Source organism: Streptomyces sp. NPDC060064 (assembly GCF_042736455.1).
Taxonomy (GTDB): Bacteria; Actinomycetota; Actinomycetes; order Streptomycetales; family Streptomycetaceae; genus Streptomyces.
This window is the reverse complement of sequence record NZ_JBHWWF010000033.1, coordinates 1-54,935: the sequence shown is the minus strand read 5'-3', so window position 1 is coordinate 54,935 and position 54,935 is coordinate 1. Positions and strand designations below refer to the sequence as shown.

The window sequence follows — 54,935 nt, the reverse complement described above, 5'->3', positions numbered from 1 at the left end:
GACATCGGCGGGCGGTCCGACGCGCTGCCCGAGGATCTGTTCCGGGGCGCCGTATCCGGGAGTGACCGGAACCTGGCCCGTGGTGGTGAGGGTGAGCCCGTGCTCGGGGCGCGCGATGCCGAAGTCGATGACGCGCGGGCCGGCCGACGTCAGCACGATGTTGGGCGGTTTGAGGTCGCGGTGCACGAGACCGGCCACATGGATGTCGTGGAGCGTGCGGGCAAGCGCTGTGGCGAGAGCGCGTACGGCCGGGTCGTCCATCGGTCCGTACGCGCGAATCGCCTCGTCGAGCGTCGGTCCCGCCAGGAACTCGGTCGCGATCCACGGCCGTCCGCCCTCCATCTGAGACCCCAGCACCCGGGCGACGCCCTTGCTGGTCACGGCCTGGGCCATCTGTGCCTCACGCACAAAGCGCTGGGCAAGATGCTGATCGTGGGCCAGTTCGGGACGCAGCACCTTGACGGCGGCGGTTCGGCCCGCGCTGTCCTGGCCGAAGTAGACCTTGCCCATGCCGCCTTCGCCGAGCACGCCCAGAAGACGGTACGGGCCGAGGCGGAGCGGGTCACCGGTGCCGAGCGGGTTCATAGGGAGGCTTTCTGTGGAGGTCACTGAAGCGGGGTTGCGCTGAGGAAGTTGCCACCCAGGGCAATCACGACTTGGGCGCGCTCGTGGGCGATGAAGCGCCTGCCAGTTGTCTTGTACTCGTCGGAGGCCTTACGTGATTCGAGAGAGAAGGCACGTAGGCTATAGGGCCCTTTGGTGTAGATGTGCTCCGTGCCGATGACGGGACGATCGGTGACATCTGTCTCAAGTCCCGTCACCCCCTCGCTGTCCATCCACTCGATGTCTCCGCTCTCCGCACCGAAGCCTATGAGGCTGATGTCCTTCTCGATCGCGTACACGACACCGTTCGCGACAGCTGGTGGTCCGTAATAGACGACACCAGTGCTGTCCTCACTCCATACCTCGCCGCCGTCACTCAGCCGCAGGGCGCGCAGCGCTCCCAACCCGAGATAAACGTGCTTGTCGTCGGTCGTCAGGAGCCCGCGAGCCTCGTCCGGTTTTGCACCGGTCATCGGCTTGTCCCAGATGGCCTTTCCAGTAACCGCGTTGCGCACCGCGACCAGCACGGTGCCCTCGGCGGTCTCCTGGAGTAGAACGAGCCGGTCGCCCACGACCCGGCCGGCGAGGAAGTGCAGCCGCTCGGATCCTTCCCTTCGAGCCAGCAGACGTTGTCTCCACAGCTCCTTGCCCGTGCTTGTGTCTACAGCAGCCAGAAACCAGGGCTGATCGTGCTGGATTCCGCCCTTGTTGTCGGCGCCCTGGCCCGCAGCCAGGTAGACGACCCCGGCCGAGGCACACACCAACTGGTTCTCGAGAATGGCCCCGTTGAAATCCTTTAGTGGTGGAAAGCGCTTCTTGAGCTTGCCGTTGGTGAGATCGACCGTCTCGATGGCGAGTGGCCATGCCCGGTCCCTCTTTTCGGAGGACTCCTTCGACCTGCCGATGCGGTAAATCTGCTCGCCGTCGGTTGTGACCTGCCAGCTGTACTCGACTTGGCCGCTCGCCCATGCGGTCTGCCCGGTCCGAGGGTTGACCGCCGCCAGCCCGCTACTGACGATCAGGGCGAGCAGATCACCGACAGCGAAGGGGACAGACGCCGCCGCGGGCCGCCGACCGCCCGGAGGGTTGCTGACCTGGACCTGCCAGAGGTAATTCTCATCGGGATTCTTTGGGCGGGACGGAGCGGAGATGCCCAAGTCCTTCGGCGTGTTCCTGCCCGGGCCGAACCACGACCAGGCGCCCAAGCCGGCGGCTGCGATCGCCGCGACCGAACCTCCGCCGAGTGCCAGTACTTTGCGCCGGGACACAGCAGACGTGCCTGGTGACGTCGGAGCGGGCGCATCTTCAGCCGGCGCCGGGAGGCGGTACGGCTGGTGCTGCCAGACCTCCGTCGCGCGGCGGGCGATTTCGGCCAGGACGGTATCGGGGAGGTGGTCCGCGAACTGGCCCTGACCGTCGTGGAGGTGGCTGCCCAGCTCCCAGGTGGTGGGGCGCTGCGACGGGTCCTTCGACAGACAGCGCGTCAGGATCGGGACCAACGCATCAGGTACGCCCGTCAGATCCGCGTCCGCGTACCGGACGCGATAGAGGAGGTCGGCGGCCTGGCCGGCGCCGAAGGGGCCGTGGCCCGTAGCGGCGTGAACCAGGACGCCGGCCAGCGCGAACACGTCGCCCGCCGGGGTGTGTTCCTGGCCCGTCGCCTGCTCAGGGGACATGAACGCCGGGGTTCCCGCCGCCGCCCCCGTACGGGTGAGGCGGTCGTCGCCTGCCGCCCGTGCGATGCCGAAGTCGATGATTTTGGGGCCGTACGCCGTGATCATGACATTCGACGGCTTCAAGTCGCGGTGGACGACATCCGACGCGTGGAGCTGAGCCAGCGCCCCGGCGAGCGCCGCCCCCAGCGCACGGATCGACGTCTCCGGCAGCGGCCCGGCCAGTGCGACCGCGTCGTCCAGCGGCGGGCCGAGGACGTACTCGGTGGCCAGCCAAGGCGTTTCGGCCTGCGGGTCGGCGTCGACCACGATCGCGCCGTGATGGCCGCCGATGATGCGTGCCGCGTCCGTCTCCAGCCGGAAGCGGGTCCGGAATCCCGGGTCGGTGGCGATGCCCGCGTGCATGGTCTTGAGCGCGACGGTCCGGCCGCCGGCCGAGCGTGCCAGATAGACGGTGCCCATGCCGCCGCTGCCGAGGCGGGCGATCAGACGGTACGCACCGAAACCGGCGGGATCGTCATGCGTCAGAGGGGAGAGCACAGGTCAGGCACCGTGGGTCTGCGGGACGCGAAGCTCCGCGGCGAGTACCTCGGCGGACTGGCGGGCCACCGCCGCCACCACACGGCCCGGCAGCCAGCCGGGCGACAACAGCGAGGTGCTCGAGTCAAGAACCGTTGACGCCGGTGCTGTGGACGCGGGCGGCAGCGCGTGCAGGACCTCGGCCGCGGTCGGGCGGGCCGCCGGGTCGCGGGTGAGGCAGCGGGAGATCAAGGAGCGCAGGGATTCGGGGAGTTCAGCACTGTCCGGGACCGTGTGGCCGGTGGCGGCGTACGCGAGGACCGCGCCCAGGGCGTAGACGTCCCCCGGCGGGCGCGGGCGGCCGCCCGATGCCTGCTCCGGGGCGAGGCTGCCGGGCTCCAGGCCGGGCAGGCCGGAGCGCTGTTCGCCGTCCGGGGCGGCGGCGCGTACGGCGCCGAAGCAGGTCAGACGCGGACCGTCGCCCGCCAGCAGTACGGCCGCCGGTGACAGGCCGGCGTGCGTGATGCCCGTCGCGTGCGCGCCCGCCAGCGTCTCGGCGAGGGCAGCTCCGATGGCCCGCACCGTGCGCTCCGGCAGGGGCCCGCCGTGGACGGCGAGGGCCACGGGAAGCGGCAGCGAGGGGAGGTACGGGGACGCGTACCAGGGGGAGTCGGACGGTGGCGACAGTTCGGCGACGGGGGAGACCCAGGGGCCGAGCAGCCGGCGAGCGGCGTCCGCCTCGACGAGGAAACGTTCGGGATCCACGCCTTCCCCCGGTGTCCTGACCAGCACCGTACGATCGCCGTCCGCGCTGCGCGCGATGAAGCGGCGCTCGGGGGCCGGGGGAAAGCCCGGACCGGCCGGATCGAGACGCGTGATGAGGTAGTACGGCCCGATCTGGCGCGGACTGTGCCCCTGCGGCCGTTCCGTGTGTGCTCGTTCCATCTGCTAAGCCCCCGTGGTGGTCATGAACGACAGGAGCCTACTCAAGTGCCGGTGCGGGCCCGGAGGGTGGTCCGTCCGGGGGCGGTCACGGACTGCCGACCGTTGGTCGGCTCCGAGGGCTCCTTGCACGTGCAATCCGGGTCAGGCGCGTACCGGCATGGCGACGACCGAGCCGCCGTGCGCGGCGAAGAGCCGGTTGCCGTCGCCCGACACCTCGTACGCCGCCCCGTCGTCCTTGTCGCCGAAGGTGTACGGGAAGAGCTCGTCGCCGGTGACCGCGCTGACTGCCGTCAGTCCGTAGTAGCCCGACTCGACGATCCAGACGGTGCCGCCCTGCACAACCGGCCGCTTCCGGGGGTCGTCGCCGTATCCGCGCAGGTAGAACTTCCACTCCTTCCTCCCGTCGCTCGCGCGCCGGCGGTACAGCCCGTCGTCGACGGCGTACAGCTCGTTCCCGCGCACTGCCGGAGGACCCCAGCCGCCGCCTGACTCATCGACCTTCGTCTCCGGCTCCACCGACCAGATCTTCCTGCCGTCGGCGAGCGCGTGAGCGGCCAGAGTCCGCCCGCCGAAGTAGACCCTGTCCTTCACGATGGTCGGCGCCAGGGCCGCCGTTCCCTGGTTGGGCAGGCCCCACACCTTGCGGCCGGTGGCCGTGTCCAGGACGACCACCACGCCGTCCGACGCGAAGAGCACCAGGCGGCCCGCGCCGACGGCCGTCGCCGGTGGGGCGGTGTACGAGGTGCGTACGGGCGTGGGGATCGACCACAGCACCTTCCGCGTGGCGACAGCGACCGCGCTCAGATGCCGCTCCTTGGTCATCACGTAGACCGTGTGGGCGTCCGCCGCCAGCAGCTTCTCGACGGTGATGCCGGAAGCCGTCCAGGCCTGCTCCCCGGTGGATGCGATGAACGCCTGCAGTGCGCCTTCCGCGTCCGCTCCCACGACGAGTCTGTCGGCGACTGTCACGAAGCCGGCCGAGCCACTCGCCCCGGTGGCACGCCACTTCTGCTTCCCATCGGTCACGCGATGGGCGGCCAGGCCACCCTTGTCGGTCTCGAGGATCACCACATCGCGTACGGGAAGGGGAGCCGGGGTCTTCGGACCCGCCCCGCGCACGGGGCCCCACAGTGGCGCGAAGTCGTCGCCGGCAGCCAGTACCGCGGCTGACGGCGTCTCGACGGCCGGCGGAACGGCGACCGGCGGCTGCCCCGAACCGTCCCGACCGCCGCCCTTGAGCCACCAGGCGGTCGTACCCGCACCTGCCGCGAGGACCGTGCCGCCCCCGGCCAGGGCGGTGAGCATGCGGCGCCGGGACGGCTGGGCGGGAACCGCTGTCGAGTACGACGAGACCAGGTGCTCGGCCGTGGCCTCCCGCCGGGCGATCTCCTCCGCCCAGGGCCCCTGCCGCCAGACCTTGCCGGCGCTCTTGGGAGGCGCGAGCGCCTGGGCGATCTGCGCGGGTACGGGCCGCTGCGCCGGGTCCTTGGCGAGGCAGGGGAGTATCAGGGGGCGGAGCTGGTCCGGCACCCGGCTCACGTCCGCTTCACCATGGACGACTTCGTACTGCACCGCAGCCACATGCGGGCCGTTGAAGGCCCGCTGCCCACCGGCCGCGTACGCGAGCACTGCCCCGAGGGAGAAGACGTCGGCCTGCGGACCGACCCGCTGCCCGAGGACCTGCTCGGGAGCGCCGTAGCCGGGGGTGACCGGGATCTGGCCCGTGGTGGTGAGCGTGAGTCCGTGCTCGGGGCGGGCGATGCCGAAGTCGATGACGCGGGGGCCGCGCGAAGTCAGCACGATATTGGACGGTTTGAGGTCACGGTGGACCAGGCCCGCGGCATGAATGTCCTGGAGCGTACGGGCGAGGGACGCGGCGAGCGCACGCAGACCGGGCTCGCCCAGCGGCCCGTACGCGTCGACCGCTTCCTCCAGCGTGGGTCCTGCCAGGAACTCGGTGGCGATCCAGGGCCGTCCGCCCTCGGTCTGTGCGCCCAGTACCCGAGCCACGCCGGCGCTGGTCACGGCCTGCGCGGTCCGGGCCTCGCGGACGAAGCGCTGGGCCAGGTGCTGATCATGCGCGAGCTCGGGCCGAAGGACCTTCACCGCCGCCTTGCGCCCGCTGTTGTCCCGCCCGAAGTAGACCTTCCCCATGCCGCCTTCGCCCAGTGTGCCGATGAGTCGGTACGGGCCGAGGCGCAAGGGGTCGCCGGTGCTGAGGGGGATCATGGTGAAGCTCTCTCACTCGAAGGGCAGGGCGGTCACGGTGGCGCTGTCGGCGCCGATGAGCGTCTTGGTTCCCTCGTGCACCGCGAAACGGATGGCGGAACTCGGCGACGACCGGACGGACTTGTGGGTGCGGAGATCCACGGCGCTGATGCCGCTGGTCACAGGCGCGTACACGAACTTCGTACCGACGACCGGTGGCACATCGAGCCTCGGGTCCTCGTCCTTCGTCAGGTCCTCCACCTCCTCCCACAACAGCTTCCCCGTGGTCGCGTTCAGGGCGACGAGGCCGCGGCTGCCCTCGGCCGCGTACACGACGCCGTTCTTCACGGCCGGAGGCCCGTAGAGCCGTGAGTTCTCCTCGACATCGCCCCGGTTGCGCCCCTCACCGAACGACCAGGCGACCTTGCCGTCGGAGTGCCGGACCGCGTGAACCCGTCCGCTGCCGATGTAGACGTGCTGCTGGTCCACAGCGAGTTGGCCGGGAATCAGGAAGGAGTTGTCGCCCCGCACTCTGGGCATCTGCGTCGTCCAGAGCCGCTTTCCGGTGCGGATGTCGGTGCCGCTCACGCTGAAGTCCGGAGAGGGTATCCCGTTGCTTGCGGTGACCAGGACCTTTCCGACGGCCTTCGCGCTGACCGCAGACGAGCCGTTGTCGGGATAGATCATCCCGTGGGGCTGCTGCCAGAGCTTCTTCCCGGTACGGATGTCGACGGCGAGCAGGCGCCAGCCCTTGGCCTGGTCGGCGAAGTCCGTGGCCTTGGGCCCGGTCCAGGCGATCAGATAGAGGACGCCGTCAGCGGCGGTGAGCAGTTCCACGTCGTGCACGGAGCCGCTGAATTCGGCGAAGTGCCCGATGCGACGTTCGAGAGTCCCATTGGCTGCCGAGAACGCGCTGAGTGTCAGCCCCTCCCCTTCGGCCTCCTCGGGTATGAAGCCGTAGATCGCCGTGCCGTCCGACGCGATCTGCTGCCCCACGTCAAGCAGAGGGTAGGACCAGCGCTGCTTGCCGGTCTTCGGGTCCAGCCCCAGCAGCCCAACGTCGGACAGGGTGACGACCGTGTTGCCGACGGGCATGGGGAGCAGGCGCTGCCATTTGTCGGCGACATCGACGCTCCACACGGCCGACGGCCCGTTGTCGGCTTGTTCGCCGTCCGAAGCGTCGTCGTCGGCGTGCTGCTTGTCGGACCACGCCCACGCTCCGATGCCTGCGGCAGCCATGCCGAGGGCTGACCCTCCGCCGATCGTGAGCAGCTTGCGGCGGGACATGCCGCTCGGGGCGGGGGGCTCGAACTCCTGCGGGGCCGGAAGGCGGTGCGGTTGGTAGTACCAGACCATCGACGCACGGCGAGCGATCTCGAAGAGGACGGTGTCGGGGAGGTGGTCGGCGAACTGGCCCTCTCCGTCGTGGAGTTGGGCTGCCAGTTCCGTGGTCGTGGGGCGTTGGGCCGGGTCCTTGGAGAGGCAGCGGGTCAGGATCGGGGTGAGGGCGTCGGGTAGGCCGGTGAGGTCGGGGTCGGCGTAGCGGACGCGGTAGAGGAGGTCGGCGGGCCGGCCCGAGCCGAAGGGCCCGTGGCCCGTTGCCGCGTAGGTGAGGACGCCCGCGAGGGCGAAGACATCGCCCGGCGGTGTGTGTTCCTGGCCTGTTGCCTGTTCCGGGGACATGAAGGCGGGGGTGCCCGCGGCTGCTCCGGTGCGGGTGAGGCGGTCGTCGCCTGCTGCGCGGGCGATGCCGAAGTCGATGATTTTGGGGCCGTACGCCGTGACCATCACATTGGAGGGCTTGAGGTCTCGGTGCACGACGTCGGAGGAATGCAGTTGGGCGAGTGCTCCGGCCAGGGCTGCGCCCAGGGCGCGGACCGAAGCTTCAGGGAGTGGTCCGGCGATGGAGACGGCGTCTCGAGGGGCGGGCCGAGGACGTACTCCGTTGCCAGCCAAGGGGTTTCGGCGAACGGGTCCGCGTCAACGACGGTCGCGCCGTGGTGCCCGCCGATGATCCGGGCGGCGTCGGTCTCGAGACGAAAGCGGGTACGCGAGGCCGGATCCGATGCGATGCCCGCGTGCATGGTCTTGAGCGCGACGGTACGGCCGCCGGCGGAACGGGCCAGATAGACGGTTCCCATACCGCCGCTGCCCAGGCGGGCGATCAGGCGGTATGCGCCGAGTTGGGCTGGGTCGTCGTGGGTGAGAGGGGACGGCATCGTGTCAGTTCCGTACCGCGCCGAAGCCCGTCGGGCGCGGGCCGTCTCCGGCCAGGCGTACGGCCGCGGGGGAGCGGCGGCCGGTCGGAACGAGGCGGGTGATCAGGTAGTACGAGCCGATCCGGCGCGGAGTGTCCACGCGCGGTCGATCCGTCTGTGCTCGTTCCATGTGCGAATCCCCCGTCGACAAGACAACATCAGCAGAGCCTACCGAGTGCCCGAGCGCGGGTTCGCCGGGAGGTGGATGGCTGCGCTACGCGTTTGCTCGTCGGCCTCCTGTGACGTCTGAGTCATTCGCATGGCGAAACCGCAGGGCAAGCGATTGGCCCCAAGCGCGAGTAACCGCCCCCACTCGTGACTATTTGTAGCTAATTGCAGCCGCAATTCAGGGCTGTTCCCTGTCTTAAACGCTCGCTACAGTGGCTCTGAAGCAATGGGTAACGGGGGAGGGTACGTTGCTGCCGAGCAACGGTAGGTCGGGGACACACGTCGTGTCCCCCTGCCGGCCTGCTCGGGGCTGCCCAGGACGCGATGGTGCGAGGCCGGCTCGGAGGACGTGCGACGAAGCGGTGCGGCGGCTGCGGACGGAGTGCCTGCCCCCCGCTGCGGTCCGCCGTACGGTGGTCCGCCGCAGGTTCCGCCATCCCTCATCGATCAGGTCTCCGTGATTCCTGTGAGTCACAGCGAACCAGTCTTGGCAATGATCCGACCGCAGTCCTGAGGAAGACATGTCGTTCGAAGAGGAATGGGCCCAGCACAAGAGCGAGGCCACGAAGCCGATTTCGACCGCAAGGAAGAAATGGACAAGCCGAAGTTCGTCGACTTGGGCCAGCGCCGTGCAGCCGATCCGCTCGACGCGTACCTCGCGGTCCATCCCGAGCTTGACGGAACCGAGTGGTCCAGGGAGACGAAGCGGAATATCGAAAGCGGCTACAACAACGGTGATAACGAAGCCGACCAGATAGATGCGGACTGAGTGATGGAGCAGTTGTTTTCCCGCCGGTCTCCTGCGGTCGTCCTGCTGGTGTGCCTGCTCCTGGCGAGCACTGCGTGCGGCGGGAGCGACAAGGGGCCGGAGAAACCCAAGGTCGCGCTGACACCCTTGAGCCGGGCCTGCGGGGGGATCTTCGACAAGGAGACCGTTGCCGAAGTGCTGGGAACCCTCCGCGGTAAGGGCCTGAAGCAAGGTGCCCAGGTCGAAGGCGCTGTTGACAGGACAGCTGAGGTGGGGCGATTTCTCGGCGAGGAAATGGATTCGACCGGGCCCACCAAAACCACTTGCTTTGTCGACGGCGAATCCGGCGGTGCCGCAGAGATCCAGATCTATTTCTCGTGGTGGCCCGGGCCGTTCTCGAGGAACGGACCCCAGCCGGGCAAGTCGGCTGTCTTCGAGGCCGACGAAAACATGCCGTTTCTGTTCGTTGACTGCCGTCGCCCGGACCTGGTCAAGCCGGGGAAGAAGCCGGCCGTGCTTCGCGGCACCATCGTCGACCGCATCGGCCTGAGCAGCAACGCAAGCGCCAAGCTCCTCATCGCCTCGGCCAGAAAGGTGGCGGAGGGCTTGAAGTGTGGGAACCAGCTGACGTTCCCGGATCCGCCGGAGCGGCAGAAGGGCCTGAAGTAGTGACCGGCGTCGTCGTCTTCTTCTTCCTCGCGGCCGCCCTCTTCGTCGCCCTCGGGCTTGCCGATCAGCGCAAGCTCTACTGGAAGCTGTCGTCCTGGCGTTACCGCAATCCCGAGGCCAATGAGCCCTCGGACACCGCGTACGCCATCGGGCGCGTCGTCGTCTTCGCCGCTGCGGGGATCATGGTGTTTCAGGGGTGCTCGGCCATGGACTTCGCCGATGAAACCTCCTGGAGCAAAAGCGAGTTCGAAGAGGCTGTCCAGAGCGCGGCCGTCTCGTTGGGAGACGAGTCGCACGTCGACTCGTCGGCCGGTGGCTATGCCTCGCTGATCGAGTCGAAGGTCGGTGACGCGGGTGAGGGCAAGGGGCCGTCGTACGCGGTCGAGGCCAAAGCGGTCGGTGAGAGCGATGACTACGAAGTCACCGCACGCGGTGAGGACTTCGTCTTCTGCATGCACGTCTCGCAGAGCGAGTCGGGGGAGGGCGGGTTCGCCGTTCCGGGTGCGGACGGGTCAAGCACGGTGGTGCCCGAGTACGAACTGTCGGCCACCGCCGTCGAGGGCTCGTGTTGAGGTCATTGCTGCTCGGAGCGGGGAGTGGAGCACGTCGTTCGAGCAGGAATGGTCGGACGCAAGGCGCTGGCAATGACAGGGACCCCTCCGGGCGTTGGGCGCTCAGCGGGTGCCAGGGTTTGGGGTTGGGGTTTAGGCTCGCCGCACCCTGGTCCGCACTGACTCCGGCGGTGGCACCCACGGGTACCTCGGCTGGCTCGCCGCGCGCCGCCAGTGGCTGTCGTATTCAGTGGGGATGATCCGCACCGACGCGATTCACCCAGGCGTGCTGAGGGTGCCGACTTGGGACTGGACGCCGGCTGTCGAGCCGGACGGAGAGGTCCGTGACGGTGCCAGGGGCGCCGGGCTTGCCGAGGACGTTCCGACCCGCCTGCGGACGTGGGTGCGTCAGGCCCGGACCAACGCCGGCCGGCGCCCTGGGGTGACCACCGACGCGGCGGCAGAGAACCGCCGCCTGCGCACGGAGAACCGGGGCGCGGCCCGTTTCAGTCGTTGCAGCCGGGGCCGTTGCGCGGGTTGATGCAGCTGTTGGTTCCGGGGCCGCCATTGTTGGTGTTCGTGCCGCGTCCGCCGTCCAGAGCGTCATCCCCGGCTTCCCCGAAGAGCCGGTCGTTGTCCTCGTCACCGTCGAGCCGGTCGTTGCCCCTGCCACCGCGGAGCTCGTCGTTGTCCCTGCCGCCGGAGAGGGTGTCGTCGCCGGTGTCACCGTAGAGGGTGTCGTTCTCCTCGTCACCGTGGAGATCGTCGTTGTCCTCGCCACCGTCGAGCCGGTCGTTGCCTCTGCCACCGTGGAGATCGTCGTTGTCCTCGTCACCGTCGAGCCGGTCGTTGCCCAGGCCCCCGATGAGCTGGTCGTTGCCCGAGTCGCCGGAAAGCTCGTCGTTGCCCGGTTCCCCGCGGAGGTCGTCGTTGCCCGAGCGACCGCGGAGGTCGTCGTTGCCCAGGCCCCCGATGAGTTGGTCGTCGCCCGAGTCGCCGGAGATCTGGTCGTTGTCCTCGTTACCGTGGAGGATGTCGTTGCCCCGGCCACCGCAGATGCGGTCGTTCCCCCCGAGTGCGTAGACCGTGTCGTTGCCTCCGAGTGCGAAGATCACGTCGTTGCCGGGGGTCCCGACGATGATGTCGTTCCTCTCGGTGCCCACGATGGTGGGCTTGGCGTCCTCGCAGTTCGAGGTGGTCCCGTGCGTGGCTGCCATCGGTGTTCCCAGCGCGGCGGCCGTGGTCGATTTCCTCGGTGATCCCGGTGTGGCCGCCGTCGTGGGGATGGACCAGACGAACAGCCCTCCGGTGACGAGGGCGATGATTGCGGGGAGGGACCGAGGACTGGCACTGCGTCGGCCGGAGCACGCAGCTCGAGCCGTCTTCGGGCGGTCGTCGCCGGACGGGCGGGGCTCGAACATGGCTCGACTGCCTCCCGGGTGAGGTGTACAGCTGTCTCCTACAGACAGTCACAATCTCGCCCAACCCGCCTGCGCACGGAGAGAGGAAGGAAGTTCTTCCGCGGGCATTCCCCGCAGGTCACGGCCGATACACCGTGCCACCATGACCACTCCTTCGGCCGACGCCCGCACGGACACGTCGTATCCGCCGCTGGGAACCCCAACGGCTGCGGCTCTTCTCCGCCGCCGCCCAGCTCGTCACCACCGGCCGCCGCCGCTACCTTCGCCCTGCCCTGCCCTGCCCTGCCCCGCCACTGGCACTGGACCGGCGTGATCACCTACGCGTTCAGGCCCTCGGCCTGCCCATCCCCAGAACAAACCAAGACGCGGCACGCAGAAAGCCCCCGCCGGCGTCCGACGAGGGCTCATGCAAGATCGAGGTTGAGGAACGGGTGCGAGGATTCTTCGGCGGCGAGGTCCCCGGCCGGCCGCTTCAGAAGACCGGGAGCGCGGAGAGCGAGTTGCCGTCCAGAAGGAAAACGCGATTGGCGTCGGCCACGAGCCAATAGGCGTCGGTGTTCTTGATGTTGCCGCCGCTGCCCAGGCGGGCGATCAGGCGGTACGCGGCGATCGCGAAGGGACCATGTGCCTCAATGGGGAGAGCACTGGGCAGATCCCGGGAAGCCGGTCATGCGCAGCAGCACATTGCGGCAGGGCTGTGCGCGGTCGTCCCATGTGTGAATCCCCCTCCGTGTCCCCAACAGCATCAGGAGCTTGCTCAGCGGCCCGACAGACGTTCGGTCGGGTTGCCTTCCGCTCGGAAGGAGTTGTGGATCACTTTGCTGCCCGGGCGGGCTCGGCAGCGAGGGTGGACGTACTCAATTGCGTACGTAATCAAGGGCGTCGGCCCGAGTGGTGCTGCTGAGCACCCGAATAAGTGCGGGTGCTCAGGGAAGCTGGTGATCCATACTCATTCGGGCCCGTGTCGTGAGCGGCAGGGTTGGTACGAGATCCCCCACGTGCGGGTGGCATGCCCGCGGAATGAGGTGCGCACCGATGACTCAGCCGCCGTATCAGGGTCCTCAGGACTGGCCCGGGCAGTATGGGCAGCCGGGACCGCAGGATGCGCGGCCGGGGGTGCCGCCGGTTCCGCCTCCGCCGCCGGTGCAGCCGCCGCAGTATCCGCCGAACCAGCCTGCGCAGTACGGCGCGTCCTACGGTCCGTACGGTCAGCAGCCTTCGCCGTACGGGACTTATCCGCCGCCTCCGCCCGCCCCGTCCGGTGGCCGTAAGACCCCTTTGATCGTCGCTGCGGCAGTCGTGGCTGTCGCCGTCATCGGTGGTGTCGTCTGGTTTGCCACGTCGGGCGGAGGTGACGACGACAAGCCTTCGGCCAACGGGAGTTCACAGGCCGGCGCGAGCCCGTCCGTCAGCGTGCCGGAGAGCGAGGACCCGGCGACCGAGCCCAGCGTGACCCCGAGTGAGGAAGAGTCCGACATCGGTGCCAAGCCGACCGGGACCGGCATGGAGGGCATGTGGAGGTCCGACTCCGGCGGCGGGGTCCTCGGGCTGAAGGAGAGCGTGGACACCGAGAAGCCGGACAAGGTCTCGGTCATCCTGGTCTCCGGCGGACTGCAGTGCCGGGGTATCCGGAAGGTCGAGGAGCCCGGGAAGAAGTACCAGGTCGCCTTGCTCTGCGAGCGGGACGGCAAGCCCGTCAAGAACGAGGACCGTGCCGGGGACCTCACGTACGGCGGCGGGGACTCGGTCAGCGTCAGCTGGTTCAAGGGCAAGAGCGGTACGGAGACGTTCACGCGTTACGGCGACTGGCCCAAGAGCTGAGATCGCATGGGCGGCGGGTGGATGGCATACGCAAGAGCATCCGCGCCCGGAAGGTTGAGTGGGGGTCCGGTTCGGTCCGGTCCGGTCCGGTCCGAGCGATGAGTTTCGCCGGACCCGGCGGTCTACCTCGTTGAGGCAGTCGCCCCGACCGGCAAAGGAGAACCCTCATGCAGAAGATCACGACCTTCCTGTGGTTCGACAACCAGGCTGAGGAAGCCGCGCAGCACTACACGTCGATCTTTGACGACTCCCGCGTGACCGACGTACAGCGGTACGGAGAAGCCGGACCGGGCGAGCCGGGAACAGCCATGATCGTCACCTTCGAGCTCGCGGGACAGAAGTTCATCGCGCTCAACGGCGGCCCGCAGTTCACCTTCAACGAAGCCATCTCGCTCTACGTGGACTGCGCGTCGCAGGAAGAGGTGGACGAGCTGTGGGCGAAGCTCAGCGCCGGTGGGGAGGAAGGGCCGTGCGGCTGGCTCAAGGACAAGTTCGGGCTGTCGTGGCAGATCATCCCGAAGGCGCTGACCGAGCTGCTGAGCGACCCTGATCCGGTCAAGTCCCAGCAGGTCATGAAGGCCATGCTCGGGATGCAGAAGATCGACGTACAGGGGCTGAAGGACGCGTACGGGCAGTGAACGGGCGCGAGGGCGCCCAGGCTCTCGCCGAGCGACTGCCCCGGGCCGCGCATGTCCGGGGTGCCTTCCGCCGCATGATGGTTTCCGGCCGTGCGGAGATGGTGTCCGGTGCGCGGCGGAGGCCGTCGCGCAACTGCGTTTGAGGTACCGGCTGTCGGCGATGACGGTCGACGCGTAAGCCGCCGAGGGCTACGTGGGGGGATAAACCGAGACGAAAGACCACAAAGGGCGGTCCCACTTGGGACCGCCCTTTGTCATTTGGCAGCTCAGCGCCATTGGCTGCCGGAGGCCGTGACCGGAATCGAACCGGCGTAACTCGCTTTGCAGGCGAGTCCCTCAACCACTCGGGCACACGGCCGTGTGACTCCAATGCCTCGACCGTAGGCGGGGCGGTGGCACGGCTCAAGGGCCCCGCGCGGGCTGCAACGCGACTGCCATACCGCGTTCATGGTCGTACGACCAAGGGACGAGCGGAGTCCCGTCCAGCGACAGGGTCCATACCGCTCCACGCCCCTTACTCTGAAGCCCATGACCGCCCTCGAACCCAGTGACGCCGAGGTCACGCCGCCGCCCGCGGACAGAGCCGAAGCCCCCGCCGCCCCGGACGACGACCGGGGCGGCGTTCTCGGCAGATCGCATCGCGCGCTCAGCGTCGGCATCGTCTCCGTCGTCGTGCTGATCGCCTTCGAGGCGACCGCCGTCGGCACCGCGATGCCCGTCGCGGCGCGAGAACTGCACGGCATCCCCCTGTACGCCTTCGCCTTCTCCGCGTACTTCACCACCAGCCTCTTCGCGATGGTGCTCTCGGGGCAGTGGGCCGACCGCGACGGGCCGCTGCGGCCGCTCGCCTCCGGGATAGCGGCCTTCGGCGCGGGACTGCTGCTGTCCGGGACCGCGAGTGCGATGTGGCTGTTCATCGTCGGGCGGGCGGTCCAGGGGCTCGGCGGCGGGCTGGTGATCGTCGCGCTGTACGTGGTCGTCAGCCGCGCCTACTCGGAACGGCTGCGGCCGTCGATCATGGCCGCGTTCGCCGCGAGCTGGGTGGTCCCCTCGGTCGTGGGCCCGCTCGCCTCCGGGACCGTCACCGAACACCTCGGCTGGCGCTGGGTGTTCATCGGTATCCCGGTACTCGTCGTCTTCCCGCTGGCGCTCGCGCTGCCCGCGATCCGGCGGATGGCGTCCGGGCCCGCCGATCCCTCCGCGCCGCCGCAGCCCTTCGACGGGCGGCGGATCCGGCTGGCGCTGGGCATCTCGGTGGGTGCCGGACTGCTGCAGTACGCAGGCCAGGATGTGAGGTGGCTCTCGCTGCTCCCGGCTGCGGCAGGCGCGGCGCTGCTGGTGCCGGCGGTGCTCGGGCTGCTGCCGCGCGGGACGTACCGGGCGGTGCGCGGGCTGCCGTCCGTCGTGCTGCTGCGGGGTGTCGCGGCCGGGTCCTTCATCGCGGCGGAATCCTTCGTACCGCTGATGCTGGTCACTGAGCGCGGGCTGTCGCCGACGATGGCCGGGTTGTCGCTGGCGGTCGGCGGGGCGACCTGGGCGCTGGGCTCGTACGTACAGGCCCGGCCGCGCCTCGAGCCGCACCGGGAGCGGCTGATGGTGCTGGGCATGGTGCTGGTCGCTGCGGCGATCGCGACCGCGCCGAGCGTGCTGATCGCCTCGGTTCCGGTGTGGATCGTCGGGGTCGCGTGGGGCGTCGGCTGCTTCGGCATGGGCATGGTGCTCGCTTCTACGAGCGTGCTGCTGCTGAAGCTGTCGGCGCCGGAGGAGGCGGGCGCGAATTCGGCGGCGCTGCAGATCTCGGACGGGCTGTCGAACGTCCTGCTGCTGGCGGCGGGCGGCGCGGCGTTCGCGGCGCTCGGCGGGGGAGCGGTGGGGACGGCGCACGCTGCGGTGGGGGCTTCGGGCTCGCACCCGGGGGCGTTCGCGGCGGTGTTCCTGCCGATGGCGGCGGTGGCGCTGGTGGGGGCGTGGGTCGGGACGAGGTGCGATGTGAGCTGAGTCGCACCCTGGGCGGACCCGGCGTCGTTTGGCCGGGCCCGCCCGTCGCTCCCCGGTAGGGTGGCCCGGTTGTCGTATCTGATCCCGTGCTGCCGAGAGCCTTGAACCGGAGACCGTGACTACTACCGCCTCCCACCACCTCTCACCCGCCTTCCCCGGGCGTGCGCCCTGGGGTACCGCCAACAAGCTGCGTGCCTGGCAGCAGGGCGCCATGGAGCGCTATCTCCAGGAGCAGCCACGGGACTTCCTCGCCGTCGCCACCCCCGGCGCCGGCAAGACCACCTTCGCGCTCACCCTCGCCTCCTGGCTGCTGCACCACCATGTCGTGCAGCAAGTGACCGTCGTCGCCCCCACCGAGCACCTCAAGAAGCAGTGGGCGGCCGCGGCGGCGCGGGTAGGGATCAAGCTGGACCCGGAGTACAGCGCCGGGCCGCTGAGCAAGGAGTACCAGGGGGTGGCGGTGACGTACGCCGGTGTCGGCGTACGGCCCATGCTGCACCGCAACCGCTGCGAGCAGCGCAAGACCCTCGTCATCCTCGACGAGATCCACCACGCCGGTGACTCCAAGTCCTGGGGCGAGGCGTGCCTGGAGGCGTTCGATCCCGCGACCCGGCGGCTCGCGCTGACCGGTACGCCCTTCAGGTCCGACACCAATCCCATTCCCTTTGTGCAGTACGAGGAGGGGAACGACGGGATTCGGCGGTCCGCCGCGGACTACACGTACGGCTATGGCAATGCGCTGGGCGACGGCGTCGTCCGGCCCGTGATCTTTCTGAGCTACAGCGGCAATATGCGCTGGCGCACCAAGGCCGGTGACGAGATCGCCGCCCGCCTCGGCGAGCCAATGACCAAGGACGCCATCTCCCAGGCCTGGCGCACCGCGCTCGACCCGCGCGGCGACTGGATGCCGAATGTGCTCCGGGCCGCCGACAAGCGGCTGACGGAAGTCAGGAAGGGCATCCCGGACGCCGGCGGTCTCGTCATCGCCTCCGACCAGGACTCGGCCCGTGCGTACGCCAAGCTGATCCGCGAGATCACCGGCACCAAGGCGACCATCGTCCTCTCCGACGAAGCCGCCTCCTCCCAGCGGATCGAGGAGTTCAGCGAGAACGAGGACCGCTGGATGGTCGCGGTCCGCATGGTGTCCGAGGGCGTCGACGTGCCGCGCCTCGCGGTGGGGGTGTACGCCACCACCATCTCGACGCCGCTCTTCTTCGCGCAGGCCGTGGGGCGTTTTGTACGGTCCCGGCGGCGCGGCGAGACCGCGTCCGTCTTCCTGCCGACCATCCCGAACCTCCTCGGCTTCGCAGGCGAGATGGAGGTCGAGCGCGACCACGTGCTCGACAAGCCGAAGAAGGACGGCGACGAGGACCCGTACGCCGAGTCCGAGAAGGAGATGGCGGAGGCCGAGAAGCAGCAGGACGAGGACACCGGGGAGCAGGACATGCTCCCCTTCGAGGCCCTCGAGTCCGACGCGGTCTTCGACCGGGTGCTGTACGACGGCGCCGAGTTCGGTATGCAGGCGCACCCGGGGAGCGAGGAGGAGCAGGACTACCTCGGCATCCCCGGGCTCCTCGAACCCGACCAGGTGCAGCTGCTCCTCCAGAAGCGCCAGGCACGGCAGATCGCGCACAGCCGCAAGAAGCCCGACGACGAGGCCGATCTGCTGGAACTGCCCGCCGAGCGGCGGCCCGTGGTCTCCCACAAGGAGCTCCTCGAACTGCGCAAGCAGCTGAACGCGATGGTGGGCGCGTACGTCCACCAGAGCGGAAAGCCGCATGGCGTCATTCATACGGAGCTGCGGCGGGTGTGCGGCGGGCCGCCGAGCGCGGAGGCGACGGCAGGGCAGATCCGGGAGCGGATCAAGAAGGTACAGGAGTGGGCCACGCGTATGCGGTGAGCCGGTGGGCCGGTGGGCTCGTGGGTCGGTGAGCCGGCGGGTCGATGGGTCGGTGGGCTCGCGGGTTGGTGACCTCGCGGGTCGATGGGCCGGAGCGTCGGTGAGCCGGCGGGTCGATGGGCCGGTGGGTCGGTACGCGGTGTCGCGTGTACGGATGTCGAACAGGGCCCGGGTGCACGAGTACGCCCCGGCCCCGCTCATCCCGCGGGACAAGGGAGCGGCGCCCGGATTCTGGACGAGGTCTTCCGCTGAGCGAACCTGGTCGCTACTGTCCCCGCATTGCATACGCCCCGTGGCAGCGCCGCCGCGGAGCGCAGCCGGTGTGCCTGTCCTGCCGGCGGCCTCTGGGGTGCGTCGCCGTGGGACCGGTGTCGCACTTTCCGTCGAGGACCGCCGTCACTCACTCCGAAGGAGAGGGCGTCGTGACCGCGGAAACCTCCCAGACGCTCGACAGAGGACTACGTGTCCTCAAGCTGCTCGCCGACACCGACCACGGGCTGACCGTCACCGAGTTGTCCACCAAACTCGGCGTCAACCGCACCGTCGTCTACCGTCTGCTCGCCACCCTGGAGCAGCACGCCCTCGTCCGCCGTGACTTGGGCGGCCGCGCCAGAGTGGGCCTCGGCGTGCTGCGCCTGGGCCGCCAGGTGCACCCGCTGGTGCGGGAGGCCGCGATGCCGGCCCTGCGCTCGCTCGCGGAGGACATAGGGGCCACGGCTCATCTCACCCTCGTCGACGGCGCGGAGGCCCTTGCGGTCGCCGTCGTCGAGCCGACCTGGACGGACTACCACGTCGCCTACCGGGCGGGCTTCCGTCATCCGCTGGACCGGGGCGCGGCGGGCAAGGCGATCCTCGCGGCCCGGCAGAGCAAGTCGAACGAACCCGGGTACACGCTCACCCACGGCGAACTGGAGGCGGGCGCGAGTGGTGCGGCCGCGGCGCTGGTAGGGGTGACGGGGATAGAGGGCAGCGTGGGCGTGGTGATGCTGGCGGACTCGGTGCCGGAGAGGGTGGGGCCGAGGGTGGTGGACGCGGCGCGCGAGGTGGCGGACGCGTTGCGCTGACGCGGGGCCCCTTGCGGGGTGCGGTCTGGGTTGCCCCGGGGGCGGGTCTCCCTGTGGTGCGCGGGTTTGCCCGGGGCGCGGGTCCCTTGCGGGACGCGGGTCCTGGGGGCTTGGGCGTGCCCGGTCTTGCGCGGTGGCCGCCCGGGTCCGCTCCGGGGCTCGTATCCGGGACTGCGCTGCATCCGATATACGGCTCCGCCGTGTGGTCACCGCGCTTCGCGCGAGCTGCGACGCGTTACGTCTCGGACACGCCCCCTGCGTGTCCCCTGACCCGGTGAACGTTTCCACGCACCCGGCGGGAGCGGCCGGCGCCCCGGCCGGGACGCGGGTCCTGGGGGCTTGGGCGTGCCCGGTCTTGCGCGGTGGCCGCCCGGGTCCGCTCCGGGGCTCGTATCCGGGACTGCTATCCTCACCGCGCTTCGCGCGAGCTGCGACGCCTTACGTCCCGGACACGACCCCTGCGCGTCCCCTGAACCAGTGAACGTTTTCACCACCCGCAGGAGCGGCGTCCCGGCCGTGGGTGATGGTCAGCCGGGCCGGTGCCTCAGCTGCGGCAGATAGATTGACACCGTGCTCTCCAGTCTCACACGCCCCCGCGCCATCGCCCTCTGCGCCCTCCCCGTCGTCGCGCTCTTCGCCGTCGCCGGGCTCGCGCCGCTGCCGTATGCCGTCGCGGAGCCCGGGATGACCGCGAACGTGCTCGGCAAGGACCAGGGCAAGCCGATCATCACCGTCTCCGGTGCGCCCACACGTAAGACCGAAGGTGCGCTGCGGATGACGACGATCGTGGCGACCGGGCCGTCCGCCGAGGTCGGCCTCGGCGATGTCGTCGACGCATGGTTCAGCACGAACCGCGCGATCCTGCCGCACGACTCCGTCTATCCGTCCGGCAAGTCCGACGAGGAGATCGCCCGGCACAATGTCGAGGACATGGAGAAGTCGCAGGACGTCGCCACCCAGGCGGCGCTCTCCTATCTCCACAAGGACCCGTCGACGGTGAAGGTCAAGCTCCATCTCGCCGATGTCGGCGGGCCCAGTGCCGGGCTGCTCTTCTCGCTCGGCATCGTCGACAAGCTCGCCGGCGACGGTGCGGGCGGCGATCTCACCGGTGGCCGCAATATCGCCGGTACGGGCACGATCACCGCCGACGGCAAGGTCGGCGCGGTCGGCGGGGTGTCGCTGAAGACTCAGGCCGCCAGGCGCGACGGGGCGAGCGTCTTCCTGGTTCCCAAGGACGAGTGCGCCGACGCGAAGGCCGAACTGCCCGGCGGGCTGCGGCTGATCCCCGTCACGACGCTGCAGGGCGCGGTGGACTCCCTTCGGGCGCTGGAGAAGGGCGGGAAGGTTCCGAGCTGCTGAGGTCCGCAGCCGAAGGAGTCCGTCCCGTGTGCGTCCCGGCCTGCCGACCCGTGTCCATCTCCCGCCAGCTCGGGAACACCGCCGGAGCCAGCGTCGCCAGGAAGTACGCCCCGCCGAAGACGAGTAGCGCGGTCGCAAGTCCTGCCTGCTCGATGAGGTAGCCCGCCGCCAGACCGCCGAGCGGCGCGGTCAGTAGCACTCCGGCGGTGGTTACGCCCGCGACCCGGCTGCGCAGTTCCTCGGGGACGCGCTCGTACATGATCGTGGTCAGGATCGGGTTGAGCATCCCGGCACCCAGCCCGCCCACCGCCATGGTCACGGCGAGCGGCGCCGTGCCGTCCGCCAGCGCCGCCACCACGAACCTCGGCAGCCCGCAGAGTATGAACGCGACGGTGAACAGCGCCCGCCGCGGGAAGCGGTGCCCGATCGCGCCGTAGAGCAGCGCGCCGAGCAGGGCGCAGCCGCCGAAGGCCGCGACCAGCAGGCCCAGGTCCCGGGCGCCGCCGAGGTCTTGCTTGGCATGCACCGGCAGCAGTACTGAACTCCAGCCCTGGTCAAGGCCGTTGGTGAGCATCACCATCACCATGACGCCCAGCAGCAGCCGGGTGCGCAGCAGGAAGGCGTACCCTTCGCGCAGCTCGCCCCGGTACGCGGCGAGCGAGACGGGTGCCGCCCGCCGCCGGGGCTCGGCCGCGCTCAGCCCCCGTACGCCCAGGAAGATCAGCAGCGCGGATCCGCAGAAGGTCGCGGCGTCCAGCAGCAGCACCGCCTCCGCGCCGGTCAGTGCGATGAGGAGGCCGGCCAGTGCCGCCCCGGCCATCCTGGCTCCGCGCGAGACCGCGTCGAAGAGGCTCGCGGCCCGGGTGAGGGGCGTGCGCGCCGCCTTCGCGAGGTCGGGTATAAGGACATATCGGGAGGTTTCGCCGGGTGCGTGGAAGAGCCCAGTGACGGCCATCAGCGCGCAGAGCATCCAGAATTCGAGTGCGCCCGCGTAGTGCAGCAAGGGGATCGCGGCGAGCGCGAGCGCGCAGAGGAGGTCCGAGGTGATGCTGACCCGGCGACGGCCGATCCGGTCGATGACCGGACCGCCGGTGATCGCCGAGACGATGACCGGCAGGGTCGCACAGAAGGCGACCAGGCCCGCCTTGCCGGGGCTGCCCGTCGTCTGCAGCGCGTACCACGGGACGCCGATGAGAGTGAGTGAATTGCCGGTGATCGACACGGCGTTGGCCGCCAGCACGGTGGCGAGCGGCCCGCGTCCCCCCTTGGCCGTCATGCGATACGCGCGGCCGGCGCGGGCTGCTGCTGCACCAGGCGCAGCCCCAACTCGACGAGTGTCCAGCCCAGTTGCGTACGAAGGTCCTCGCGCGGCGGGCGATGCGCGCGGGCCGTGTCCCGCAGCCCCGCGGCGCGCAGGTCGTGCAACCGCAGATGTATGTCGGAATGCATGGCCGGTGGTTCCCCTCAGTCGATGGAGCGCGGGAAGGCGTGCAGGTGCATACGGACCTGGGCGGCGTCCTCGGATTCAGCACTCGGCGCCAGGTCCCGGTAGCTCTCGATGAGTGCGTGGACCTTCTCGTTGAGCTCGAGGGCCTGTGCGGGAGTCAGCCGCAGGGTCCAGTTGCTCAGGTCCGAGCTTCTGCGCCACTCGTCGGGCCACTCGCGTGCGGTGCCGAGCCAGGTGCCGACCTCCTGGGTGTGCATGGTCGCGACCTCGTGCAAATAGAGGTCCGCGGCGCCGCGCACCGTCGGGTCGGGGTGGGTGAACAGGGAGTCGTCGAGGCTTGTCCCGTCCACCGAGGCCTTCCACCAGCGCTCCCGGCCCTTGCCCCGCTCGGGGTCGTCCTCGACGAAGCCGTGTGCGGCGAGCTGGCGCAGGTGGTAGCTGGTGGCACCGCTGGACTCGCCCAGTCTGCCGGCCAGTTGGGAGGCGGTGGCGGGCCCGTCGTGCCGCAGGGCGGACAGCAGGCGCATCCGTAGCGGGTGGGCGAGGCCGCGCAGGGAGCGCGGGTCGAGCGGGCGGTAGTTGCGCGGTACGGACTCGGGCATGTTGCAAAGCTAGTCTTGCAAAGAAGTGGTTGCAAGGGTTTCTTTGCAACCACTTCTTTGCAATCAGACCTTTGCGGCCCGGGGCCCGGCAGCGCTGGGCCCGGTGGCCCTGGAGCCGGCGACCTTGAGGCCGGGCGGCTAGCCGTTCTTGATGAAGCCCTCCTGGATCAGCCAGTCCTTCGCCACCTTGTGCGGGTCCTCGCCCTCCACATCCACCTTCCCGTTGAGCTCCTGCGCGATCTGCGTCGTCAGCCTCGCGCTCAGCGGGTTGAGCAGGCTCGCGATCACCGGCCACTTCTCGATCGTCTTGCTGTGGATCTCCGGCGCCGCGTTGTAGTTGGGGAAGAAGTGCTTGTCGTCCGCGAGGGTGTCCAGATCCATCGCCTTGATCCGGCCGTCCGTGGTGTACGCCTCGCCGAGCAGACACGAGTTGGACTTCGACACCTGCGTGTAGATGATCCCGGCGTCCATCTTCATGATGTTCCCGGCCGGGATCTCCATCCCGTACGCCTTCTCCATGCCCGTCAGCCCGTCCTCGCGCGAGGCGAACTCGTTCTCCACGCAGAGCGTTACCGCCGACGGGTCCTTCTTCGACAGCTCCGCCAGGTCCGACATCGTCCTGAGGTGGTACTTCGCGTTGTTCTTCTTGCTGATCGCCAGCGTGTAGGTGTTGTTGAGCGTGGACTGCGGCAGCCAGGTGACGCCGTTCTTCAGATCCTCGTTGTGCACCGCCTGCCACTGCGCCTGCGGGCTGACGATCGGCTTCTGGTGCCCCAGATACGTGATCCAGGCCGTGCCGGTGTAGTCGTACATCGCGTCCGCGTCGCCGCCGACGATCGCCTCGCGCGCACTGATCGAGCCGGGCAGATTCGTACGGTCCAGAACCTCCGCGCCCGCCGCCTTGAAGATCAGGCCGATCATCTGGCCGAGGATGATGTTCTCGCTGAAGTTCTTGGAAGTGACGGTCAGCGAGGCGCCCTTGAGCGGTGCGCCTTTGCCGACCGAACCCGGTGCCACATCGTCCACCAGCGGCGAACCGCTCTTGAGGCCGCAGCCGGTCAGACCCGTCAGGCCGGTCAGGGTCAGCGCCAGTGCCGCCGCCCCGCTCAGCGCCGCGCGTACGCAGCGCATCACCCCTCCAGCCCGTGCGGCGTGAGCAGCAGCTCGGCCAGCGAGGCCAGCCAGTCCACCAGCAGCGCAAGCGCCACGGTCAGCACCGAGCCGAGGATCAGCACCGGCATCCGCTGGGTCTGGATGCCCGAGGTGATGAGGTCGCCCAGGCCGCCGCCACCGCCGAAGGTGGCCAGCGTGGCCGTGCCGACATTGAGGACCAGGGCCGTACGTACGCCGGCGAGGATCAGCGGTACGGCGAGCGGCAGTTCGACCTTGCTCAGGGTGCCCATCGACGACATGCCGATCCCGCGCGAGGCCTCCACCAGCTGCGGATCGATCGCCTTCAGGCCCGCCACCGTGTTGGAGAGCACCGGCAGCACCGCGTAGATCACCATGCCGACGATCGCCGTCGACGGGCCGATGCCCAGCCAGATCACCAGCAGTGCCAGCAGGCCGATGGCAGGGGTCGCCTGTCCGATGTTGGCGATCGCGGTGACGAGCGGCGCGGCCCTGCTCAGGCCCCGCCGGGTCAGCGCGATGCCCAGTGGGATCGCGATGATCAGCACCCAGAAGGTGGAGATGGCGGTGAGCTGGATCTGCTGCCACAGCCGCAGCTGCACATTGCCGCCCGACAGGGAGTTCTCGGCGATCGCGTCGAGGTGGATGTTGGTGATCCACAGGAAGGTCACCAGCAGGACGACGACGAGCACGGCCGGCAGCACCACCAGCTTCTGCCAGGTGATCCGCCGCTTCGGCGCCGGAGCCGGTGTCGGGGGTTCCTCCTCGTCCGGGAAGGCATGGCCCAGGATGTCGTGGTCGCCGGGCGGGCCGGCGGGAGCTGTACTCATCCGCCCGCACCGCCCTCCAGCTCCACCTCTGTCTGGTGGTGGCGCAGCTCCTCCAGATCGTGCTGGTGCTCGATGGCGGTGAGCCGGTCGGCCTCGAGCATCTCGTGTACGGAGTTCATCAGCGTCTCCATGTCGACGACGCCGATGTACTCGCCGCGCCGCCCGGTCACCGCGACCCGCCCGCTGGAGTCCAGGAGCACCGCCTCCAGCGCGTCGTGCAGTGTCGCGTCCCGGGTCACCGTGTCGTGCACCAGCTGCCCCGCCCTGGCCAGCGACCCCTTGGCGCGCATCAGATCGCCGCGCCGCAGCCATTTGTACGGACGGTTCCGCCGGTCCAGCATCAGCACCTCGTTGTGCGGGCCCTTGCGCAGCTTGTTGAAGACAATCTGGAGGGGATCGTCCACGGTCACCGTCGGGAACTCCGCTATCTCGACATCTCGCACCCGGGTGAGATTGAGCCGCTTGAGTGCCGCACCCGCGCCGACGAAACCGGAGACGAAGTCGTCCGCCGGATTGGTGAGGATCGCCTCCGGAGTGTCGAACTGCGCGATGTGCGAACGCTCCCGCAGCACCGCGATCCGGTCCCCGAGCTTGATCGCCTCGTCGAAGTCGTGTGTGACGAAGACGATCGTCTTGTGCAACTCGTGCTGCAGCCTGATCAGTTCGTCCTGCAGATGATCACGGGTGATCGGGTCGACGGCCCCGAACGGCTCGTCCATCAGCAGTACGGGAGGATCCGCGGCGAGCGCCCGCGCGACGCCCACCCGCTGCTGCTGGCCGCCCGACAGCTGCCGCGGATAGCGCCCGTGGAACTCCCGCGGATCCAGCCCCACCAGATCGAGCATCTCCTCGACCCGGTCCTTCACCTTCGACTTCGACCAGCCGACCATCTTCGGTACGAGGGCGATGTTCTCCGCGACCGTCATATGCGGGAAGAGACCGGAGGACTGGATCGCGTATCCGACCTTCCGCCGCAGCTTCACCGGGTCGATGTCGGTGACGTCCTCGTCGCCGATCCTGATCCGGCCGGACGTCGGCTCGATCAGCCGGTTGATCATCTTCAGCGTGGTCGACTTACCGCAGCCGGAGGGACCCACCAGGATCACCGTCTCGCCCGCCTTGATCTCCATCGACACGTTGTCCACCGCCGGGTCGGGGCTCCCCGGATAGCGCTTGGTCAGGCTCTCCAGCTCGATGGAGGCCCCGGAAGTGGCAGATTCAGGCACGGATCCCCCTCGAGATGGTGAGACGGCCGATCCCCACGTACGCGGAGTCGAAGAGCAGGGCGAGGATCACGATCCCGATCGTCCCCGCGAGCACCTGGTTGAGCGCGTTGGCGCTGCCCAGCGAAGCGATGCCGCGGAAGATCTCATTGCCGAGGCCGGGCCCGGAGGCGTACGCGGCGATCGCGGCGATGCCCATCAGCATCTGCGTGGAGACCCGGATGCCGGTCAGGATCGGCGGCCAGGCGAGCGCCAGCTCCACTCTGAGGAGCCGGGAGACCCGGGCCATCCCGATCCCCTTGGCGGCGTCCACGAGCGAGGGGTCCACGCCGCGCAGCCCGACGACGGAGTTACGGACGATCGGCAGCAGCCCGTACAGCGTCAGGGTGATCACGGTCGGCGGCACCCCGAGGCCCACGATCGGGATCAGCAGACCGATCAGGGCGAGCGAGGGGATGGTGAGGAACATCGCTGTCGACGTCATGGCGAGGTTGCCGCCCCAGCCGCTGTGATAGGTGACGAGGCCGATCAGCACACCGAGAAGCGTGGCGATCACCATGCACTGGAAGACGACGCTGGCGTGCTGGTAGGCGTCGGTGAGCAGCTGCTGGTGGTTGGTGACCAAGTAATCCCAGAAGCTCACACCGTCACCTCAGACGCTTTTGTCCTCCGCGGCCTGCTCCACCAGCGGAATGATCCGCAAGGGCACGGGATTCTCCATGACGATCGCTGTCGAGGCCCGCACGATGCCATCAAAACCGACAACACGGTCGATCACACGTTGGAGATCGGCGTTGGAGCGGGCGACGAGCCGGCAGAGCATGTCGCCGTGGCCGGTGGTGGTGTGCAGCTCGAGCACCTCGGGGACGCCCGCCAAATGGGCGCGTACATCGGCCCCTTGCCCCTGCTTGATCTCCAGCGTGGCGAAGGCGGTCACCGGGTAGCCGAGAGCCGCCGGATCGACGTTCGGGCCGAAACCGCGGATGACTCCATTGGACTGAAGGCGGTCCAGCCGCGCCTGCACGGTCCCACGGGCCACACCGAGACGGCGGGACGCCTCGAGCACGCCGATCCTCGGCTCACGCGCGAGCAGCACGATGAGCCGGCCGTCCAGATGATCGATCGCCATGACGTCTCCCGAATGGTCATCATGTACAGATGGCCCCGTCATGGTCCCTGATTGCTGTGCATATTGCCCAGCAGAAACACAAACTATTGCGCACCTTGTGGATCGGGGGGAGCCTGCCCGTATGACTGAGACCATCGATCACACCCCGACCACCGCGCGTAAGGCCGACCCCTTCCCGGTGAAGGGAATGGACGCGGTCGTCTTCGCCGTCGGCAATGCCAAGCAGGCCGCGCACTACTACTCCACGGCCTTCGGCATGAAGCTCGTCGCCTACTCCGGACCGGAGAACGGCAGCCGCGAGACCGCGAGTTACGTCCTCACCAACGGCGCCGCCCGCTTTGTGCTGACCTCCGTGATCAAGCCCGCCACCGACTGGGGCCGCTTCCTCGCCGACCATGTCGCCGAGCACGGCGACGGCGTCGTCGACCTGGCCATCGAGGTGCCGGACGCGCGCGCCGCGTACGCGTACGCCACCGAGCACGGCGCCCACGGCATCACCGAGCCGTACGAGATCAAGGACGAGCACGGCACGGTGGTGCTGGCCGCGATCGCCACGTACGGCAAGACCCGGCACACCCTCGTCGACCGCTCCGGCTACAACGGCCCGTACCTGCCCGGCTTCGTCGCCGCCGACCCGATCGTCGAGCCGCCGGCCAAGCGCACCTTCCAGGCCATCGACCACTGCGTCGGCAATGTCGAGCTCGGCAGGATGAACGAGTGGGTGGCCTTCTACAACAAGGTCATGGGCTTCACCAACATGAAGGAGTTCGTGGGCGACGACATCGCCACCGAGTACTCCGCGCTCATGTCGAAGGTCGTCGCCGACGGCACGCTGAAGGTGAAGTTCCCGATCAACGAGCCGGCGATCGCGAAGAAGAAGTCGCAGATCGACGAGTATCTGGAGTTCTACGGCGGGGCCGGCGTCCAGCACATCGCGCTCGCCACGAACGACATCGTCGCGACCGTACGTTCCATGCGGGCGGCGGGAGTCGCGTTCCTGGACACCCCCGACTCGTACTACGACACGCTCGGCGAGTGGGCGGGCGAGACCCGGGTGCCCGTCGAGACGCTGCGCGAGCTGAAGATCCTCGTCGACCGCGACGAGGACGGCTATCTGCTGCAGATCTTCACCAAGCCGGTCCAGGACCGGCCGACGGTCTTCTTCGAGATGATCGAGCGGCACGGCTCGATGGGCTTCGGCAAGGGCAACTTCAAGGCGCTCTTCGAGGCGATCGAGCGCGAGCAGGAGAAGCGCGGAAACCTGTAACCGGGGCTCCGCCCCGAACCCCGCGCCTCAAACGCCGGCCAGGCTGGATTTCCGCCTGTCCGGCGTTTGACGTCGTGCGGCCGAAGGTCGACAGCCCGCCGCAGCGCGCCACGATCCGCCGGGCACCCCTACGCTGGACGCATGGCCAGGATGAATGACGTCGGCGGCATGCAAGGCTTCGGGCCCATCGACACCACCGACGACGCCGAGCCCTTCCACGCCGACTGGGAAGCCAGGGTCTTCGCCCTGAACCGCGCCCTCATCGTCGGAAAGGTCTTCAACCTCGACGAGTTCCGCGACGCGATCGAGTCCATGCCGCCCGCCGAATACCTCGCGGCCTCGTACTACGAGCGCTGGTTCCACGCCATCGTCAGCCTCCTGGAGCGCAAGGGCGTCATCGCGGCGGGTGAGCTCGATGACTGACGTGACCACCGACCGCTTCGCGCCGGGCGCGCGGGTGCGGACCGTGCACCACGATCCGCCGCACCACACCCGGTTGCCCCGCTACGCCCGCGGCAAGCACGGCACGGTCGTCGAGCCCGAGGGCCGCTCGCCGCTCGCCGACGTGCGCTCCCAGGGGCGCGAGGACGCCCCCGTCCAGCAGGTCTACGCCGTACGGTTCGCGGCCCGGGAGCTGTGGGGCGACGGTGACCACCACGTCGTACTGGACCTGTTCGAGAGCTACTTGGAGGACGACCAGCCGTGACCGGGACCCACTCCGACGCCCTGATCTCCCGCCGCGTACGCCGCCTCGAGACGCTCCTGGAGGAGCGCGGCCTCGTCGCGGGCGCCGCGCTCGACGAAGCCCTCGACGCCTTCCTGAGCGGCGCCTCCCCGGCCAACGGGGCGCGGGTGACGGCCCGGGCCTGGGTCGACGCGGACTTCCGCGCCCGGCTGCTTGCCGACGGGACCGCGGCCGTCGCCGAACTCGGTCTGTCCTCCGGAGGAGTCCAGCCACAGCGGCTGCACGTCGTCGAGAACACCGAGCGCACGCACAACGTCATCGTCTGCACGCTCTGCTCCTGCTACCCGATCCGGCTGCTGGGCCCGTCCCCGAGCTGGTACAAGAGCGAGGCCTACCGCTCCCGGGTGGTCCGCGAACCCCGCGCCGTACTGGAGGAGTTCGGCCTGCGTCTGCCGCCCGACACGGAGATCACCGTCTGGGACTCCACCGCGGAAACCCGCTACATGGTCCTGCCCCGCCGCCCGGCCGGCACGGAGTCCCTGACGGAACCGGAACTGGCGGCTCTGGTGACCCGCAACGCCCTGATCGGCACGGCGGCGGTCTAGGGCGTGTTTTAGAAGTCCCGCCTGCCCCGCGACCCCTGGCACGCACACTCGCGATGTTGTCGGAGTCACCCAAGTACGTCCAGTACGAGGGCGATCCTCCGCCTTGCGATTGCACGCACCAGACGCCGCAGGGCCCGCCCTGCGGGCGAACGGCGCTACTTCTAAAACACGCCCCTAGGGCCGGGGCGCACAGGCGACTGCCCCAGCCAGGCAGGTGCCGGACTCGTCCGCCGACGGGCGGGGTGAGGGAACGGCCCGCCGCGGGCGACCCGCCCGCATGGCACCTGCGCCCGCGCCCCGACCCGTACCCCCAAACCGCGCCCGCCGCGTCAGTCCCGCACCGGCTTTGACGCCCCCGGGCTCGTCGGCGACACCGTCCCGGCCTCCTCCGACGGCTTGCTCGGAGCCGGATTCGCCGACGGCTGCAGCTTCGGCAGCGACTGCTCCGGCGAAGGCTGCTCCGGCGGCGCCGACTGCCCCGGCGAAGGCTGTTGCCCCGGCGGCGACTGCTCCGGTGGCGACGGCCGCTCCGGCGAAGGCTGCTCCGCCTCGCCCGCAGCTGCCGATTCGTCCACCCCGGTCACGTCATTCGGCCCGCCCGGCGGCGGCTCCCCGAGCGCGTTCAGCGCGTCCTGCGCAACCGGGGCCAGCAGCGGTGAGAAGTACGGGTTGATCCGCAGCGCCTCCCCCAGGTGCCGCCGGGCCGCGCCGGACTGCTCCAGCGCCCGCTCGATCTCGCCCCGGTGGTACGCGAACAGCGCGCTCCGCAGCCCCGGTCCGGTCGCCCTCCTGGCGTACGGCAACGCCTCCTTCGCCCTGCCCGCCCGGTACAGCGCCCACCCCAGCGCGTCCGCGACGTACACGCTCCGGTGCTGCCGCGCCCACTCGCCCGACAGCCGCCGTACGGCCGACTCCGGGTCCCCGTGGTCCGCCTCGAAGCGGCCGAGCACCAGCTCCTCGTTCACCCCGTCCTTCTCCGCCTCCGCCGCGCGGGCGCGCAGTCGCCCGTACTCCGTGCTGGCATCCCCGTCCAGCCCCAGCGACTCGTACAACTCGCCCGCCTCCAGCGCGTATTCGGGCAGTGGCGCCAGCTCGAGGGCCGCCTGGTAGTCGCGGAATGCCTCCTCCGTACGCCCCAGCGCCGCCAGCGTCCGCGCCCGCCCCGCCAGCGACGGATGGTGATCGCTCACGAACCGCAGCGCAGCGTCGTACTGCTCCAGCGCCTCCTGCGGTTCGCCGCGTTCCCAGGCCAGTTCGCCGAGCCGCTGCAGCGCGGCCGCCTTCTCCGCGGGTGCGTCGGCGGACTTGGCCGCGCTGTACGCCACCGACGCCGCGTCCTCGCGCCAGCCCCGCTCCCGCATGACCTGCGAGGCGAGCTCCAGCGTCTGCCCACCCGAGTACAGCTTCTGGAGCTTGTCCAACGCCTTGCCGGCGGCCTTGTAGTCGCCGAGGCCGTTGTAGGCGTCGATCAGCACCGGATACACCGTCCACCGCTCCGGCTTCTGCTTCCTCGCGCGCTCGCCCCAGGTACGCGCCGCGCCGAAGTCGCGCCGGGCGTTGGCCAGCGCCGCGAGACCCACCAGCGCGTCGACGTTCCCCTCGTGGTCCGGGAGCACCTCCAGCGAGCGCTGCAGCGCGCTCTCCGCCCGCGAGTAGTACGTCGGGTCCGCCAGCTGCGTGCCCCGCTCCACATACGCCGACCCCAGCATCGCCCACGACTCCCCATCAAGGGGGTGGGCCCCCAGCCATTTTTCGCGGTCGCGGATGAGCGCGGTCAGATCGGGGAGGGAGGCCGGAGCGCCCGCGCCCACCGCGGCCATCGCCCGCGCGGCCGGTCCCGGCGCCGGCGGCGGGCCGTCCTCCCCCCAGCCCGGCGCGAGCATGACCACCCCGATGACCAGCGTCGCGCCGACGAGCGTGCCGACCGCGGCGTTCTTCATGGTTTCGCTCTTCATGGCGCTCACTGTGCGTCAGTAAGCAGTCGATACGAAGAACACACTCGGTAGTGCGAAGCGGAATGCAGACGGGTTCACACCGATGGCCCCTGGTGCGAGGCTTGCAGCATGGACGATCTTCTCGACCGGCTGCGCGCCGGTCTGCCCGCCGAGGCCCTGATCACCGACCCGGACATCACGGCCTCGTACGCGAACGACATGGCGAGCTTCTGCGAGGCGGGCACCCCCGCCGTCGTCGTCCTGCCGCGCACCGTGGAGCAGGTCCAGCACGTCATGCGCACCGCGACCGCGCTGCGGGTCCCCGTCGTCCCGCAGGGCGCCCGTACCGGGCTGTCCGGCGCCGCCAATGCCTCGGACGGCTGCATCGTGCTGTCCCTGACCAAGATGGACCGGATCCTGGAGATCAGCCCGGTCGACCGGATCGCGGTCGTCGAGCCGGGCGTCGTCAACGCCGTCCTCTCCCGTGCCGTCAACGAACACGGGCTCTACTACCCGCCCGACCCCTCCAGCTGGGAGATGTGCACCATCGGCGGGAACATCGGCACCGCGTCCGGCGGCCTGTGCTGCGTCAAGTACGGAGTGACCGCGGAGTACGTGCTCGGCCTGGACGTCGTCCTCGCCGACGGACGTCTGCTCACCACCGGCCGCCGCACCGCGAAGGGTGTCGCCGGCTACGACCTCACCCGGCTCTTCGTCGGCTCCGAGGGCAGCCTCGGCATCGTTGTCAAAGCCGTGCTCGCACTCCGGCCGCAGCCGCCGGCGCAGCTGGTCCTGGCCGCCGAGTTCGACTCCGCGGCGGCCGCCTGCGAGGCCGTCTGCGCGATCATGGAGCGCGGCCACACGCCCTCGCTCCTCGAGCTCATGGACCGTACGACCGTCCGGGCCGTCAACGCCATGGCGAACATGGGTCTGCCGGACACCACCGAGGCACTGCTCCTCGCCGCCTTCGACACCCCGGACCCGGCAGCCGATCTGGCCGCCGTCGGCGAGCTGTGCAGAGCGGCGGGCGCCACCGAGGTCGTCCCCGCGGACACCGTCGCCGAGTCCGAACTGCTCCTCCAGGCAAGGAGGTTGTCACTCACCGCCCTGGAGACCGTCAAATCGGCCACGATGATCGACGACGTCTGTGTGCCGCGCTCGAAGCTCGGCGCGATGATCGAGGGCACTGCGGCCATCGCCGAGAAGTACGGCCTCACCATCGGCGTCTGCGCGCACGCGGGCGACGGCAACACCCACCCCGTCGTCTGCTTCGACCACGCCGACCCGGACGAGTCCCGGCGCGCCCGCGAGTCCTTCGACGAGATCATGGCCCTCGGTCTGGAACTCGACGGCACGATCACCGGAGAGCACGGCGTCGGCGTACTGAAAAAGGAGTGGCTGGCGCGCGAACTGGGCCCGGTGGGCGTGGAGATGCAGCGCGGCATCAAGCAGACCTTCGACCCGCTCGGCCTGCTCAACCCCGGCAAGATCTTCTGAGGTCGATGCGGCACCGATGCGGCACCGATGCGGCACCGATGCGCCACCGCTGTGGGGCCGATGTGAGACCAGAGGCCTAAGGCCAATGCCCGATGGCCCGGGCACCGGCTCCCCGCATAGCGTGGAGACATCGATGAAAGTCGACGAAGGCCGATGCAGGCCGATGAAGGAGGAGCCGTGCCGGCACGTCTTGACCACACCATCGTCCACAGCCGCGACCGCTTCGCCGGCGCCCGTTTTCTCGCCGAACTGATCGGTGAGCCCGATCCCAAGCCCTTCGGCCCCTTCGCGAGCCTGCCGCTGGCGGGCGGCGTCACTCTGGACTATCTCGACGTACGGGAGCGCATCGTCTCCCAGCACCTCGCCTTCCTGGTCTCGGAGGAGGAGTTCGACGAGATCTTCGGCCGGATAACCGAGCGCGAACTCCCGTACTGGGCCGACCCGATGCACAACGAGCCGCAACAGATCAATCACCACTACGGGGGCCGCGGGGTCTACATCGACGACCCCGATGGCCACTCCCTCGAGTTCCTCACGCATACGTACGTCACCTCCTAGGCCTCCTGGGCATCGCCGTCCAGGGACTCGTCCGAGGGCCGCAGGTCCCCCAGCCGCAGATCGTCGGCCGGGGTGGGCGCGAGCAGCTCGGCGAGGCCGTCGTCGATGCCGAGCTGTTCCGACTCGGAGCCGGGAGGAACCACCCGCAGCGTCCGCTCCAGCCACCCGGACACCGCCGCGGCGGACGCCTCGACGAGCGCGTCGCCGTCGGGGGAGCTGAGCGCCATCAGGACCACGCTGCGGCCCTCGACCTCGGTCGGCCGGATCCGGACATCTCCCTGCCCACACGGGCGGAACACCCCTTCGACCAGCAGCTCGCGGGCGAAGTTCCACTTCACGGGGCTGTCGGAGCCGATGTGAAAGGCTATGTGCACGGCGTACGGGTCGTCAGTGCGGTAGGTCAGCCGGGCCGGGACGGGGATGCTGAGTTCGGGCGACAGCACCAGTCTGAGCTCCAGCTCGCGTTCCACCACGGTGTGCATGAGAGTGCTCTCCTTCCTTCTGCGAGGCCTTGTGAGTGGGCCGTGCAAGGAGAGAGCGCGTCGCACCGCTGCTATGACGCGACTTTCGGAAACAACTTTCTGTGGTGCATCCGTGACCGGAAAGTAGTCGTTACGGCAGGACCGCCCCAGGGGCACTCGAGGGTCTGATAGATGTGGAGCCTTGAATTGAGGCCTCGAGGAGATACGGGACCACGGTGATGAGCGCCCCAACCCCGGCCACCGGAGACGGCAGCCCCACGCCCGGCTATTACCCGGATCCATCCATTCCTGGATATGTCCGGTACTGGAACGGTGCTTCCTGGGTGCCCGGTACGAGTCGGCCCGCGCCGGAGACGGGCGAGGCGATGCCCTCGGCACCCGGCTCGACGGCGCCCGAGTTCGCGTCGGCCGGTCCGGCCGCGTCCGCATACACCCCTGCCCCGATGGAGGAGACCGGCCCGGTCTTCCTCGACGAGGGGCCGGTCGACGAGCCGTCCCGCCCGGAGCCGGCCACCGCCTGGCACGCGGACACCTCGCGCCAGGGCGGCTTCGGCGGCGAGCGCGACAGCCGCGTCTCGTGGGGCGGCGGCCAGGACCCCCGCATGCCGTCCCAGGGCGGCGCGTCCGGTGCGTCCGGTTCGCCCCCCGACCCACGCCGGCCCGCCGATCCGACGGGCGGCGCCCTGCCCGGCGTGCGCTCGCTCGGGCCGTCGAACACCGGTGAGCCCCCGGTGGACGGTACGGTCGCGATCCGCGCACTGCGCCCCGGCGCGGCCAAGCGAGCGTCGGCAGGCCCGGGTGCCCCCGCCGCGAATCCCGCATCAGCCGCTCCGGCGGGCGAGACACCGGCCGGCCTGCCCCAGCGCCCGCCTCAGGACGGTACGGGCGGGATCGCCGCACAGCGCCTCGGCGGCAGCGCGCCCACCCCCACCGCACCCGCGCAGCCGCAGGCCCCGGCCCAGCGCCAGCCGCAGACCTCGGAGCCCCAGCAGCAGCTCCAGCCGCAGGTGCCCGCGCAGGCCCAGGCTCCCGTCACCAACGGCCCCGGCGGCGGCTCCGCCTCCTGGGCCCAGCAGGTCCACCGGCTCGCCGCCACCGCCGACGACGGCGAGCCGCCCGTCGTGCCCTGGAAGCCCCCGGTCAGCGACCCGTTCCTGCAGGCCGCGCAGGCTCAGGCCGCGGCCCGTCCCGCGTCGCTGGGCAAGCGGTTCGCGGCGCGGCTGATCGACTTTGTGCTGCTCGGCGCGCTCGTCGGCGCCGTCGCCGTACCGGTCGTCTCCCAGGCGCGCGCCCATATCGACGAGAAGATCGAGGCGGCGAAGCAGTCGGGCGAGACGGTCACCGTCTGGCTCGTCGACGGCACCACCGCCGTTCACCTCGGCATCATCCTCGGCGCCCTGCTGGTCCTCGGTGTGCTGTACGAGGCACTGCCGACCGCCAAATGGGGCCGCACTCTCGGCAAGAAGCTCTGCGGCCTGACGGTCTGGGACATCGAGTCCCACGAGCCGCCGTCCTTCGGGGCCGCGCTGCGCCGCTGGCTGGTCTACGGAGTGCTCGGCGTCCTCGTCGTCGGGGTGTTCAATGTGCTCTGGTGCCTGTTCGACCGGCCGTGGCGGCAGTGCTGGCACGACAAGGCCGCACACACCTTTGTGACCGGCTGACCCGCCACCCGAAGAATTCCCGGGAGGGTTCCCCCGAACGGCACGCGAGCCGTTGCGGGGGCCCTCGGGGCGGGGTGCACTGCCCCCATGAGCAACGACCAGCCGACGCCCGGCGAGCCGCCAGAGAACGACCCCTTCCGCAAGAGGCCGCAGGAACCCACGCCTCCGTCGGGCGGTGGTCAGGAACCCCCGCAAGGCCCGCCGTCGGACTCTCCGTACGGCTCCGGGCAGGGTGGCGGCTCTCCGTACGACGGTCCACCGGGCGGCGGCTCTCCGTACGGCGGCGGCCAGCCCCCTCCGCAGGGTCCGAACGCCTACGGCGGCCAGTACGGAGGAGCGGACCCGCTCGCCGGGATGCCGCCGCTCGCGGACTTCGGCAGGCGGTTCCTGGCCCGTGTCATCGACGTGCTCATCATCCTCGTGCCGCTGTTCCTGATCTCGCTGGCCTTCGGCGGCTGGGGCGACATGACGAACGGCGGCGACGACTGGGACGACTTCACCAACCAGGTGAACACCGGCAGGCAGTGGATCTGGTCGCTGGTCTCCCTGATCGCGTACGTCGGCTACGACACGATCATGATCGCCAAGAGGAACGGTCAGACCGTCGGCAAGCGCCTGATGAAGATCCGCGTCGCGATGCTCAACGACGGCACCGTGCCGGACACCAGCTCCTCGCTGTTGCGCGCCGTGGTGCTCTGGGTGCCCGCGCTCGTCTGCTGCTTCTGCATCTGGTGGCTCGTCATCATCCTGACGATCCTGCTGGACAAGCCGTACAAACAGGGTCTGCACGACAAGGCGGGCAAGACGGTGGTGGTGTCAGCGGCGCAGTGAGTGCTCGCCGACCCTGGCCTCGGCCCCCGCATGCGTGCGGAGTGTGGGCACGCGCGTGGTGAGACCGTCGGCGGAGGCGGCGGAGGTGGCCGAGGCGGGGTTTCCGGAGGCGGCGGCACGGTTCGTACGGACCGTGTACGTCGCCTTCGTCGTTCCGCGCAGGGTCCTGCTCATGGGCAGGGCGACCGCGACGACCAGACCGAGGGCCATCGAGGCGACGCCGATCACGCCGACGGCGATGCCATTGGTGGTACGGGTCAGCAGCAGCAGGGCGAGGGTCGAGAAGACGACGGTGGCTGAACCGTAGGCGAGTTGTGCGGCAGTCGGACGCGGCATGACGGTATCCGTCCTCGGGACATTGGTCAGGGGGTGTCTCTCAGCGAGGTCGCACTGTCAACTGACTCTACGACGGTGGATGCCCTGGAGGAACCGGTAGTAAGCGTGACCTAACCCACGGTGCCGTTGCACGGGGGGCGCACGGAGTCATTTGGGCGCTCGACCGGCCGATTCAATGCGCCTGTTGTCCGGTTTGGGGATCGTCCGGATAGCGGAACTGTACTCCTGCATAGTGCAGTTGGTCTGTTCAAGTCAAGGACTGTCTTTTCTTCGGTAACTCCGGTCGAATGTCGTCACTTGTGACGCGACACCGCGCGCGGACGACCCCACATTCCGGTCCGCTGCGACGGAGCGCGGGGGAGGACACCATCAAGTGACCATCAAGCGACGGACGATCAGAGCGTCCGCGGTGATTGCGGCCCTGGCCGCGACCACCGCGTCGGCCTCGGCGTTCACCAGCGCTCAGGCCGACACTCCGAGGACCACGGATCCGGCCGCCATCGAGCGCCACGACCCGGCGCCGCAGAAGGGGCAGCCCGAGCACGACCTCGACGGCCCGTTCAGCAAGCAGCAGGACCAGCAGCGCCAAGCCGCGCTGGAGCAGGTCATATCCGGCGACGCGACCGTGCAGAAGCGCGGCGCGTCCAAGGTCGTGAAGCTCGGCGACAAGAAGTACGTCGAGCTCGGCCGGGAGAAGACGGACAAGATCTTCACGATCCTGGTGGAGTTCGGCGACAAGGTCGACGACACCACGATGTTCGACCCGGACGGTCCGGACGGCCCCGAGCCGCCCGTCAAGAAGTACGGCGGCACGCCCGGCCCGCTGCACAACAAGATCGCCCAGCCCGACCGTAAGAACGACAACTCCACGGCCTGGCAGGCGGACTACAACCGGCAGCACTTCCAGGACCTGTACTTCGGTACCGGCAAGGACGCGAAGGGCCGGCCGAAGGACTCGCTGAAGACCTACTACGAGAAGACCTCCTCGGGCCGCTACTCGGTCGACGGCGAGGTCGCCGACTGGGTCAAGGTCGACTACAACGAGGGCCGCTACGGCTCGAACTACTGCGGCGATACCAACTGCCCCAACGTCTGGGACACGGTCAAGGACGGCGTCACCGCCTGGGCCGCGGACCAGAAGGCGAAGGGCCGCACGGACGAGCAGATCAAGGCGGACCTGTCGAAGTACGACCAATGGGACCGCTACGACTTCGACAACGACGGCAACTTCAACGAGTCCGACGGCTACATCGACCACTTCCAGATCGTCCACGCCGGTGAGGACGAGTCGGCGGGCGGCGGCGCCGAAGGCACCAACGCCCTGTGGGCGCACCGCTGGTACGCGTACGGCCAGGACGCCGGCAGGACCGGCCCGGCGAACAACAAGGCCGGCGGCACCCAGATCGGTTCCACCGGCATCTGGGTCGGCGACTACACCATGCAGCCCGAGAACGGCGGCCTCGGTGTCTTCGCCCACGAGTACGGCCACGACCTCGGTCTGCCCGACCACTACGACACCACGGGCAAGGGCGAGAACTCGACCGGCTTCTGGACCCTGATGTCGGCCGGCTCCTGGCTCGGCACCGGCAAGGACTCCATCGGCGACCTGCCGGGCGACATGAGCGCCTGGGACAAGCTGCAGCTGGGCTGGCTCAACTACACCAAGGGCAAGGCGGCGACGAAGTCCACCCACAAGCTGGGTGTGGCGGAGTACAACACCAAGCTGCCGCAGGCCCTCGTCGTCGAGCTGCCGAAGAAGCCGGTCACCACGACTGTCGTGAAGCCCGCCGAGGGCTCCAAGCAGTGGTGGAGCGACATGGGTGACGACCTCAAGAACACCCTGTCCCGCCCGGTCGACCTGACCGGCAAGTCCAAGGCGTCCCTGGAGCTCTCGGGCTGGTGGGACATCGAGGCCAACTACGACTACCTCTACGCCGAGGTGTCGACGGACGGCGGCGCCAACTGGACGCCGCTGGACGGTACGGCCGACGGCAAGCCGATCACCCGTGACGCGGGCGACAAGCCGGCGCTGACCGGTGTCTCGGGCGCGTACAAGAAGCTGGCGTACTCGCTGGACGCGTACGCGGGCAAGAAGGTCGACGTCCGCTTCCGCTACCAGACGGACGGCGGCGCGGGCGGCAAGGGCTTCGCGGCGGACGCGCTGAGCGTGGTGGCGGACGGTACGCCGCTGTTCACCGACAACGCCGAGGGTGACGACGCGGGCTGGACCTCGAAGGGCTTCTCGCGCATCGGTGAGTCCTTCACCAAGGAGTACGAGCAGTACTACCTGGCCGAGAACCGTCAGTACGTGTCGTACGACAAGACCCTCAAGGTCGGCCCGTACAACTTCGGCTTCAAGGCGCCGAAGGACGCGTGGGTCGAGCACTACCCGTACCAGAACGGCCTGGTGGTCTGGCTCTGGGACACCTCCCAGAAGGACAACAACACCAGCGCCCACCCGGGCCAGGGTCTTGTCCTTCCCGTGGATGCGCACGCGAAGCCGCTGAAGTGGGCGGACGGCACGCTGCTGCGGAACAAGATCCAGTCGTTCGACTCGGCGTTCAGCCTGCGGCCGACCGACGGCTTCACGCTGCACAAGGCGGACGTGGCGCTGCGGATCAAGCCGCAGGCGGGCAACCCGGTCTTCGACGACCGCAAGGGTGTGTACTGGTTCGCCGAGAACCCGACGGCGGGTGTGAAGGTAACTGACACCAACACCAAGATCTCGATCGTGAGCGAGCCGCTGAACGGCCAGACGATCACGGTCAAGGTTGGTCCGTCGGCCAAGTAATTGGCATCACTGCAGGTCAGACCATGATCGGCCGTCGCCCTCTAGCGGGCGGCGGCCGATCGTGTTTAGGTGCGTCTACCAGGTCCTTATTGACACGCCATCTCACGGGGGAGTGGTTCAGCATGCCCGGCGGAGGTTTCAGCAAGTTGCCCAACGGCAGTGTGGTGGTAGCGCTCAGCCTGCCCAGCCCGTCGGGCGACGGCGGTACGGTCCGCTTCCTGGTCCACGCCGCGAACCGTGCGAGGGCGTTGACACGGCTGCGGAATCTGGGGCTGCGGGCGGTGTATCTGCGGGGCAATGCGGAGCCGCCGACACCGGACGAAATCACGGCGGTGCTGCACCACCCGGACGGCCTGCTGTGGCGGGCCAGCCCGGAGGACCACAAAGAGCTCTGGCACCCGATACGGGCGCTCCTCACCCCGCGCCGGTGGGGCTCCGCCGCGGCCCCGGCCCCGGCGCCTCAGGCGCCGACGAGGCTGACATTGTCCCCACCCGACCCGGGGGTCCGCCCCGAACCCCGCTCCTCAATCGCCTGAGGGGCTCAGGTCCGGCCCGCCTGTCCGTGCCGGGCGGCGCCGGCTGACGCCTCCGACGGGGTGCGGGTGCTTGTTGCCCGGGCTTGGGGTGCGGGTTCTTGTCGGGTGCGGGATCCGGTGCCCCTCCGGGCTCGACTCCTCGGGGTCGGCGGCGTACAGGGTCTTGGTGCGTGACCCCGGTTTTGCCGCCAATCCCCTGTGGGGACGACCCTGCACGGCGCCTCCCCACCCGAACGACACGGGTGCGGCCCACCGCGGGGGTACAGCGGTTCGCCGGTGGAAACCACCCACCGGACAGCAACCGACAACGCCCCCGGCCCACGCTCACCACATGACCGGGCGACTAACGCCACCGGCCCACCTCGGCCACATGACCGGGCAACTTAGAGCATGGGCTTGCCCGTGAGTTCCACGCCCGCCCCCCGCAGCTCCTCCAGCGCCCGCTCCGTCGTCGCCTCCGCGACCCCCGCCGTCAGGTCCAGCAGCACAGTCGTCGTGAAGCCCTCCCGGACCGCGTCCAGCGCCGTCGCCCGTACGCAGTGGTCCGTCGCGATGCCCACCACGTCGACCTCCGTCACCTCCCGCGCCCGCAGCCACTGCGCCAGCGTCGAGCCGTTCTCGTCCGAGCCCTCGAAGCCGCTGTACGCCGCCGCGTACGCGCCCTTGTCGAAGACCGCGTCGACCGCGCCCGACGCCACCGCCGGCGCGAAGTTCGGGTGGAAGCCCACGCCCTCCGTGCCGGCGACGCAGTGCGCCGGCCAGCTGTCGACATAGTCCGGCTGCTCGGCGAAGTGGTCGCCCGGCTCGATGTGGTGGTCGCGGGAGGCGACCACATAGCGGTAGCCCGCCTGGGCCTGGCCTATCAGGTCGGTGATGGCCGCAGCGACATCCGCACCTCCCGCCACCGCGAGGCTGCCGCCTTCGCAGAAGTCGTTCTGAACGTCCACGACGATCAATGCGCGGTGCATGCGGGGTGTCCTTCGATGGGGGGAGATCGGTGGGCGGCGAGCGAATGTACTGAGCGTAGAGACTTCAACCGCCTTGCGGGAGGGGGCCCAAGGCTGCGTTCACACGTACTCCGTCGGGAGGACGGGCTCACCCTTCGACAGCTGGAGCGCCGACATCGGCAGCCCCGCGAGCGCCGCGGTGTGCCTCTCGCGCGCCGTGTCCAGCGGCTCGCGGGCGACGACCTCGCCACCCTTGACCAGCTCCACCAGCAACTGCCGGTCCACGAGCTCGGGCGGGACCGCGTGGAGGCCGATCACCTCGGCCTCGGCGACGCCGTGCGCGTCCACCCGGCGCGCGGCCCACTTGCGGCCGCCGATCGAGGACTTCGCGCCCAGGGACTTCTTCGCCACCGGCTCCAGCGGCGCCTTGGGATCGGCGGACCGCGCGCGGGCGACCAGCTTGTAGACCATCGAGCAGGTGGGGTGCCCGCTGCCGGTGACCAGCTGCGTGCCCACGCCGTAGGCGTCGACCGGCGCCGCGGCGAGTGAGGCGATGGCGTACTCGTCCAGGTCCGAGGTCACCACGATCTTGGTGTTGGTCGCGCCCAGCTCGTCCAGCTGCTGCCGCACCCGGTGCGCGACCAGCAGCAGGTCCCCGGAGTCGATGCGTACGGCCCCGAGCTCGGGGCCCGCGATCTCCACGGCGGTACGGACGGCCTCGGCCACGTCGTACGTGTCGACCAGCAGCGTCGTACCCCGTCCGAGCGAATCGACCTGCGCCCGGAAGGCGTCGCGCTCGTTGTCGTGCAGCAGTGTGAAGGCGTGCGCGCTGGTGCCGACCGTCGGGATGGCGTAACGGAAGCCCGCCGCCAGGTCCGAGGTGGAGCTGAAGCCGCCGACGTACGCGGCGCGCGCCGAGGCGACCGCGGCGAGCTCGTGCGTACGCCGTGCGCCCATCTCGATCAGCCGGCGCCCGGCCGCGGCCGTCGACATCCGCGAGGCCGCCGCGGCGATCGCCGAGTCGTGGTTGAGGATGGACAGGATCACGGTCTCCAGCAGCACGCACTCGGCGAAGGAGCCCTCGACCCGCAGGATGGGCGAGCCCGGGAAGTACACCTCGCCCTCCGGGTAGCCCCAGATGTCGCCGCCGAAGCGGTACGAGGCGAGCCACTGGAGCGTCGGCTCGTCGACGATCCCCTGATCGCGCAGGAAGCCGATCACGCCCGCGTCGAAGCGGAAGTTCTCGACGGCGTCCAGCACCCGGCCGGTGCCCGCCACTACGCCGTAGCGCCGTCCGTCGGGCAGCCGGCGGGTGAAGACCTCGAAGACGGAGCGGCGGTCGGCGGTGCCGGACCTCAGCGCCGCCTGGAGCATCGTGAGCTCGTACTGGTCGGTGAAGAGCGCCGTCGACGGTACATCCACCGGCAGCCCAAGGTCCGCAGCGTTCACAACGGTCAACCTCGCTCTTTCGTCGTGGGCCGCCGACCGGGTCGGTCCGCGGTCCGGCCCGCGGCGGAACCGCTGTCGGATGCAGCGCCCCCGCGAGATGCCTAGACGAGGATGCTACCGCACATCTCGTCAGAGTGACGAGATGTAGGCCCCGTTTGTGCGATGAGCCCCCTCGGGTGGCAGCATGGACCGGGTGAGTGTTGCTCCCACAGAGATCGAACGCCCCGAGTCGGCGCAGGAGACCTTCGCCGTGCCCGAGCCCGACGTGCCGTGGGTGACGCTCGTCCACAACGACCCGGTCAATCTGATGAGCTACGTCACCTATGTCTTCCAGGCCTACTTCGGCTACTCCAAGGACAAGGCGCACAAGCTGATGCTCGACGTCCACCACAAGGGCCGGGCCGTCGTCTCCAGCGGCAGCCGCGAGGAGATGGAGCGTGACGTGCAGGCGATGCACGGCTACGGACTGTGGGCGACGCTCTCCCAGGACCGCACCTGATGGCCGGGCACTTCGAGCCCGTTCCGGGGGGCGGCGCGGCCGTCCCGCTCGACGAGGTCGAGATCTCCATCCTGCGCTCGCTCGCCGTACAGCTGCTGGAGCTCATCGGGCCCGGCGACGAGCCGGTCGACGGCGAGGACCCGCTGGCCGCGCTGTTCACCGAGGGGCCGAGTGAGCCGCCCACCGACCCGGCGCTCGCCCGCCTCTTCCCCGAGGCGTACGGCGGTCCTGACGCCAATGTCGAGGACGAGGAACTGCGTGCCGCCTCGGCCGAGTTCAGGCGTTTCACCGAGACCGATCTGCGCTCCCGCAAGCGCGATGACGCGGTCGCGGTCGTCCGCACCCTGGACTCGCTGACCGCCACCGGCGAGGGCGGTGCCGTACTCAAGCTCACCCCCGACGACTGTCTGCACTGGCTCGGCGCGCTCAACGACCTGCGCCTCACCATCGGCACCCGTCTGGAGGTCAGCGACGAGGACGAGAGTGGCGAGCTCTACCGGCTGCCGGACTCCGACCCGCGCAAGCCGATGGTGATGGCGTATCTCTGGCTCGGCGCGCTCCAGGAGACGCTCGTCGAGACCCTGATGGCCTGACGCCGACGCCTGGGATGTCCGACACTCGGACGCCCCGTTTTGTTCGCTCAACGGACACTCAAATCCGGATAACGATCACGTCACCACATCGGCATGGTTTGTAGTGCCGATGGATCTTTGTCCGGTTCTTCTTGTGGTGTGTGCCACAGCCACCTCGGCCGATCAGTGTTGCGGCCGTGATAAATCTTCACGACCACCAGGGGGCGCCACCCATGCCCCGGGGGGCGCTGGGCCGGCTGATCGCCGGTGGCACTCCATTCACATCCGGGGGGATCAGGACCTGATCCGCAGTCGCGCGGCAGATGCAGCGGGCGCGGATCAGCATGGAGAAAGGGCGCATCACCATGACCTCGGTGCAGGTCGACAAGCACGACGGCAATGAGGCCGCGGGGTCCGCGACAGGCGCGGACGAGGGCTACCAGCGCGGACTGGGTGCCCGGCAGATCCAGATGATCGCGATCGGCGGCGCCATCGGCACCGGCCTCTTCCTCGGCGCGGGCAAGGCCATCTCGAAGGCCGGACCCAGCCTCATCCTGGCCTATGCCATCGCGGGCCTGGTCATCTTCTTCATCATGCGGGCGCTGGGCGAGCTGCTCATGTACCGCCCCGTCTCGGGTTCCTTCTCCGAGTACGCCCGTGAGTTCGTCGGCCCGTTCGCGGGGTTCGTCACCGGTTGGACGTACTGGCTCTTCTGGGTCGTCACCGGCATCACCGAGGTCACCGCGGCCGCCCAGTACATGACGTTCTGGTGGGACATCCCGCAATGGATCTCCGCGCTCGTCTTCACGATCATCCTGTACGCGGTGAACCTGATCTCCGTGAAGCTCTTCGGTGAGCTGGAGTTCTGGTTCTCGATGGTCAAGGTCACGGCCATCATCGGCATGATCCTCATCTGCGCCGGCATCCTCACGCTCGGCTTCTCCGACGCCGGTGACACCGCGTCCGTCACGCACCTGTGGGCCGACGGCGGCTTCTTCCCCAAGGGCATCGGCGGCACGCTGATGACCCTGCAGATCGTGATGTTCGCCTTCCTCGCGGTCGAGCTGGTCGGCGTCACCGCCGGCGAGTCCAAGGACCCGGAGAAGACGCTGCCCAAGGCGATCAACACCGTGCCGTGGCGTATCGCCGTCTTCTACGTCGGCGCGCTGATCATGATCCTTTCGGTGGTGCCCTGGGACGAGTTCCAGCCGGGTGTCTCGCCGTTCGTGGCCGCCTTCCAGAAGATGGGTCTCGGCGTCGGCGCCGCCGTCGTCAACTTCGTCGTGCTGACCGCGGCGCTGTCCTCCTGCAACTCCGGTATGTACTCCACCGGCCGGATGCTGCGCGACCTCGCGCTCAACGGCCAGGGCCCGAAGTTCTTCACCAAGCTCACGAAGAGCGGCACTCCGCTGGTCGGCACCACCGTCTCCGCGGGGCTGATGCTGGTCGGCGTCTGGATCAACTACCAGTGGCCCGGCGACGCGTTCAACTACGTCGTCTCCTTCGCCACGATCTCCGGCATGTGGGCCTGGATCATGATCCTGGTCTGCCAGATCCGCTACCGCGCCAAGGCCGACCGCGGCGAGCTGCCGGAGTCCACCTTCAAGGCGCCCGGCGCCCCGTGGACCAGCTGGTTCGCGCTGCTCTTCATCATCATGGTCATCGTGATGATGGGCGTCGACAAGGACGCGCGGATCTCGCTGTACTGCGCGCCGCTGTGGGCCCTGATCCTCGGTGTCTCGTATCTGGTGCTGAAGCAGCGCAACCCCGAGGGCGCGGCCTTCATCAAGCGCTGAGGCCCCTGAGCCGGCGCTCGACGCCCCTGAGCCTCTGACCGGCGGCCTCTGACTGGCGTCCAGCATTCGGGCCCACCCGTACCACTCTTCGGTACGGGTGGGCCCTTCTGATTATCCTGATCCGCATGCTGACCCTCACCGAGGCCCTGTACGACCAGATCGTCGCGCACGCCCGCGCCGACCACCCCGACGAGGCCTGCGGCATGGTCGCGGGCCCGGAGGGCACCGGCCGCCCCGAGCGCTTCATCCCGATGCTGAACGCGGCCCGCTCGCCCACGTTCTACGAGTTCGACTCGGCGGACCTGCTGAAGCTCTACCGGGAGCTGGACGACCGCGACGAGGAGCCGGTGATCATCTATCACTCGCACACCGCGACCGAGGCCTACCCCTCCCGTACGGACATCAGCTATGCGAACGAGCCGGGCGCCCACTATGTCCTGGTCTCCACCGCCGACGTCGATGAAGCGGGCCCGTTCCAGTTCCGCTCGTACCGGATCGTGGACGGTGTGGTGACGGAGGAAGAGGTGCAGGTCGTAGCGGCGTACTGAGCGCCGGCCCGGTCCCTCGTACGCCTCCGATGGCCCCCGCGGCCCATATGCTGAGCGCATTCGGTCCATCATGCGAGATCACATTCCGGGACCCGGACGGGGAATCGATACGATGACCGCATGGTTCCCCATGACGTGAGCGACAGGACGCCGAGCACTGTGCTGCTCGTGGCGCGGCTGCACGTCGACCTGTGCCGTCTCGCCAGCGCGATGTGTACGGGCCGCGCCGCGTTCTGACGTTCAGACACGGCTCTACGGGCCGAGCGCACCCACAGCACCACCCCTCGCGCGGGGGGCGGAGCCGCGCGCCCCTTGTGTCACACCCGCACCCCCGCCACTCTCCCGACAGGAGCCCACGCCATGGCCATCGAGGTCCGCATCCCGACCATCCTCCGCACCTACACCGGCGGAGCCAAGGCCGTCGAGGGCAGCGGTGACACGCTCGCCGAGCTCTTCGCCGACCTCGAGTCCCGCCACAACGGCATCCAGGAGCGCATCGTCGACGGCGACCAGCTGCGCCGCTTTGTGAACGTGTACCTCAACGACGAGGACGTCCGCTTCCTCGACGGCATCTCCACCAAGCTCGCCGACGGCGACAGCGTCACGATCCTCCCGGCCGTCGCCGGTGGCATGCGCTGATGCGTTACGACTCTCCGCTGGCGGCGGTCGGCAACACACCGCTGGTCCGCCTCCCGCGGTTGTCCCCGTCCGGGGACGTCCGCATCTGGGCCAAACTCGAGGACCGCAACCCGACCGGCTCGATCAAGGACCGCCCGGCGCTCCACATGATCGAACAGGCGGAGAAGGACGGCCGCCTGACGCCGGGCTGCACGATCCTGGAGCCCACCAGCGGCAACACCGGCATCTCGCTGGCCATGGCGGCGAAGCTCAAGGGCTACCGCATGGTGTGCGTGATGCCGGAGAACACGAGCGAGGAGCGTCGGCAGCTGCTCGCCATGTGGGGTGCGGAGATCATCCCGTCGCCTGCGGCGGGCGGCTCCAACACGGCGGTACGCGTGGCCAAGGAGATGGCGGCCGAGCACCCGGACTGGGTGATGCTCTACCAGTACGGCAACCCGGACAACGCGGGCGCGCACTACGCCACGACGGGCCCGGAGATCCTCGCCGACCTCCCGTCGATCACCCACTTCGTGGCGGGCCTGGGCACGACGGGCACGCTGATGGGCGTCGGCCGCTACCTGCGCGAACACGTCCCGGGCATCCGCATCGTGGCGGCGGAGCCGCGCTACGACGACCTGGTCTACGGCCTGCGCAACCTGGACGAGGGCTTCGTCCCCGAGCTGTACGACGCCTCGGTCCTGACCAGCCGCTTCTCGGTCGGCTCGGCGGACGCGGTCACCCGCACCCGTGAACTCCTCCAGCAGGAGGGCATTTTCGCGGGCGTCTCGACGGGAGCGGCGCTGCACGCGGCGATCGGCGTCGGCAAGAAGGCGGTGGCGGCGGGCGAGCCGGCGGACATCGTCTTCGTGGTCGCGGACGGCGGCTGGAAGTACCTGTCGACGGGGGTCTACACGGCGGAGACGACGGAGGCGGCGATCGAGACACTGCAGGGCCAGCTCTGGGCGTAGCGGCGTGGCGGGTGCGGGTGCCCCGCCGGGGGAGCGGCACGTTCGTGCCGTGCGGCGGGCGCGGGCGTGGGGGCGTCAGCCCTCACGTTCACTCTTCCCCGAGCCCCGGCGGGAAGCTCCCTCCGCCCGGGCAAGGAGTCCCTTCCACGGCCCGGGTCACGGGCACGGCCCGGCTCACGCAGCCAAGTGCCGGACCTGGTCCCATATATTCGGGTCCACCATCCCGACCCGTCGCCTGAAGTCCCACACCCCCAGCTCCCGCAGCTCGTCCGTCTCCAGAAAGCTCGCCCGCCCGCGCGCGTTGCGCACCGTGCCCGGTGGCAGTGAGATCACGCCCGGCCGCTCGTCGTGGTACTTGCTGGTGATCTTCGCGACCTGCACCGTCTCGCCCCGTACCGACAGCACCAGACACGGCCGGTCCTTCGACCCGGGCCCGTCCTCGTACGGCACATTCGCCCACCAGATCTCGCCCGGCTGCGGCCGCCGCTTCGGCCCGCGCCGGGGGCCCGTCGGCCGGCCCGGCGGGCGGGCGCGTCCACCCGGGCGGCGGCCCGCGCCGTGGCCCCGCCCGTCCCTCACCGCAGCGACCAGCGCGATCACCACCACGGCGAGCACCGCGAGCCACCACGACGTGTCCATACCCCCAGACGTTACCGGCGCCCCGCCCCCCGCGCGCGCCCCCGGCCCACGTCCACTCCGGGACCGGGCACCCCCGGAAGCGGTGGAGGAAACCACCCACCGGAGAGCAACCACCCACGCCCCCGGCCCACCTCGACCACATGACCGGGCACCCCCGGAAGCGGTGGAGGAGACCACCCACCGGACATCAACCGACAACGCCCCCGGCCAACGTCCACCCCGGGACCGGACCACCCCCGAACCGGTGACAGTGCAGGTGAGTTCCCCCACAACAGCCCGCCACCGAGGAGCGACCGGCCCTTTTGCGCCTTACGCTCGACAAACCGCACGACCTTCCCCCAGCCCTCCCCGTCAACGGAGGTTCAAGCTCCATGAAGCTCACCGTCGTCGGCTGCTCGGGGTCGTTTCCGTCCGCGGATTCGGCCTGCTCCAGCTACCTCGTAGAGGCCGACGGCTTCCGGCTGCTCCTCGACATGGGCAATGGCGCCCTGGGCGAGCTGCAGCGCCATGTCGGTCTCTATGACCTCGATGCCATCTTCCTCAGTCATCTCCACGCTGACCACTGCATCGACATGTGCGGGTACTTCGTCGCTCGCTACTACCGCCACGACGGCGGCCGCTGCGACGCCCTCCCGGTCTACGGCCCGGAAGGTACCGAGCAGCGTCTGACCACCGCGTACGCGGACACCCCCTCCCCCTCCGCCATGGGCGAGGTCTTCGACTTCCGCACGCTCAAGTCCGGCAGCTTCCCCATAGGCCCGTTCGCCGTTCGTACGGAGAAGGTGCGTCACCCGGTCGAGGCGTACGCCATTCGCCTGGAGCAGGCCGGCAAGACGCTCACGTACTCCGGCGACACCGGTGTCAGCGAGGCCCTGCACGAACTCGCCCACGGCGCGGATCTGTTCCTGTGCGAGGCGTCCTTCACGCACGGCAAGGAGGACGTCCCGGACCTCCACCTCAACGGCCGCGAGGCCGGCGCGCACGCGCAGCGCGCGAACGTCGGCCGGCTCGTGCTGACCCACATCCCGCCGTGGACGGACCCCCGGCAGAATCTGGCCGACGCCCGCGCGGTGTACGACGGTCCGACCGAGGTCGCCGTGCCGGGCGCGGTCTATGTGATCTAGGGTCCGGCACGCCGAAGCCCCTGCCTTTCCGTACGGAAAGGCAGGGGCTTCGGTCTTGAGTACGCGAGGCCTACTTCGCCTCGGCCTTCTGCAGCTCGGCGAGCTCCTCGTCGGACTCACGGCCCGGCGTCGGAAGGTTGAACTTGGTGATCGCGAAGCGGAAGACCACGTAGTAGAGCGCCGCGAAACAGAGCCCGACCAGCGCCAGGCCCCACGGGTTGGACGCGATGCCCAGGTTGAGGAAGTAGTCCACCGCACCGGCCGAGAAGCCGAAGCCGTCCTTCATGCCCAGCGACCAGGTCAGGGCCATCGAGACACCGGTCAGCACCGCGTGGACCGCGTACAGCACCGGGGCGATGAACATGAACGTGAACTCGATCGGCTCGGTCACACCGGTGACGAAGGAGGTGAGCGCGAGGGAGAACATCATGCCGCCGATGACCTTGCGGCGCTCGGGACGGGCGCAGTGCACGATCGCGAGGCAGGCCGCCGGGAGGGCGAACATCATGATCGGGAAGAAGCCGGTCATGAACTGTCCGGCGCTCGGGTCGCCCTGGAGGAAGCGGGCGATGTCGCCGCTCTTGCCCTCGTAGGAACCGGCCTGGAACCACGGGAAGGAGTTCAGCAGGTGGTGCATGCCGATCGGGATCAGCGCACGGTTGGCGATACCGAAGATGCCCGCGCCGACTGCGCCGGAGCCGACCAGCCACTCACCGAAGTTGTGCAGACCCGTGCCGAGGACCGGCCAGATCAGGCCGAAGACGATGCCGGCGATCAGACCCGCGAAGGCGGAGAGGATCGGGACGAGACGGCGGCCGCCGAAGAAGCCGGCCCAGTCGGGCAGCTTGGTCCGGTAGAACTTTTGGTACAGCAGGGCGACGATGATGCCCATCACCACGCCGCCGAGGACCTTGGCGTCCACCGGGGCGTCCACCAGCGCGACCTTGTGGTCCTTGACGACCTCGACCTGCGGCAGGTTCGGGTCGGTGAACGTGGCCAGCACGTTCTTGAAGACCAGGTATCCGGCGACGGCCGCGAGCGCGGTCGAGCCGTCCGACTTCTTGGCGAAGCCGATCGCGATGCCGACGGCGAACAGCAGCGCCATGTTGGCGAGGATCGCGTCGCCACCGGCCGCCATATAGCCGGCGACCTTGGTGACGAAGGTCGGGTACGACTCCCTGCCGAGCATGTCGGGCTGGCCGAAACGGACCAGCAGCGCGGCCGCGGGCAGCACCGCGACCGGCAGCATGAGGCTGCGGCCGATGCGCTGCATAACAGCCATCGCGCCTGCGCCCTTCGTCTTCTTCTCCGCCGCGGGGGCGGCGCTAGCCGTGGACATCAACTTCCTCCAGTGGGCAAGGCGCCGCCATGGGGACAGAACACGGGGGAGGGCGGCGTCTCAAGGGGAACGCGGCGACGGCCGCGTGGTCTACACCACTGAGTGGTGTAGACCTGTTTTAGCACGGTGGGGGTGAGATAAGGAACCTTCGGTTTTTGCGACCTGAGCAATGGTGGGAAATGACCGACATAAAGCCCTCGGGTTATGGGCCCCGAGGGCCTTATGGGCGGATATGAGAGCCGACCGCAGGGCGCGTCGGTCCAGTGACTACTTGGTGCTCTCCTGCTCCAGCTCCTGCTCGATCTCTTCGGGTTCGCGGCCGGGAGTGCGGATGTTGAACATCGTGATCGCGAAGCGGAAGACCAGGTAGTACACGACCGCGAAGCACAGGCCGATCGGAATGATCAGCCATGGCTTGGTGTCGAGGTGCCAGTTGACGACGTAGTCGATCAGACCGGCCGAGAAACTGAAGCCCGCGTGCACACCCAGCGCCCAGGTGATCGCCATCGACGCACCCGTCAGCAACGCGTGCACTCCGTACAGCAGCGGAGCCGCGAACATGAAGGAGAACTCCAGCGGCTCGGTCACACCCGTGACGAACGAGGTGAGCCCGACGGAAATCATGAGACCCATGACCCTCTTGCGGTGCTCGGGGCGGGCGCAGTGCGCGATGGCGAGGGCTGCGGCCGGGAGGCCGAACATCATGATCGGGAAGAAGCCCGACATGAACTGGCCCGCCGAAGGGTCCTCGGCGAAGAAGCGCGTCAGGTCGCCCTGGACGACCTTGCCGCCCGGCGTCGTGAACTCGCCCGCCTGGAACCAGAAGAACGTATTCAGGAACTGGTGCATGCCGATCGGGATCAGCAGCCGGTTGGCGACACCGAAAATGCCCGAGCCCCACGCGCCCAGATCGATCAGCTGCTTGGAGAAAGCGGTCAGCGCATCGCCCACCGGCTCCCACAGCAGCCCGAAGAGCACACCGAGGATCGTGCAGAGGAACGCCATGATGATCGGCACCAGCCGCCGGCCGTTGAAGAAGCCGAGCCAGTCGACCAGTTTCGTTCGGTGGTAACGCTGCCAGATCATCGCGGTCAGCAGGCCGATCACGATGCCGCCGAGGACGCCGGGATTCTGCGGCTTCCCGTCCGGGAGCAGCTCGGTGACCGTGCCTCCGATGGGGAACGCCTTCAGTACGTTGCTGTAGACCAGGAAGCCGGCGACCGCCGCGAGGGCGGTCGAACCGTCGGCCTTCTTCGCGAAGCCGATCGCGACACCGATGCAGAACAGCAGAGGCAGACCGAACGCGCCGTCCAGGATCGCCGTGCCGCCCAGCGTGAGGACCTTGGCCGTCTTGTCCCAGAAGGGGCCGCTCGGATACGCCGAGAACAGGGTGCCGAGGCTGACGAGCAGACCGGCCGCCGGCAGCACCGCGACCGGGAGCTGGAGGCTGCGCCCGACCTTCTGCAGTCCCTGGAACAGCCCGTTCCACCACTTCCGCTGCGGCGCGGCAGCGCTCTCGGAGCTCATCGGCGTCCTCCCGGAAACGGGCCTGGTTTGGCAGCCGTTGCAGACTGGTGTAGACCAGTTGTGATACGGCCCCGGCGTCCGGTCGCGAGACAGGGCACTGGTGATCGTCATCATTCGGTACGAGGCGGTTACTCGCCCGCGAAGATGGGCCAACCGTGAGTTACCGTGACAAAGCGGACCGACGGTGGGTCGAGGCAGCGCTCAGCGCTCTTGAGACGCAGGGAGAAAGACATGGCCAGCAAGGCTGAGAAGATCGTCGCCGGGCTCGGCGGAATCGACAACATCGAAGAGATCGAGGGCTGTATCACCCGCCTCCGTACCGAAGTTGTGGACCCGAGCAAGGTCGACGAGGCTGCTCTCAAGGCCGCCGGCGCCCACGGCGTCGTGAAGATGGGCACCGCGATCCAGGTCGTCATCGGCACGGACGCCGACCCGATCGCCGCCGACATCGAAGACATGATGTGAGCCAGTGAGTCGGTGAGTCGGTGAGCCCTCGGCCCAGTGCGTCGCCGAGCCGCTGAACTCGGCCGCGAGGGGCCCGTTCCACACCGGAACGGGCCCCTCATGCATCTGCCGATAGGCTCCACACCATGTCTCGAATCGACGGCCGCACCCCCGAACAGCTCCGCCCGGTCACCATCGAACGCGGATGGAGCAAGCACGCCGAGGGCTCCGTGCTCATCTCCTTCGGCGACACCAAGGTCTTCTGCACCGCCTCCGTCACCGAAGGCGTCCCGCGCTGGCGCAAGGGCAGCGGCGAAGGCTGGGTCACCGCCGAGTACTCGATGCTGCCGCGCTCCACCAACACCCGCGGCGACCGCGAATCCGTACGCGGCAAAATCGGCGGCCGCACCCACGAGATCAGCCGGCTCATCGGCCGCTCGCTGCGCGCCGTCATCGACTACAAGGCCCTCGGCGAGAACACCATCGTCCTCGACTGCGACGTACTGCAGGCCGACGGCGGCACCCGCACCGCCGCGATCACCGGTGCATACGTCGCACTCGCCGACGCCGTCGCCTGGGCCCAGGGCAAGAAGCTCGTCAAGGCCGGCCGCAAGCCGCTCACCGGCACCGTCGCCGCCGTCAGCGTCGGCATCGTCGACGGCGTCCCGCTCCTCGACCTCTGTTACGAGGAGGACGTGCGCGCCGAGACCGACATGAACGTCGTCTGCACCGGCGACGGCCGCTTCGTCGAGGTCCAGGGCACCGCCGAGGCCGAGCCCTTCGACCGCAAGGAGCTCAACGCCCTCCTCGACCTGGCCACCGGCGGCTGCGCCGACCTCGTCGCGCTCCAGACCCTCGCCCTTGAGAACACACTCGAAAAGTAAAGAGGCAACCAAGAACGACCCACAGAGCGTCGTTACACTCACGGGCGCACGGGCCGAACCGTGCGTCCGTCCGTATCCGGGGAGGACCGTTCCATGCCTGCGCGTCGCCGCATAGCAGCACTCACGCTCGCCACCGCCGCACTGGTCGTACCGATCACCGTCGGCTGCGGCGCCATCGACAAGGCCCTCGACTGCGTCGAGACCGCCGACGCGATCGCCACCAGCGTCGACAAGCTCCAGCAGGCGGTCTCCAGCGCCGCCGACGACCCGACAAAGGCCCGGCAAGCTCTCGACGACATCGACAAGGAACTGAAGAGCCTCGGCGACAAGACCGACAACGCCGACCTCAGCAAGGCCGTCGACGATCTCAACGCCGGCGTCGCCAACGTCCGCAAGTCGATCGAGGGCGGCGACAACACCCCGGACATCACGCCGATCACCAAGGCGGCCGGCGAAGTCGGCAAGGTCTGCACGCCCGGATAATCGGGGGCATGACCCGACTGATCCTCGCCACCCGCAACGCCGGGAAAATCACCGAACTCAAGGCCATCCTCGCCGACGCGGGCCTCACCCACGACCTCGTCGGCGCGGATGCCTACCCCGACATTCCCGACGTCAAGGAAACCGGCGTCACCTTCGCCGAGAACGCACTCCTCAAGGCCCACGCCCTGGCCCGGGCCACCGGCCTGCCGGCGGTCGCCGACGACTCCGGCCTCTGCGTCGACGTCCTCGGCGGCGCGCCCGGCATCTTCTCCGCGAGGTGGGCGGGCACCCACGGCGACGACACCGCCAACCTCAACCTGCTCCTGGCCCAGCTCTCCGACATCGACGAGGCCCACCGCGGCGCGCACTTCGCCTGCGCGGCGGCCCTGGCACTCCCGGACGGCACGGAGCGTGTCGTCGAGGGCCGCCTGCTCGGCACACTGCGCCACACCCCCACGGGCACCGGCGGCTTCGGCTATGACCCGATCCTCCAGCCGGAGGGCGAGTCGCGTACCTGCGCGGAGATGACCCCGGCGGAGAAGAACGCGATCAGCCACCGGGGCAAGGCGTTCCGGGCGCTGGTCCCGGTGGTGCGGGAGCTCTTGGGCTGACACCTCGCAACGGGGTACGCCGAAGGCCCGGACGCCGAGTCCGGGCCTTCGGTTCAAAGGTGTGCGGCCGGTGGGACTCGAACCCACACGGGTATAAACCCACTGGGACCTAAACCCAGCTCGTCTCGCCAGTTCCGACACGGCCGCCAGCCGAGAGTCATCGTACCGGGCTGCCGGATGCGGCGGAGGGTGCCCTGCCCCCGTGGGACAGGTCGTTCCTTCGTACGGTTCCGACACCATGTGTCGGTCAAGGCGTGGCAGTTGGGGCAGAGGCAGTGCGCCCGGTGGAGGCGGCAGCGATTTGTGCGAGGCGAACCCTCGGGCAGAACGATCAGGGTGTCCGTCGCGACCGGCTTCGGTTCGCGGAAGGGCCCGCACCGGCAGGCGGTGCGGGCC

55 protein-coding genes, 2 tRNA genes and 2 pseudogenes (1 of these 59 running past the window's edge) are annotated in these 54,935 nt (G+C 69.3%); 33 read left to right on the top strand and 26 right to left on the bottom strand.

The window, feature by feature from the left end; translation table 11 throughout:
* The 7 genes from ACFWDI_RS31495 to ACFWDI_RS31465 form a co-directional block, all read right to left on the bottom strand.
* On the bottom strand, nt 1-609 hold the 5' portion of the coding sequence (locus ACFWDI_RS31495; protein WP_385309219.1) for a serine/threonine-protein kinase. It extends 1,521 nt beyond the left edge of the window; the window shows 609 of its 2,130 coding nt (coding positions 1-609); its start codon is at nt 607-609; its stop codon lies beyond the left edge, outside the window.
* Nucleotides 606-2,816 carry a protein kinase gene (locus ACFWDI_RS31490; RefSeq protein ID WP_385309217.1) on the bottom strand — a complete coding sequence of 737 codons (2,211 nt, stop codon included), beginning with the start codon at nt 2,814-2,816 and terminating at the stop codon, nt 606-608. The genes ACFWDI_RS31495 and ACFWDI_RS31490 overlap by 4 nt, the downstream gene beginning before the upstream one ends.
* A 3-nt stretch (nt 2,817-2,819) precedes the next feature.
* Nucleotides 2,820-3,740, bottom strand: a complete 921-nt coding sequence (locus tag ACFWDI_RS31485; protein WP_385309215.1) for a serine/threonine protein kinase — start codon at nt 3,738-3,740, stop codon at nt 2,820-2,822.
* A gap of 141 nt (nt 3,741-3,881) precedes the next feature.
* Nucleotides 3,882-5,969, bottom strand: coding sequence for a protein kinase (locus tag ACFWDI_RS31480; protein ID WP_385309213.1), 2,088 nt, complete (start codon nt 5,967-5,969; stop codon nt 3,882-3,884).
* Nucleotides 5,970-5,981: 12 nt separating this feature from the next.
* Nucleotides 5,982-7,805: a PQQ-binding-like beta-propeller repeat protein gene (locus tag ACFWDI_RS31475; RefSeq protein ID WP_385309279.1), complete on the bottom strand. Its 1,824-nt coding sequence runs from the start codon at nt 7,803-7,805 to the stop codon at nt 5,982-5,984.
* Nucleotides 7,736-8,167 (bottom strand): hypothetical protein, encoded by a 432-nt coding sequence (locus ACFWDI_RS31470; protein ID WP_385309289.1) that lies wholly within the window; start codon nt 8,165-8,167, stop codon nt 7,736-7,738. Before ACFWDI_RS31470 ends, ACFWDI_RS31475 begins: the two co-directional genes overlap by 70 nt.
* Before the next feature lie 4 nt (nt 8,168-8,171).
* Complete coding sequence (locus ACFWDI_RS31465) at nt 8,172-8,336, bottom strand: hypothetical protein (protein ID WP_385309211.1); 165 nt, start codon at nt 8,334-8,336, stop codon at nt 8,172-8,174.
* Nucleotides 8,337-8,966: 630 nt separating this feature from the next.
* On the opposite strand from ACFWDI_RS31465, the gene ACFWDI_RS31460 reads away from it, so the two are divergent.
* From ACFWDI_RS31460 to ACFWDI_RS31450, 3 genes are read left to right on the top strand one after another with little or no spacing between them, the layout of a single operon-like run.
* Entirely contained in the window at nt 8,967-9,143 is a 177-nt protein-coding gene (locus tag ACFWDI_RS31460) for a hypothetical protein (protein WP_385309210.1), read from the top strand.
* A gap of 3 nt (nt 9,144-9,146) precedes the next feature.
* A complete protein-coding gene (locus tag ACFWDI_RS31455) occupies nt 9,147-9,791 on the top strand; it encodes a hypothetical protein (RefSeq protein WP_385309208.1) in 645 nt (214 codons plus the stop codon).
* A complete protein-coding gene (locus tag ACFWDI_RS31450) occupies nt 9,791-10,363 on the top strand; it encodes a hypothetical protein (RefSeq protein ID WP_385309206.1) in 573 nt (190 codons plus the stop codon). The genes ACFWDI_RS31455 and ACFWDI_RS31450 overlap by 1 nt, the downstream gene beginning before the upstream one ends.
* Before the next feature lie 485 nt (nt 10,364-10,848).
* Here the strand turns inward: ACFWDI_RS31450 and ACFWDI_RS31445 are convergent, their stop codons facing one another.
* Complete coding sequence (locus ACFWDI_RS31445; RefSeq protein WP_385309204.1) at nt 10,849-11,559, bottom strand: calcium-binding protein; 711 nt, start codon at nt 11,557-11,559, stop codon at nt 10,849-10,851.
* Between the two features lie 362 nt (nt 11,560-11,921).
* Here ACFWDI_RS31445 and ACFWDI_RS31440 point away from each other — a divergent pair.
* The 4 genes and pseudogenes from ACFWDI_RS31440 to ACFWDI_RS31425 form a co-directional block, all read left to right on the top strand.
* A pseudogene (locus tag ACFWDI_RS31440) lies at nt 11,922-12,114 on the top strand (IS1380 family transposase); the annotation flags it as partial.
* A gap of 684 nt (nt 12,115-12,798) precedes the next feature.
* Nucleotides 12,799-13,584 carry a hypothetical protein gene (locus tag ACFWDI_RS31435; protein ID WP_385309202.1) on the top strand — a complete coding sequence of 262 codons (786 nt, stop codon included), beginning with the start codon at nt 12,799-12,801 and terminating at the stop codon, nt 13,582-13,584.
* A gap of 167 nt (nt 13,585-13,751) precedes the next feature.
* Nucleotides 13,752-14,222, top strand: a complete 471-nt coding sequence (locus ACFWDI_RS31430; protein WP_362687309.1) for a VOC family protein — start codon at nt 13,752-13,754, stop codon at nt 14,220-14,222.
* Nucleotides 14,219-14,397, top strand: a pseudogene (locus ACFWDI_RS31425) (phosphotransferase); the annotation flags it as partial. The gene ACFWDI_RS31430 and the pseudogene ACFWDI_RS31425, both read left to right, overlap by 4 nt.
* A 111-nt stretch (nt 14,398-14,508) precedes the next feature.
* On the opposite strand, the gene ACFWDI_RS31420 reads toward ACFWDI_RS31425, so the two are convergent.
* A tRNA-Cys gene (locus ACFWDI_RS31420) sits at nt 14,509-14,580 on the bottom strand.
* Nucleotides 14,581-14,750: 170 nt separating this feature from the next.
* Here ACFWDI_RS31420 and ACFWDI_RS31415 point away from each other — a divergent pair.
* From ACFWDI_RS31415 to ACFWDI_RS31400, 4 genes are all read left to right on the top strand, one after another.
* A complete protein-coding gene (locus ACFWDI_RS31415; protein WP_385309200.1) occupies nt 14,751-16,220 on the top strand; it encodes an MFS transporter in 1,470 nt (489 codons plus the stop codon).
* Nucleotides 16,221-16,335: 115 nt separating this feature from the next.
* A complete protein-coding gene (locus ACFWDI_RS31410; RefSeq protein WP_385309198.1) occupies nt 16,336-18,120 on the top strand; it encodes a DEAD/DEAH box helicase in 1,785 nt (594 codons plus the stop codon).
* Between the two features lie 422 nt (nt 18,121-18,542).
* Nucleotides 18,543-19,184 carry a helix-turn-helix domain-containing protein gene (locus ACFWDI_RS31405; protein ID WP_362687300.1) on the top strand — a complete coding sequence of 214 codons (642 nt, stop codon included), beginning with the start codon at nt 18,543-18,545 and terminating at the stop codon, nt 19,182-19,184.
* 570 nt (nt 19,185-19,754) lie between these two features.
* Nucleotides 19,755-20,543: a PDZ domain-containing protein gene (locus tag ACFWDI_RS31400; protein ID WP_385309195.1), complete on the top strand. Its 789-nt coding sequence runs from the start codon at nt 19,755-19,757 to the stop codon at nt 20,541-20,543.
* Here ACFWDI_RS31400 and ACFWDI_RS31395 read toward each other — a convergent pair.
* From ACFWDI_RS31395 to ACFWDI_RS31360, 8 genes are all read right to left on the bottom strand, one after another.
* Complete coding sequence (locus ACFWDI_RS31395; RefSeq protein ID WP_385309193.1) at nt 20,473-21,819, bottom strand: MFS transporter; 1,347 nt, start codon at nt 21,817-21,819, stop codon at nt 20,473-20,475. The two genes, ACFWDI_RS31400 and ACFWDI_RS31395, sit on opposite strands and share 71 nt — an antisense overlap.
* On the bottom strand, nt 21,816-21,992 hold the full coding sequence (locus ACFWDI_RS31390) for a hypothetical protein (RefSeq protein WP_385309191.1): 177 nt from the start codon (nt 21,990-21,992) through the stop codon (nt 21,816-21,818). Before ACFWDI_RS31390 ends, ACFWDI_RS31395 begins: the two co-directional genes overlap by 4 nt.
* A gap of 15 nt (nt 21,993-22,007) precedes the next feature.
* Nucleotides 22,008-22,592: an ArsR/SmtB family transcription factor gene (locus tag ACFWDI_RS31385; protein ID WP_385309189.1), complete on the bottom strand. Its 585-nt coding sequence runs from the start codon at nt 22,590-22,592 to the stop codon at nt 22,008-22,010.
* A gap of 138 nt (nt 22,593-22,730) precedes the next feature.
* The gene (locus ACFWDI_RS31380; protein WP_385309187.1) at nt 22,731-23,723 is read right to left on the bottom strand and encodes a glycine betaine ABC transporter substrate-binding protein; all 993 of its coding nucleotides are present in this window, start codon (nt 23,721-23,723) and stop codon (nt 22,731-22,733) included.
* Entirely contained in the window at nt 23,723-24,553 is an 831-nt protein-coding gene (locus ACFWDI_RS31375) for an ABC transporter permease (protein ID WP_385309185.1), read from the bottom strand. The genes ACFWDI_RS31380 and ACFWDI_RS31375 overlap by 1 nt, the downstream gene beginning before the upstream one ends.
* Nucleotides 24,550-25,779 carry a betaine/proline/choline family ABC transporter ATP-binding protein gene (locus tag ACFWDI_RS31370; protein WP_385309183.1) on the bottom strand — a complete coding sequence of 410 codons (1,230 nt, stop codon included), beginning with the start codon at nt 25,777-25,779 and terminating at the stop codon, nt 24,550-24,552. Before ACFWDI_RS31370 ends, ACFWDI_RS31375 begins: the two co-directional genes overlap by 4 nt.
* Nucleotides 25,772-26,419, bottom strand: coding sequence for an ABC transporter permease (locus ACFWDI_RS31365; protein ID WP_385309181.1), 648 nt, complete (start codon nt 26,417-26,419; stop codon nt 25,772-25,774). Before ACFWDI_RS31365 ends, ACFWDI_RS31370 begins: the two co-directional genes overlap by 8 nt.
* Nucleotides 26,420-26,428: 9 nt before the next feature.
* Nucleotides 26,429-26,905: an Lrp/AsnC family transcriptional regulator gene (locus ACFWDI_RS31360; RefSeq protein ID WP_385309179.1), complete on the bottom strand. Its 477-nt coding sequence runs from the start codon at nt 26,903-26,905 to the stop codon at nt 26,429-26,431.
* A 121-nt stretch (nt 26,906-27,026) separates the two neighbouring features.
* On the opposite strand from ACFWDI_RS31360, the gene hppD reads away from it, so the two are divergent.
* The 4 genes from hppD to nthA all read left to right on the top strand — a co-directional run bounded on the left by hppD (nt 27,027) and on the right by nthA (nt 29,462).
* Nucleotides 27,027-28,172 (top strand): 4-hydroxyphenylpyruvate dioxygenase, encoded by a 1,146-nt coding sequence (gene hppD, locus ACFWDI_RS31355; RefSeq protein WP_385309177.1) that lies wholly within the window; start codon nt 27,027-27,029, stop codon nt 28,170-28,172.
* 141 nt (nt 28,173-28,313) lie between these two features.
* A complete protein-coding gene (locus ACFWDI_RS31350) occupies nt 28,314-28,595 on the top strand; it encodes a hypothetical protein (RefSeq protein WP_327323868.1) in 282 nt (93 codons plus the stop codon).
* Entirely contained in the window at nt 28,588-28,878 is a 291-nt protein-coding gene (locus ACFWDI_RS31345; protein WP_385309174.1) for an SH3-like domain-containing protein, read from the top strand. Before ACFWDI_RS31350 ends, ACFWDI_RS31345 begins: the two co-directional genes overlap by 8 nt.
* Entirely contained in the window at nt 28,875-29,462 is a 588-nt protein-coding gene (gene nthA, locus ACFWDI_RS31340; RefSeq protein WP_327323866.1) for a nitrile hydratase subunit alpha, read from the top strand. The genes ACFWDI_RS31345 and nthA overlap by 4 nt, the downstream gene beginning before the upstream one ends.
* 329 nt (nt 29,463-29,791) lie before the next feature.
* Here the strand turns inward: nthA and ACFWDI_RS31335 are convergent, their stop codons facing one another.
* Nucleotides 29,792-31,417: a hypothetical protein gene (locus tag ACFWDI_RS31335; RefSeq protein ID WP_385309172.1), complete on the bottom strand. Its 1,626-nt coding sequence runs from the start codon at nt 31,415-31,417 to the stop codon at nt 29,792-29,794.
* 108 nt (nt 31,418-31,525) lie between these two features.
* Here ACFWDI_RS31335 and ACFWDI_RS31330 point away from each other — a divergent pair, with 108 nt between their 5' ends.
* Nucleotides 31,526-32,893, top strand: a complete 1,368-nt coding sequence (locus tag ACFWDI_RS31330) for an FAD-binding oxidoreductase (RefSeq protein WP_385309170.1) — start codon at nt 31,526-31,528, stop codon at nt 32,891-32,893.
* A 177-nt stretch (nt 32,894-33,070) separates the two neighbouring features.
* Entirely contained in the window at nt 33,071-33,451 is a 381-nt protein-coding gene (locus tag ACFWDI_RS31325) for a VOC family protein (protein ID WP_385309168.1), read from the top strand.
* On the opposite strand, the gene ACFWDI_RS31320 is transcribed toward ACFWDI_RS31325, so the two are convergent.
* Nucleotides 33,448-33,933, bottom strand: coding sequence for an SsgA family sporulation/cell division regulator (locus tag ACFWDI_RS31320; RefSeq protein ID WP_385309166.1), 486 nt, complete (start codon nt 33,931-33,933; stop codon nt 33,448-33,450). The genes ACFWDI_RS31325 and ACFWDI_RS31320 overlap by 4 nt on opposite strands.
* A gap of 218 nt (nt 33,934-34,151) precedes the next feature.
* Between ACFWDI_RS31320 and ACFWDI_RS31315 the strand changes: the two genes are divergently transcribed.
* Entirely contained in the window at nt 34,152-35,594 is a 1,443-nt protein-coding gene (locus ACFWDI_RS31315; protein WP_385309165.1) for an RDD family protein, read from the top strand.
* An 87-nt stretch (nt 35,595-35,681) separates the two neighbouring features.
* Complete coding sequence (locus tag ACFWDI_RS31310; protein ID WP_385309163.1) at nt 35,682-36,425, top strand: RDD family protein; 744 nt, start codon at nt 35,682-35,684, stop codon at nt 36,423-36,425.
* On the opposite strand, the gene ACFWDI_RS31305 is transcribed toward ACFWDI_RS31310, so the two are convergent.
* The gene (locus tag ACFWDI_RS31305; RefSeq protein WP_327323859.1) at nt 36,411-36,761 is read right to left on the bottom strand and encodes a hypothetical protein; all 351 of its coding nucleotides are present in this window, start codon (nt 36,759-36,761) and stop codon (nt 36,411-36,413) included. The genes ACFWDI_RS31310 and ACFWDI_RS31305 overlap by 15 nt on opposite strands.
* 373 nt (nt 36,762-37,134) lie before the next feature.
* Between ACFWDI_RS31305 and ACFWDI_RS31300 the strand changes: the two genes are divergently transcribed.
* Both ACFWDI_RS31300 and ACFWDI_RS31295 read left to right on the top strand, forming a co-directional pair.
* Nucleotides 37,135-39,552 carry an immune inhibitor A domain-containing protein gene (locus ACFWDI_RS31300; protein ID WP_385309160.1) on the top strand — a complete coding sequence of 806 codons (2,418 nt, stop codon included), beginning with the start codon at nt 37,135-37,137 and terminating at the stop codon, nt 39,550-39,552.
* 122 nt (nt 39,553-39,674) lie between these two features.
* Nucleotides 39,675-40,088 (top strand): hypothetical protein, encoded by a 414-nt coding sequence (locus tag ACFWDI_RS31295; protein ID WP_385309159.1) that lies wholly within the window; start codon nt 39,675-39,677, stop codon nt 40,086-40,088.
* Between the two features lie 383 nt (nt 40,089-40,471).
* On the opposite strand, the gene ACFWDI_RS31290 is transcribed toward ACFWDI_RS31295, so the two are convergent.
* Nucleotides 40,472-41,056, bottom strand: a complete 585-nt coding sequence (locus ACFWDI_RS31290) for an isochorismatase family protein (protein ID WP_385309157.1) — start codon at nt 41,054-41,056, stop codon at nt 40,472-40,474.
* A gap of 99 nt (nt 41,057-41,155) precedes the next feature.
* Complete coding sequence (locus tag ACFWDI_RS31285) at nt 41,156-42,484, bottom strand: nicotinate phosphoribosyltransferase (protein WP_385309278.1); 1,329 nt, start codon at nt 42,482-42,484, stop codon at nt 41,156-41,158.
* A 184-nt stretch (nt 42,485-42,668) separates the two neighbouring features.
* On the opposite strand from ACFWDI_RS31285, the gene clpS reads away from it, so the two are divergent.
* The 7 genes from clpS (at nt 42,669) to ACFWDI_RS31250 (ending at nt 47,488) form a co-directional block, all read left to right on the top strand.
* The gene (gene clpS, locus ACFWDI_RS31280; protein ID WP_385309155.1) at nt 42,669-42,983 is read left to right on the top strand and encodes an ATP-dependent Clp protease adapter ClpS; all 315 of its coding nucleotides are present in this window, start codon (nt 42,669-42,671) and stop codon (nt 42,981-42,983) included.
* Nucleotides 42,983-43,576 (top strand): DUF2017 domain-containing protein, encoded by a 594-nt coding sequence (locus ACFWDI_RS31275; protein WP_385309153.1) that lies wholly within the window; start codon nt 42,983-42,985, stop codon nt 43,574-43,576. The genes clpS and ACFWDI_RS31275 overlap by 1 nt, the downstream gene beginning before the upstream one ends.
* A gap of 344 nt (nt 43,577-43,920) precedes the next feature.
* Nucleotides 43,921-45,351: an amino acid permease gene (locus ACFWDI_RS31270; RefSeq protein WP_327328337.1), complete on the top strand. Its 1,431-nt coding sequence runs from the start codon at nt 43,921-43,923 to the stop codon at nt 45,349-45,351.
* Between the two features lie 125 nt (nt 45,352-45,476).
* The gene (locus tag ACFWDI_RS31265) at nt 45,477-45,899 is read left to right on the top strand and encodes a Mov34/MPN/PAD-1 family protein (RefSeq protein ID WP_385309151.1); all 423 of its coding nucleotides are present in this window, start codon (nt 45,477-45,479) and stop codon (nt 45,897-45,899) included.
* Between the two features lie 120 nt (nt 45,900-46,019).
* Nucleotides 46,020-46,136, top strand: a complete 117-nt coding sequence (locus tag ACFWDI_RS31260) for a putative leader peptide (RefSeq protein ID WP_327323852.1) — start codon at nt 46,020-46,022, stop codon at nt 46,134-46,136.
* Nucleotides 46,137-46,259: 123 nt separating this feature from the next.
* Nucleotides 46,260-46,538, top strand: a complete 279-nt coding sequence (locus tag ACFWDI_RS31255) for a MoaD/ThiS family protein (protein WP_327323851.1) — start codon at nt 46,260-46,262, stop codon at nt 46,536-46,538.
* Entirely contained in the window at nt 46,538-47,488 is a 951-nt protein-coding gene (locus tag ACFWDI_RS31250) for a PLP-dependent cysteine synthase family protein (RefSeq protein ID WP_385309149.1), read from the top strand. Before ACFWDI_RS31255 ends, ACFWDI_RS31250 begins: the two co-directional genes overlap by 1 nt.
* Nucleotides 47,489-47,662: 174 nt before the next feature.
* Here the strand turns inward: ACFWDI_RS31250 and ACFWDI_RS31245 are convergent, their stop codons facing one another.
* Nucleotides 47,663-48,127, bottom strand: coding sequence for a type II toxin-antitoxin system PemK/MazF family toxin (locus ACFWDI_RS31245; RefSeq protein WP_385309147.1), 465 nt, complete (start codon nt 48,125-48,127; stop codon nt 47,663-47,665).
* Between the two features lie 371 nt (nt 48,128-48,498).
* Between ACFWDI_RS31245 and ACFWDI_RS31240 the strand changes: the two genes are divergently transcribed.
* Complete coding sequence (locus ACFWDI_RS31240) at nt 48,499-49,251, top strand: MBL fold metallo-hydrolase (protein WP_385309145.1); 753 nt, start codon at nt 48,499-48,501, stop codon at nt 49,249-49,251.
* Between the two features lie 70 nt (nt 49,252-49,321).
* Here the strand turns inward: ACFWDI_RS31240 and ACFWDI_RS31235 are convergent, their stop codons facing one another.
* Nucleotides 49,322-50,590 (bottom strand): PTS transporter subunit EIIC, encoded by a 1,269-nt coding sequence (locus ACFWDI_RS31235; protein ID WP_385309143.1) that lies wholly within the window; start codon nt 50,588-50,590, stop codon nt 49,322-49,324.
* A 267-nt stretch (nt 50,591-50,857) separates the two neighbouring features.
* Entirely contained in the window at nt 50,858-52,117 is a 1,260-nt protein-coding gene (locus ACFWDI_RS31230; RefSeq protein WP_385309141.1) for a PTS transporter subunit EIIC, read from the bottom strand.
* Nucleotides 52,118-52,348: 231 nt separating this feature from the next.
* Between ACFWDI_RS31230 and ACFWDI_RS31225 the strand changes: the two genes are divergently transcribed.
* The 4 genes from ACFWDI_RS31225 (at nt 52,349) to rdgB (ending at nt 54,539) form a co-directional block, all read left to right on the top strand.
* Nucleotides 52,349-52,582 (top strand): glucose PTS transporter subunit EIIB, encoded by a 234-nt coding sequence (locus tag ACFWDI_RS31225; protein WP_142217368.1) that lies wholly within the window; start codon nt 52,349-52,351, stop codon nt 52,580-52,582.
* Nucleotides 52,583-52,707: 125 nt separating this feature from the next.
* Nucleotides 52,708-53,445 (top strand): ribonuclease PH, encoded by a 738-nt coding sequence (rph, locus tag ACFWDI_RS31220; protein ID WP_385309139.1) that lies wholly within the window; start codon nt 52,708-52,710, stop codon nt 53,443-53,445.
* A gap of 93 nt (nt 53,446-53,538) precedes the next feature.
* Nucleotides 53,539-53,928, top strand: coding sequence for a hypothetical protein (locus ACFWDI_RS31215; protein ID WP_385309137.1), 390 nt, complete (start codon nt 53,539-53,541; stop codon nt 53,926-53,928).
* Between the two features lie 8 nt (nt 53,929-53,936).
* Nucleotides 53,937-54,539, top strand: coding sequence for an RdgB/HAM1 family non-canonical purine NTP pyrophosphatase (rdgB, locus tag ACFWDI_RS31210; RefSeq protein WP_385309135.1), 603 nt, complete (start codon nt 53,937-53,939; stop codon nt 54,537-54,539).
* A 62-nt stretch (nt 54,540-54,601) separates the two neighbouring features.
* Here the strand turns inward: rdgB and ACFWDI_RS31205 are convergent.
* A tRNA-Leu gene (locus ACFWDI_RS31205) sits at nt 54,602-54,686 on the bottom strand.
* Nucleotides 54,687-54,935: the final 249 nt, after the last annotated feature.

Bases quoted from the DNA above. Each gene is read 5' to 3' on its own strand.
- ACFWDI_RS31415 (WP_385309200.1), top strand. From the start codon at position 14,751: ATGACCGCCCTCGAACCCAGTGACGCCGAGGTCACGCCGCCGCCCGCG.
- ACFWDI_RS31250 (WP_385309149.1), top strand. From the start codon at position 46,538: ATGCGTTACGACTCTCCGCTGGCGGCGGTCGGCAACACACCGCTGGTC.
- ACFWDI_RS31360 (WP_385309179.1), bottom strand. From the start codon at position 26,905: ATGGCGATCGATCATCTGGACGGCCGGCTCATCGTGCTGCTCGCGCGT.
- ACFWDI_RS31245 (WP_385309147.1), bottom strand. From the start codon at position 48,127: ATGGACACGTCGTGGTGGCTCGCGGTGCTCGCCGTGGTGGTGATCGCG.
- ACFWDI_RS31445 (WP_385309204.1), bottom strand. From the start codon at position 11,559: ATGGCAGCCACGCACGGGACCACCTCGAACTGCGAGGACGCCAAGCCC.
- ACFWDI_RS31395 (WP_385309193.1), bottom strand. From the start codon at position 21,819: ATGACGGCCAAGGGGGGACGCGGGCCGCTCGCCACCGTGCTGGCGGCC.
- ACFWDI_RS31305 (WP_327323859.1), bottom strand. From the start codon at position 36,761: ATGCCGCGTCCGACTGCCGCACAACTCGCCTACGGTTCAGCCACCGTC.
- rdgB (WP_385309135.1), top strand. From the start codon at position 53,937: ATGACCCGACTGATCCTCGCCACCCGCAACGCCGGGAAAATCACCGAA.
- ACFWDI_RS31480 (WP_385309213.1), bottom strand. From the start codon at position 5,969: ATGATCCCCCTCAGCACCGGCGACCCCTTGCGCCTCGGCCCGTACCGA.
- ACFWDI_RS31240 (WP_385309145.1), top strand. From the start codon at position 48,499: ATGAAGCTCACCGTCGTCGGCTGCTCGGGGTCGTTTCCGTCCGCGGAT.
- ACFWDI_RS31310 (WP_385309163.1), top strand. From the start codon at position 35,682: ATGAGCAACGACCAGCCGACGCCCGGCGAGCCGCCAGAGAACGACCCC.
- ACFWDI_RS31255 (WP_327323851.1), top strand. From the start codon at position 46,260: ATGGCCATCGAGGTCCGCATCCCGACCATCCTCCGCACCTACACCGGC.
- ACFWDI_RS31225 (WP_142217368.1), top strand. From the start codon at position 52,349: ATGGCCAGCAAGGCTGAGAAGATCGTCGCCGGGCTCGGCGGAATCGAC.
- ACFWDI_RS31320 (WP_385309166.1), bottom strand. From the start codon at position 33,933: ATGCACACCGTGGTGGAACGCGAGCTGGAGCTCAGACTGGTGCTGTCG.
- ACFWDI_RS31335 (WP_385309172.1), bottom strand. From the start codon at position 31,417: ATGAAGAGCGAAACCATGAAGAACGCCGCGGTCGGCACGCTCGTCGGC.
- ACFWDI_RS31330 (WP_385309170.1), top strand. From the start codon at position 31,526: ATGGACGATCTTCTCGACCGGCTGCGCGCCGGTCTGCCCGCCGAGGCC.
- ACFWDI_RS31460 (WP_385309210.1), top strand. From the start codon at position 8,967: ATGGACAAGCCGAAGTTCGTCGACTTGGGCCAGCGCCGTGCAGCCGAT.
- hppD (WP_385309177.1), top strand. From the start codon at position 27,027: ATGACTGAGACCATCGATCACACCCCGACCACCGCGCGTAAGGCCGAC.
- ACFWDI_RS31230 (WP_385309141.1), bottom strand. From the start codon at position 52,117: ATGAGCTCCGAGAGCGCTGCCGCGCCGCAGCGGAAGTGGTGGAACGGG.
- ACFWDI_RS31260 (WP_327323852.1), top strand. From the start codon at position 46,020: ATGGTTCCCCATGACGTGAGCGACAGGACGCCGAGCACTGTGCTGCTC.
- clpS (WP_385309155.1), top strand. From the start codon at position 42,669: ATGGACCGGGTGAGTGTTGCTCCCACAGAGATCGAACGCCCCGAGTCG.
- ACFWDI_RS31435 (WP_385309202.1), top strand. From the start codon at position 12,799: ATGACTCAGCCGCCGTATCAGGGTCCTCAGGACTGGCCCGGGCAGTAT.
- ACFWDI_RS31470 (WP_385309289.1), bottom strand. From the start codon at position 8,167: ATGCCGTCCCCTCTCACCCACGACGACCCAGCCCAACTCGGCGCATAC.
- ACFWDI_RS31455 (WP_385309208.1), top strand. From the start codon at position 9,147: ATGGAGCAGTTGTTTTCCCGCCGGTCTCCTGCGGTCGTCCTGCTGGTG.
- ACFWDI_RS31485 (WP_385309215.1), bottom strand. From the start codon at position 3,740: ATGGAACGAGCACACACGGAACGGCCGCAGGGGCACAGTCCGCGCCAG.
- ACFWDI_RS31390 (WP_385309191.1), bottom strand. From the start codon at position 21,992: ATGCATTCCGACATACATCTGCGGTTGCACGACCTGCGCGCCGCGGGG.
- ACFWDI_RS31270 (WP_327328337.1), top strand. From the start codon at position 43,921: ATGACCTCGGTGCAGGTCGACAAGCACGACGGCAATGAGGCCGCGGGG.
- ACFWDI_RS31295 (WP_385309159.1), top strand. From the start codon at position 39,675: ATGCCCGGCGGAGGTTTCAGCAAGTTGCCCAACGGCAGTGTGGTGGTA.
- ACFWDI_RS31385 (WP_385309189.1), bottom strand. From the start codon at position 22,592: ATGCCCGAGTCCGTACCGCGCAACTACCGCCCGCTCGACCCGCGCTCC.
- ACFWDI_RS31345 (WP_385309174.1), top strand. From the start codon at position 28,588: ATGACTGACGTGACCACCGACCGCTTCGCGCCGGGCGCGCGGGTGCGG.
- rph (WP_385309139.1), top strand. From the start codon at position 52,708: ATGTCTCGAATCGACGGCCGCACCCCCGAACAGCTCCGCCCGGTCACC.
- ACFWDI_RS31275 (WP_385309153.1), top strand. From the start codon at position 42,983: ATGGCCGGGCACTTCGAGCCCGTTCCGGGGGGCGGCGCGGCCGTCCCG.
- ACFWDI_RS31350 (WP_327323868.1), top strand. From the start codon at position 28,314: ATGGCCAGGATGAATGACGTCGGCGGCATGCAAGGCTTCGGGCCCATC.
- ACFWDI_RS31465 (WP_385309211.1), bottom strand. From the start codon at position 8,336: ATGGAACGAGCACAGACGGATCGACCGCGCGTGGACACTCCGCGCCGG.
- ACFWDI_RS31315 (WP_385309165.1), top strand. From the start codon at position 34,152: ATGAGCGCCCCAACCCCGGCCACCGGAGACGGCAGCCCCACGCCCGGC.
- ACFWDI_RS31265 (WP_385309151.1), top strand. From the start codon at position 45,477: ATGCTGACCCTCACCGAGGCCCTGTACGACCAGATCGTCGCGCACGCC.
- ACFWDI_RS31375 (WP_385309185.1), bottom strand. From the start codon at position 24,553: ATGAGTACAGCTCCCGCCGGCCCGCCCGGCGACCACGACATCCTGGGC.
- ACFWDI_RS31215 (WP_385309137.1), top strand. From the start codon at position 53,539: ATGCCTGCGCGTCGCCGCATAGCAGCACTCACGCTCGCCACCGCCGCA.
- ACFWDI_RS31290 (WP_385309157.1), bottom strand. From the start codon at position 41,056: ATGCACCGCGCATTGATCGTCGTGGACGTTCAGAACGACTTCTGCGAA.
- ACFWDI_RS31380 (WP_385309187.1), bottom strand. From the start codon at position 23,723: ATGCGCTGCGTACGCGCGGCGCTGAGCGGGGCGGCGGCACTGGCGCTG.
- ACFWDI_RS31235 (WP_385309143.1), bottom strand. From the start codon at position 50,590: ATGTCCACGGCTAGCGCCGCCCCCGCGGCGGAGAAGAAGACGAAGGGC.
- ACFWDI_RS31430 (WP_362687309.1), top strand. From the start codon at position 13,752: ATGCAGAAGATCACGACCTTCCTGTGGTTCGACAACCAGGCTGAGGAA.